The sequence below is a fragment of the Mycobacterium sp. SMC-11 genome (assembly GCF_046250095.1).
Classification (GTDB): domain Bacteria; phylum Actinomycetota; class Actinomycetes; order Mycobacteriales; family Mycobacteriaceae; genus Mycobacterium; species Mycobacterium heraklionense_A.
Genome location: NZ_CP176430.1, coordinates 2,185,652 through 2,243,322, shown reverse-complemented (window position 1 = coordinate 2,243,322; position 57,671 = coordinate 2,185,652). Strand labels below are relative to the sequence as shown.

51 protein-coding genes and 2 riboswitches (2 of these 53 running past the window's edge) are annotated in these 57,671 nt (G+C 67.8%); of the genes, 15 read left to right on the top strand and 36 right to left on the bottom strand.

Going from position 1 to position 57,671, the window contains the following annotated elements; genetic code table 11:
* Positions 1-497: the beginning of an acetyl-CoA acetyltransferase gene (locus ACKY0X_RS10420; RefSeq protein WP_409429353.1), read on the bottom strand. The gene continues 982 nt to the left of window position 1, outside the view; 497 of the gene's 1,479 nt are visible here — the first part of the coding sequence; its start codon is at positions 495-497; its stop codon lies beyond the left edge, outside the window.
* 5 nt (positions 498-502) lie between these two features.
* A complete protein-coding gene (locus ACKY0X_RS10415; RefSeq protein WP_409429583.1) occupies positions 503-2,950 on the bottom strand; it encodes a CoA transferase in 2,448 nt (815 codons plus the stop codon).
* A gap of 39 nt (positions 2,951-2,989) precedes the next feature.
* On the opposite strand from ACKY0X_RS10415, the gene ACKY0X_RS10410 reads away from it, so the two are divergent.
* The 3 genes from ACKY0X_RS10410 (at position 2,990) to ACKY0X_RS10400 (ending at position 6,646) form a co-directional block, all read left to right on the top strand.
* The gene (locus tag ACKY0X_RS10410) at positions 2,990-5,395 is read left to right on the top strand and encodes a phosphoketolase (protein ID WP_409429352.1); all 2,406 of its coding nucleotides are present in this window, start codon (positions 2,990-2,992) and stop codon (positions 5,393-5,395) included.
* 5 nt (positions 5,396-5,400) lie between these two features.
* Positions 5,401-5,811: an MmpS family transport accessory protein gene (locus ACKY0X_RS10405; RefSeq protein WP_409429351.1), complete on the top strand. Its 411-nt coding sequence runs from the start codon at positions 5,401-5,403 to the stop codon at positions 5,809-5,811.
* 67 nt (positions 5,812-5,878) lie between these two features.
* On the top strand, positions 5,879-6,646 hold the full coding sequence (locus ACKY0X_RS10400; protein WP_046286202.1) for a CPBP family intramembrane glutamic endopeptidase: 768 nt from the start codon (positions 5,879-5,881) through the stop codon (positions 6,644-6,646).
* Positions 6,647-6,782: 136 nt separating this feature from the next.
* Here the strand turns inward: ACKY0X_RS10400 and ACKY0X_RS10395 are convergent, their stop codons facing one another.
* Genes ACKY0X_RS10395 through modA form a run of 6 tightly spaced genes read right to left on the bottom strand, consistent with a single transcriptional unit; the run spans position 6,783 to position 11,708 of the window.
* Complete coding sequence (locus ACKY0X_RS10395) at positions 6,783-7,811, bottom strand: zinc-binding alcohol dehydrogenase family protein (RefSeq protein WP_409429350.1); 1,029 nt, start codon at positions 7,809-7,811, stop codon at positions 6,783-6,785.
* 33 nt (positions 7,812-7,844) lie between these two features.
* Entirely contained in the window at positions 7,845-8,138 is a 294-nt protein-coding gene (locus ACKY0X_RS10390) for a GlsB/YeaQ/YmgE family stress response membrane protein (RefSeq protein WP_065039280.1), read from the bottom strand.
* 18 nt (positions 8,139-8,156) lie between these two features.
* The gene (locus tag ACKY0X_RS10385) at positions 8,157-9,005 is read right to left on the bottom strand and encodes an alanine and proline-rich secreted protein Apa (RefSeq protein WP_409429349.1); all 849 of its coding nucleotides are present in this window, start codon (positions 9,003-9,005) and stop codon (positions 8,157-8,159) included.
* Positions 9,006-9,042: 37 nt separating this feature from the next.
* Complete coding sequence (locus ACKY0X_RS10380; protein WP_409429348.1) at positions 9,043-10,158, bottom strand: sulfate/molybdate ABC transporter ATP-binding protein; 1,116 nt, start codon at positions 10,156-10,158, stop codon at positions 9,043-9,045.
* Positions 10,155-10,946, bottom strand: coding sequence for an ABC transporter permease (locus ACKY0X_RS10375; RefSeq protein ID WP_409429347.1), 792 nt, complete (start codon positions 10,944-10,946; stop codon positions 10,155-10,157). The genes ACKY0X_RS10380 and ACKY0X_RS10375 overlap by 4 nt, the downstream gene beginning before the upstream one ends.
* A 6-nt stretch (positions 10,947-10,952) precedes the next feature.
* The gene (gene modA / locus ACKY0X_RS10370) at positions 10,953-11,708 is read right to left on the bottom strand and encodes a molybdate ABC transporter substrate-binding protein (protein WP_409429346.1); all 756 of its coding nucleotides are present in this window, start codon (positions 11,706-11,708) and stop codon (positions 10,953-10,955) included.
* A gap of 278 nt (positions 11,709-11,986) precedes the next feature.
* Here modA and ACKY0X_RS10365 point away from each other — a divergent pair, with 278 nt between their 5' ends.
* Together ACKY0X_RS10365 and ACKY0X_RS10360 are read left to right on the top strand one after the other, a co-directional pair.
* Positions 11,987-12,658, top strand: coding sequence for an SDR family oxidoreductase (locus tag ACKY0X_RS10365; RefSeq protein ID WP_065039275.1), 672 nt, complete (start codon positions 11,987-11,989; stop codon positions 12,656-12,658).
* 108 nt (positions 12,659-12,766) lie between these two features.
* On the top strand, positions 12,767-14,152 hold the full coding sequence (locus tag ACKY0X_RS10360; protein WP_065039274.1) for an NAD(P)/FAD-dependent oxidoreductase: 1,386 nt from the start codon (positions 12,767-12,769) through the stop codon (positions 14,150-14,152).
* 44 nt (positions 14,153-14,196) lie between these two features.
* On the opposite strand, the gene ACKY0X_RS10355 is transcribed toward ACKY0X_RS10360, so the two are convergent.
* A complete protein-coding gene (locus ACKY0X_RS10355; RefSeq protein ID WP_065039289.1) occupies positions 14,197-14,610 on the bottom strand; it encodes a PaaI family thioesterase in 414 nt (137 codons plus the stop codon).
* Between the two features lie 149 nt (positions 14,611-14,759).
* Here ACKY0X_RS10355 and ACKY0X_RS10350 point away from each other — a divergent pair, with 149 nt between their 5' ends.
* From ACKY0X_RS10350 to gndA, 3 genes are read left to right on the top strand one after another with little or no spacing between them, the layout of a single operon-like run.
* Positions 14,760-15,176, top strand: a complete 417-nt coding sequence (locus ACKY0X_RS10350) for a BlaI/MecI/CopY family transcriptional regulator (protein ID WP_409429345.1) — start codon at positions 14,760-14,762, stop codon at positions 15,174-15,176.
* Positions 15,177-15,190: 14 nt separating this feature from the next.
* Positions 15,191-16,129 (top strand): M56 family metallopeptidase, encoded by a 939-nt coding sequence (locus ACKY0X_RS10345; RefSeq protein ID WP_409429344.1) that lies wholly within the window; start codon positions 15,191-15,193, stop codon positions 16,127-16,129.
* 55 nt (positions 16,130-16,184) lie between these two features.
* Positions 16,185-17,633, top strand: coding sequence for an NADP-dependent phosphogluconate dehydrogenase (gene gndA, locus ACKY0X_RS10340; protein ID WP_409429343.1), 1,449 nt, complete (start codon positions 16,185-16,187; stop codon positions 17,631-17,633).
* 3 nt (positions 17,634-17,636) lie between these two features.
* Here the strand turns inward: gndA and ACKY0X_RS10335 are convergent, their stop codons facing one another.
* Positions 17,637-18,521, bottom strand: a complete 885-nt coding sequence (locus tag ACKY0X_RS10335; RefSeq protein WP_409429342.1) for an alpha/beta fold hydrolase — start codon at positions 18,519-18,521, stop codon at positions 17,637-17,639.
* Between the two features lie 266 nt (positions 18,522-18,787).
* Between ACKY0X_RS10335 and ACKY0X_RS10330 the strand changes: the two genes are divergently transcribed.
* The 6 genes from ACKY0X_RS10330 to ACKY0X_RS10305 all read left to right on the top strand — a co-directional run bounded on the left by ACKY0X_RS10330 (position 18,788) and on the right by ACKY0X_RS10305 (position 28,005).
* On the top strand, positions 18,788-20,224 hold the full coding sequence (locus ACKY0X_RS10330) for a GuaB1 family IMP dehydrogenase-related protein (protein ID WP_409429341.1): 1,437 nt from the start codon (positions 18,788-18,790) through the stop codon (positions 20,222-20,224).
* 55 nt (positions 20,225-20,279) lie between these two features.
* The gene (locus ACKY0X_RS10325) at positions 20,280-21,626 is read left to right on the top strand and encodes a hemolysin family protein (protein ID WP_409429340.1); all 1,347 of its coding nucleotides are present in this window, start codon (positions 20,280-20,282) and stop codon (positions 21,624-21,626) included.
* Positions 21,619-22,689 (top strand): hemolysin family protein, encoded by a 1,071-nt coding sequence (locus ACKY0X_RS10320; RefSeq protein ID WP_409429339.1) that lies wholly within the window; start codon positions 21,619-21,621, stop codon positions 22,687-22,689. Before ACKY0X_RS10325 ends, ACKY0X_RS10320 begins: the two co-directional genes overlap by 8 nt.
* Positions 22,682-23,572, top strand: coding sequence for a 3-methyladenine DNA glycosylase (locus ACKY0X_RS10315; RefSeq protein WP_409429338.1), 891 nt, complete (start codon positions 22,682-22,684; stop codon positions 23,570-23,572). The genes ACKY0X_RS10320 and ACKY0X_RS10315 overlap by 8 nt, the downstream gene beginning before the upstream one ends.
* 49 nt (positions 23,573-23,621) lie before the next feature.
* A complete protein-coding gene (locus ACKY0X_RS10310) occupies positions 23,622-25,808 on the top strand; it encodes a malate synthase G (protein ID WP_409429337.1) in 2,187 nt (728 codons plus the stop codon).
* 67 nt (positions 25,809-25,875) lie between these two features.
* Positions 25,876-28,005 (top strand): substrate-binding domain-containing protein, encoded by a 2,130-nt coding sequence (locus ACKY0X_RS10305; RefSeq protein WP_409429336.1) that lies wholly within the window; start codon positions 25,876-25,878, stop codon positions 28,003-28,005.
* Between the two features lie 28 nt (positions 28,006-28,033).
* Here ACKY0X_RS10305 and ACKY0X_RS10300 read toward each other — a convergent pair whose 3' ends face one another.
* The 13 genes from ACKY0X_RS10300 to secA2 all read right to left on the bottom strand — a co-directional run bounded on the left by ACKY0X_RS10300 (position 28,034) and on the right by secA2 (position 43,148).
* Positions 28,034-29,638: a hypothetical protein gene (locus ACKY0X_RS10300; protein WP_409429335.1), complete on the bottom strand. Its 1,605-nt coding sequence runs from the start codon at positions 29,636-29,638 to the stop codon at positions 28,034-28,036.
* A 140-nt stretch (positions 29,639-29,778) separates the two neighbouring features.
* Positions 29,779-31,413: a hypothetical protein gene (locus ACKY0X_RS10295; protein ID WP_409429334.1), complete on the bottom strand. Its 1,635-nt coding sequence runs from the start codon at positions 31,411-31,413 to the stop codon at positions 29,779-29,781.
* Between the two features lie 105 nt (positions 31,414-31,518).
* Positions 31,519-34,350, bottom strand: a complete 2,832-nt coding sequence (gene gcvP, locus ACKY0X_RS10290; protein WP_409429333.1) for an aminomethyl-transferring glycine dehydrogenase — start codon at positions 34,348-34,350, stop codon at positions 31,519-31,521.
* 163 nt (positions 34,351-34,513) lie between these two features.
* Positions 34,514-34,611, bottom strand: a riboswitch (glycine riboswitch).
* An 83-nt stretch (positions 34,612-34,694) separates the two neighbouring features.
* The gene (locus ACKY0X_RS10285) at positions 34,695-35,330 is read right to left on the bottom strand and encodes a MerR family transcriptional regulator (protein WP_065039262.1); all 636 of its coding nucleotides are present in this window, start codon (positions 35,328-35,330) and stop codon (positions 34,695-34,697) included.
* 232 nt (positions 35,331-35,562) lie between these two features.
* Positions 35,563-36,057 (bottom strand): bifunctional nuclease family protein, encoded by a 495-nt coding sequence (locus ACKY0X_RS10280; RefSeq protein WP_047321562.1) that lies wholly within the window; start codon positions 36,055-36,057, stop codon positions 35,563-35,565.
* Positions 36,058-36,195: 138 nt separating this feature from the next.
* Positions 36,196-36,933 carry a MerR family transcriptional regulator gene (locus tag ACKY0X_RS10275; RefSeq protein ID WP_409429332.1) on the bottom strand — a complete coding sequence of 246 codons (738 nt, stop codon included), beginning with the start codon at positions 36,931-36,933 and terminating at the stop codon, positions 36,196-36,198.
* Positions 36,933-37,418, bottom strand: a complete 486-nt coding sequence (gene garA / locus ACKY0X_RS10270; RefSeq protein ID WP_409429331.1) for a glycogen accumulation regulator GarA — start codon at positions 37,416-37,418, stop codon at positions 36,933-36,935. The genes ACKY0X_RS10275 and garA overlap by 1 nt, the downstream gene beginning before the upstream one ends.
* 175 nt (positions 37,419-37,593) lie before the next feature.
* The gene (gcvH, locus tag ACKY0X_RS10265) at positions 37,594-38,007 is read right to left on the bottom strand and encodes a glycine cleavage system protein GcvH (RefSeq protein WP_065039260.1); all 414 of its coding nucleotides are present in this window, start codon (positions 38,005-38,007) and stop codon (positions 37,594-37,596) included.
* A gap of 28 nt (positions 38,008-38,035) precedes the next feature.
* Entirely contained in the window at positions 38,036-38,809 is a 774-nt protein-coding gene (locus ACKY0X_RS10260; protein ID WP_409429330.1) for a DUF881 domain-containing protein, read from the bottom strand.
* 5 nt (positions 38,810-38,814) lie between these two features.
* Positions 38,815-39,147: a small basic family protein gene (locus ACKY0X_RS10255; protein ID WP_409429329.1), complete on the bottom strand. Its 333-nt coding sequence runs from the start codon at positions 39,145-39,147 to the stop codon at positions 38,815-38,817.
* Positions 39,148-39,226: 79 nt separating this feature from the next.
* Positions 39,227-40,156, bottom strand: a complete 930-nt coding sequence (locus ACKY0X_RS10250) for a DUF881 domain-containing protein (protein ID WP_409429328.1) — start codon at positions 40,154-40,156, stop codon at positions 39,227-39,229.
* Positions 40,149-40,751 (bottom strand): CDP-alcohol phosphatidyltransferase family protein, encoded by a 603-nt coding sequence (locus ACKY0X_RS10245; protein ID WP_409429327.1) that lies wholly within the window; start codon positions 40,749-40,751, stop codon positions 40,149-40,151. The genes ACKY0X_RS10250 and ACKY0X_RS10245 overlap by 8 nt, the downstream gene beginning before the upstream one ends.
* A gap of 9 nt (positions 40,752-40,760) precedes the next feature.
* Positions 40,761-43,148: an accessory Sec system translocase SecA2 gene (secA2, locus tag ACKY0X_RS10240; RefSeq protein WP_409429326.1), complete on the bottom strand. Its 2,388-nt coding sequence runs from the start codon at positions 43,146-43,148 to the stop codon at positions 40,761-40,763.
* A gap of 91 nt (positions 43,149-43,239) precedes the next feature.
* On the opposite strand from secA2, the gene ACKY0X_RS10235 reads away from it, so the two are divergent.
* On the top strand, positions 43,240-45,174 hold the full coding sequence (locus ACKY0X_RS10235) for an ABC transporter ATP-binding protein/permease (protein WP_409429325.1): 1,935 nt from the start codon (positions 43,240-43,242) through the stop codon (positions 45,172-45,174).
* A 3-nt stretch (positions 45,175-45,177) separates the two neighbouring features.
* On the opposite strand, the gene ACKY0X_RS10230 is transcribed toward ACKY0X_RS10235, so the two are convergent.
* The 13 genes from ACKY0X_RS10230 to ACKY0X_RS10170 form a co-directional block, all read right to left on the bottom strand.
* Positions 45,178-46,629: an FAD-binding protein gene (locus ACKY0X_RS10230; RefSeq protein ID WP_409429324.1), complete on the bottom strand. Its 1,452-nt coding sequence runs from the start codon at positions 46,627-46,629 to the stop codon at positions 45,178-45,180.
* 52 nt (positions 46,630-46,681) lie between these two features.
* Entirely contained in the window at positions 46,682-47,182 is a 501-nt protein-coding gene (locus ACKY0X_RS10225; protein ID WP_409429323.1) for a VOC family protein, read from the bottom strand.
* The gene (locus tag ACKY0X_RS10220) at positions 47,179-47,853 is read right to left on the bottom strand and encodes a hypothetical protein (protein WP_409429322.1); all 675 of its coding nucleotides are present in this window, start codon (positions 47,851-47,853) and stop codon (positions 47,179-47,181) included. The genes ACKY0X_RS10225 and ACKY0X_RS10220 overlap by 4 nt, the downstream gene beginning before the upstream one ends.
* 116 nt (positions 47,854-47,969) lie before the next feature.
* Positions 47,970-48,524 (bottom strand): LysM peptidoglycan-binding domain-containing protein, encoded by a 555-nt coding sequence (locus tag ACKY0X_RS10215; protein WP_409429582.1) that lies wholly within the window; start codon positions 48,522-48,524, stop codon positions 47,970-47,972.
* Between the two features lie 120 nt (positions 48,525-48,644).
* The gene (locus ACKY0X_RS10210) at positions 48,645-49,568 is read right to left on the bottom strand and encodes a sterol desaturase family protein (RefSeq protein ID WP_409429321.1); all 924 of its coding nucleotides are present in this window, start codon (positions 49,566-49,568) and stop codon (positions 48,645-48,647) included.
* A gap of 35 nt (positions 49,569-49,603) precedes the next feature.
* A complete protein-coding gene (locus ACKY0X_RS10205) occupies positions 49,604-50,314 on the bottom strand; it encodes an MgtC/SapB family protein (protein ID WP_308486672.1) in 711 nt (236 codons plus the stop codon).
* Between the two features lie 21 nt (positions 50,315-50,335).
* Positions 50,336-51,526, bottom strand: coding sequence for a PPE family protein (locus ACKY0X_RS10200; RefSeq protein WP_409429320.1), 1,191 nt, complete (start codon positions 51,524-51,526; stop codon positions 50,336-50,338).
* Positions 51,527-51,963: 437 nt separating this feature from the next.
* A riboswitch (M-box (ykoK) riboswitch) is annotated at positions 51,964-52,149 on the bottom strand.
* 191 nt (positions 52,150-52,340) lie between these two features.
* The gene (locus tag ACKY0X_RS10195) at positions 52,341-52,625 is read right to left on the bottom strand and encodes a WXG100 family type VII secretion target (protein WP_047317298.1); all 285 of its coding nucleotides are present in this window, start codon (positions 52,623-52,625) and stop codon (positions 52,341-52,343) included.
* A 16-nt stretch (positions 52,626-52,641) separates the two neighbouring features.
* Positions 52,642-52,938: a WXG100 family type VII secretion target gene (locus ACKY0X_RS10190; protein WP_047317297.1), complete on the bottom strand. Its 297-nt coding sequence runs from the start codon at positions 52,936-52,938 to the stop codon at positions 52,642-52,644.
* Positions 52,939-52,989: 51 nt separating this feature from the next.
* Entirely contained in the window at positions 52,990-53,289 is a 300-nt protein-coding gene (locus ACKY0X_RS10185; protein WP_046286641.1) for a PE family protein, read from the bottom strand.
* A 344-nt stretch (positions 53,290-53,633) separates the two neighbouring features.
* Positions 53,634-55,424: a type VII secretion AAA-ATPase EccA gene (eccA, locus tag ACKY0X_RS10180; protein ID WP_409429581.1), complete on the bottom strand. Its 1,791-nt coding sequence runs from the start codon at positions 55,422-55,424 to the stop codon at positions 53,634-53,636.
* A gap of 32 nt (positions 55,425-55,456) precedes the next feature.
* Positions 55,457-56,626, bottom strand: a complete 1,170-nt coding sequence (gene eccE / locus ACKY0X_RS10175) for a type VII secretion protein EccE (protein ID WP_409429319.1) — start codon at positions 56,624-56,626, stop codon at positions 55,457-55,459.
* Positions 56,623-57,671 carry the 3' portion of a S8 family serine peptidase gene (locus ACKY0X_RS10170; RefSeq protein ID WP_409429318.1) on the bottom strand. 769 nt of this gene lie beyond the right edge of the window, so the window shows 1,049 of its 1,818 coding nt (coding positions 770-1,818); its start codon lies beyond the right edge, outside the window; it ends in the stop codon at positions 56,623-56,625. The genes eccE and ACKY0X_RS10170 overlap by 4 nt, the downstream gene beginning before the upstream one ends.

The window sequence follows — 57,671 nt, the reverse complement described above, 5'->3', positions numbered from 1 at the left end:
TAGACATAGGCGGGGCGGTCCAACCCGATGCGCTCCTCGGCCGGGCCGACCATCGGCACGTCCTCGCCCTCGCACCGGGCCATCGGGACCGAGTCTTCCTGTTGCGTCCACATCAGTCTCCCGCCGGCACGCCGCAGCCTGGTTCGGGTGCGCCACGTCTCGCCGCCGGCCACCAGCACGACGCCTGCGCGACCGTCGCGAATATCCAGACAGGCTTGATTCACCAGGGACTGCGGGACGTTGCCGCCCACCGGGCTGTACCGGGTGTCGGGGCGCTGCGCCCCGATCCGCTGTCCGAGCAGCGCGCCCGGATCGCGGTAACGCGCGGAAAGCAGGTTCACCACCCGAATCGAGTCGACCGCGCGCAGCACCCGGTCGTGGGCGGCATGGCGTGCCGCGGCCACCATGAGATCGACGGGTTCTATCGCGTCGGTGTCGTCGCGGTGGTTGACCTGGCCGTAGCCGATCAGTACCGGTGTCCGGGGGTCAACAGGCATGGAGGTCAGACTAATCCGCCGGGTTCATGCGGCGGTCCCAGCTTCGCCTCTCCTCCGTCGAGCCTCGCTGAACCGCCGGCGAACAGCACGCCGTCGGCGATCAACCGGTCGGTCTCGTCGTCGTCGAGTCCGAGCAGACAGCGGCAGATCTCCCGAGTGTCCTGACCGGGCAGCGGTGCCGGTCGCTGCGGTGCCGCAGGGATGTTGCGGAAGGGCGCGGGACCGGTTTCGGCTGGCAGCGGGTGCTCGATCAGCGGGTGGGTCATGGGCGCGTACACCGCTCGATGGGCCAGCTGGGGGTCGTCGGCGACATCGGGTGGCCGGTTCATCGGCGCGGCGGGCACGCCGCGCCGCTGCAGCAATTCGGCTACCCCGGCCGGCGTCTGGGCCACGGTGTGGCGACCCAACGCTGAGACCAGCTCTGCACGGTGAGTCGTGCGACCAGATCCGGTGCTGAAGCGTGGCTCGTCGGCCAATCCGTTATCGCCGAAAGCCGCAGCGACAGCACGCATATCGGCGTCGGTCCGGATCGAGATCACACACCATTCGTCATCTCCGGCGCATGGACAGATCAGATCCACCGCGGTGTCCTGCTGGACCGACGAGCCCGCGGCGCGGGCCACGTAGCTGGTGTCGAGTTGGTTGACGGCGGTCTCGGCCTGCGACACGTGGACGTGACTGCCGGCGGCGGTGCGCCGGCGCCCGATCAGCGCCGCCAGCGCCCCGATCGCGGCGACCCGCGCAACCACGTGATCGGGGAAGACGGTGGTGGCGTCGTAGAACGGGTGGCGTTCGGTGTCGCTGGGCCCTTCAGGGGCCGTCCACAATGCGGTGACCCCGGTGGTGGCACGTACCAGTGGGCCATAGCCCATCCGGTCACTCCACGGCCCGGACTCTCCGAAGGCGCTGCTCTCGGCGAGGATGATTCGCGGGTTGATCTCGCGCAGATCATCGTAGGAAAAGCCAAGGGCAGCAAGCGTTCCCGGCTTGAAGTTGGCGAACACCGCGTCCGCCGCGCCGACCAGACGAGTGAAGATCTCCTTGCCGGCCGGGCTGCGCAGGTCCAGGCCGAGTCCGGAGTTGTTGCGGTGCGTCCAAGCGAACGACTCGCTCATCGCCGCCCCGGGACGGGCCTGCCGCAGCCCGTCGGGGTAGGCCGCGCTTTCCACCTTGATGATCTCGGCACCCAGGTCGCCGAAGAGCCGGCTGGCTTCCCCGCCGGCAACGATCACACCCAGGTCGACGATCCGTAGATCCTCGAACGGCCGGGCGCCGACCGCACCGCGCACCGTCGGCTCCGTCAACGGTTCGGCCAGCCATCCGGCCTCTGCCTCGCCGGTGGCCGGGGCGGGGGTCCGAAAGCCGGCTCGCTGGTCGTCGACGACGTAGTAGCCGGTCGGGATCACCGCGGGCAGCCCCGGAGCCAGCTCGGTCTGGGTGACCGCTTGCGCGACCGCGAAATGTTCTTCGGCCAGGACCTGCGCGGGATCGCCGACCCCGGCGATGGGGACACCGCGAGATTGCCCGGCGGTGACCAGGTCCGCCATGTCCTGGCCGGCGAACAGTTCACGGATCAGGGCACTGATCTGCGGCCAGACGGCGAACCGCTCGCCGATCACGCCGTACTTGGGGTCGGCGTACTCGGCCGGCTCCCCCAGCCAGCTCCACAGTGCGCGCCACTGCCTCGGGGACATGACGCAAAGCCGGACGTAGCCGTCGCGGCACGCGTAGATCGGGTAGGCGTCCTGGTTGCGGGGCCTCCCGCGCCACCGGCTCGACGCGCGTTGGGCCGCGGCGACCTGGCCGTGCGCGCCGAATATCGGATCGAGCACGGTGACCACCGCGTCGAACCGGGAAAAGTCGATGTAATCGCCGGTTCCGCAGCGCAACCGGTTGAAATAGGCGACCAGCACCGCCCAGGCGGCCTGTACCGCCGCGGTCGCCGAGGCGATCCCCTCCGGCGGCAGTACCGGGGTCCCGGTGGTGGGGCCCGACCGGGACAGGGCGCCCGAGAGTGCGTAGAGCACCGCGTCGGTGGCCTGCCACTCCGCTCGCGGACCGCTCGACCCGAAATCGGTGACCGACATTGTCACCAGGTGAGCGAATCGGTCGGCCAGTTCAGCGCAGGAGGTCCCGAACTCCGTCGCCTGCCCTGGCAGGCCGCTGTCCACCAGGATGTCGGCGGTACCGGCCAACTCGTCGAAGCGGCGGCGGTCCCGCTCCACAGCGGGGTCGAGGGTGATGCTGCGCTTGTTCGCGTTGTGCAGCGCGAACGCGATGCTCGCACCGCCTAGCAGCGGAGCCGCGGCCCGCGCCGGACTTCCACCCGGAGGCTCCACCTTGAGCACATCGGCTCCCAGGTCGGCGAGCAACCGGGTGACCGTGTCGGCGTCGCCGCCGGACAGATCGAGCACACGAACCGATTTCAGCAGCACGCAGTCAGGGTAATGAATCGGTTGCCGCGTTCGGAGTTGGCCGCGACAATGGAAAAGGTGAGTGCAGCCAACGCGACTCCGTTAACGCCCACACTCTCCGACGATGAACTGGCCCGCCTCGATGCCTACTGGCGGGCCGCCAATTATCTCTCCGTAGGCCAGATCTACCTGCTGGACAATCCGCTGCTGGCCGAACCGCTGCGGGCCGAGCACGTCAAGCCCCGACTGCTCGGGCACTGGGGCACTACCCCAGGGCTCAATCTGCTCTATCTGCATCTCAATCGGATCATCCGCGACCGCGACGCCGACGTCATCTTCGTCACCGGCCCCGGCCACGGCGGCCCGGCGCTGGTCGCCAACGCGTATCTCGAAGGCACCTACAGCGAGGTCTACACGGGCATCGGCGAGAACGTCGACGGTCTGCGGAAGTTGTTCCGGCAATTCTCTTTTCCCGGAGGTATCCCCAGCCACGTGGCGGCCGAGACGCCGGGCTCCATCCATGAGGGCGGCGAGCTCGGCTACGCGCTGGTGCATGCCTTCGGTGCGGCCTTCGACAACCCCGAACTGGTGGTCGCCTGCGTGATCGGCGACGGCGAGGCCGAGACCGGACCACTGGCGGCCAGCTGGCACTCGAACAAGTTCCTCAACCCAGCCGTGGACGGCGCGGTACTGCCGGTTCTGCATCTCAACGGCTACAAGATCGCCAATCCCACTGTGCTGGCTCGTATTCCGCAGCCGGAATTGGAGGCTCTGCTACGCGGTTACGGGTATCGGCCGATCACCGTCGCCGGCGACGACCCCGCCGTCGTACACCAGCTGCTCGCCGCCGCACTCGATGACGCGTTCGACGACATCGCGGCGATCCAGCGCGCCGCGCGCACCGAGGGCTCGTCGATGCGGCCGGTATGGCCGATGATCGTGCTGCGCACCCCGAAGGGCTGGACCGGCCCGAAGATGGTGGACGGACAACAGGTGGAGGGAACCTGGCGGGCACATCAGGTGCCGCTCGCGCAGACCCGCACCGACCCCGAACACCGCCGCCAACTGGAGCAATGGCTTCGCAGCTACCGCCCAGCGGAGTTGTTCGGCTCCTCCGGACGCCTACTGCCCGAGCTGTCGGCGCTAGCCCCGCGCGGGGACCGCCGGATGAGCGCCAACCCGCATGCCAATGGAGGGCGGCTGCTCCGCGATCTGGACTTGCCTGATTTTCGCGACTACGCGGTACCGGTGGCCCGGCCCGCAACCGAGATGCATGAGGCCACCCGGGTGCTCGGCACGTTCCTGCGCGACGTCATCGACCGCAACCGCGACCGGTTCCGGTTGATGGGTCCGGACGAGACCGCCTCCAACCGGCTTTCGGCGGTGTTCGACACGACCGACCGGGTCTGGTTGTCGGAGACCGTCCCGGGTGACGATCACCTGGCCCCGGACGGGCGAGTCCTGGAAGTGCTTTCGGAACACCTGTGCCAGGGCTGGCTGGAGGGCTATCTGCTGACCGGTCGGCACGGGCTGTTCAACTGCTACGAAGCGTTCGTGCACATCGTCGACTCGATGTTCAACCAGCACGCCAAATGGCTGGCCGTCAGCCGCGAACTCCCGTGGCGCCAACCGATCGCCTCACTGAACTATCTGCTGACCTCCCACGTCTGGCGCCAGGACCACAACGGGGCGTCGCACCAGGATCCCGGGTTCATCGACCTGGTGGCCAACAAGCGGCCCGAGGTGGTGCGGGTCTACCTGCCGCCGGACGCGAACACGCTGCTGTCGGTGGCCGATCACTGCCTGCGCAGTCGCAATTACGTCAACGTGATCGTCGCCGGCAAGCAGCCGGCGCTGGCCTACCTCGACATGCCGGCGGCGGTGGCGCACTGCACCCGCGGTCTGGGCATCTGGGAGTGGGCCGGCACCACCACCGGCGAGCCGGACGTGGTGCTCGCCTGCGCCGGGGATATCCCTACGCTGGAAACCTTGGCCGCCGCCGACATTCTGCGCGACGAACTGCCCGACCTCGCCGTGCGTGTGGTGAATGTCGTGGACATCATGCGTCTGCAACCGACGACCGAACATCCGCATGGCTTGCCCGACACCGAATTCGACGCGCTGTTCACCCGCGACAAGCCGGTGATCTTCGCCTACCACGGCTACCCCTGGTTGATCCACCGTCTGACCTACTCGCGGGCGAACCACGACCAGATGCATGTGCGCGGCTACCGCGAACGAGGCACCACGACAACACCGTTCGACATGGTGATGCTCAACGATCTGGATCGTTTCCACTTGGTGATGGACGTGATCGATCGGGTGCCGGGTTTGGGCGGTCGCCACGCGGTACTGCGCCAGCAGATGGTCGATGCGCGGATGGCGGCGCGGCTCTACACCCGCGAGCACGGGGAGGACGATCCCCGGATCACCAACTGGACCTGGCGATCGGGCGCAGAGCCGAACAGCGGCGAGATAAGGTGACGGCCATGACTGCTCACCCCGCACCGGTCCGGATGCCCCGCAAGGCGATGTCGTTGCTGCTCGGCGCCCTCGTCGCGTCGGCCACCATTGCCGGTGCCGGGTCGGCCGGCGCGACGCCGGACCGCACCAGGGTGCCGGTCCGCTACGACCTCACCGGTACCGGGGTCGCCAGCTACATCACCTATCAGGGCCAGAACGGTCAGGCGCACGCCACCAACGCCCCGCTGCCGTGGTCCATTCAGCTGACCGGCTCGATGACGAACGCAACCAGTCCGTCCTCGTACTCGCTGAGCGCGCAGAGCGCCGGTCCCGGCGCGCTGACCTGCACGGTCACCGTCAACGGCAAGGTGGTCAGCGAGAACACGGCCACCGGCAACCCTGCGCGCGTGCTGTGTGAGACCCACGGAACTAAGTAGGCCCGCGGTCAGGCGTCGCTAACGACGCACCGGCCCCGAAGCACCGTCGCGCGTAGAATTCGGTCTAATGTCTGGCCACGAGTTCGCGGTGCCCTGGGGGCGGCACCCATTGGTGTCGCAGCTCTCGGCGCTGAATCACTTTCGCGCCTTCGTCGACGTCGCCGTCGTCGTGGTGGTGCTGGCGCTTGCCAATCTGATCGCTCACTTCACCACCCCGTGGGCTGCAGTCGCCACCGTCCCGGCCACCGCGATCGGCTTGATCGCCCTGGTCCGCTATAACGGCCTGACCTGGAGTGAGCTCGGCCTGGGCCGCGCGCATTGGAAATCGGGGTTCGGCTACGCACTGGCCGCGGTAGTGGTCGTGGTGTCGGTGATCGCGATCGGCGTGATGTTGCCCGTGACCCGGCCGATGTTCTTGAACAACCACTACGCCACGGTCTCCGGCGCGCTGGTGGCCTCGATGGTCGTCATCCCGCTGCAGACCGTGATCCCCGAGGAGTTGGCGTTCCGCGGCGCGCTGCACGGCGCACTGCACCGGGCGTGGGGGTTTCGCGGGGTGGCCGCGGCCGGCTCCTTGCTGTTCGGACTGTGGCATGTCGCGACATCGCTCGGCCTGACCAGCAGCAACGTCGGTTTCACGCGCGTGCTCGGGGGCGGGTTCTTCGGCATGCTGGCCGGTGTGACGCTCGCGGTGTTGGCCACCGGGGCCGCGGGCTTCGTGTTCAGCTGGTTGCGGCGACGCAGTGGCAGCCTGATCGCACCTATCGCACTGCATTGGTCACTTAACGGGGTAGGTGCGCTGGCCGCTGCACTGGTGTGGCAGGTATCTGGCTGAGCCCCGGCGGTTCAGCGAGGCTCGACGAAGGAGAGCCGAAGCTGGGCCGCCGCATGAGCCCCGGCGGTTCAGCGAGGCTCGACGAAGGAGAACCGAAGCTGGGGCCGCCGCATGAGCCCCGCATCAGGCCCGCGGCTCAGACCAGCAGCACTGCCGCACCTGCGATCCGGCCCGCACCCAGGTCCATCAACGCCCGGTCGGCATCTCCCAGCGCGTACACCGGCGTCGTCACGTCGATGTGGTGCGCTGCCGCGAAATCGAGGAAGGCGTGGGCGTCCGCGCGGGTGTTGGACGTGACCGACCGGATCTGCCGCTCACGGAACAGGTGGCGCTGGTAGTTCAGCGGTGGGATGTCGCTGAGATGGATGCCGGCGATGGCCAGTGTGCCGCCGGCGTCCAGCGCCTGGCAGGCGGGCAGCACCAGCTCACCGACGGGGGCGAACAGGATCGCGGAGTCCAGCGGCACCGGTGGCGGATCGGCGGCGCCCTGGGCCGAGGCAACGCCCAGTTCCAGTGCCAGTTCGCGGGCTCGTTCACCGCGGGTCATCACATGCACCTCGGCGCCGCTGGCGAGGGCGACCTGCGCGGTGATGTGCGCACTGCCGCCGAATCCGTAGATCCCCAGCCGCCCGCCCGGGGGCAGGTCCGCGCGCTGCAAGGACCGGTAGCCGATGATGCCCGCGCATAGTAACGGCGCCAACTCGGTGTCGCTGTAGCCGTCGGGCAGGGGCAGCGCGAAAGCTGCGGGCACAGTGGCGAATTCGGCATAGCCGCCGTCGTCATCCCAACCGGTGTAGCGCGACTGCGGGCAGAGGTTCTCGTCGCCCCGGCGGCAGTAGCGACAGGTGCCGCAGGTGTGTCGCAGCCAGGCAACACCGACCCGGTCCCCCACCGCGAACTCGTCACCGGCGTCGGCGCCGACTTCGACGACTTCGCCGACCACCTCGTGGCCGGGGATCACACCGGGTCGGTGCACCGGAAGGTCGCCTTCGGCGACATGCAGGTCGGTACGGCACACGCCGCAGGCCTGCACGGCAAGCAGCAGTTCCGAGGGCTGCGGTCGCGGTACCGCGGTTTTGACCCGCTCGAGCGGTCGGTTGGCTATCGGGCCTGGCCGTTGAACGCGCCATCCCGCCATCGACACCCCGGCCAACTGCGACGCCATAGACCTATGGTGCGCGTTCGACAGCCGGGACGGCTACCTGCGGCGAACCAATCCGACGACCCACAGCAAGATGATGGCCCCGCCCAGCGAGACGAAGAATGTAAACCACCTGCGGCCGTGCTCAACGTCCACACCGAGCCAGCCGAGCAGCATGCCGCCGATGAATCCGCCGATCACGCCGATCAGGACGTTGAGCAGAATCCCCGAGCCACCGCGCTTCATGATGCGGTTCGCCAGCCAACCGGCGATGCCGCCGATCAGGACGTAGGCCAGCCAGCTGACCGACGTCGGCGTCGACAGCGCAGCAGCGAGATAGCTTCCGGCCATGGGCGTGATCAGCAGGGATTACGCAGCAGGTGCGGGGGCGGGAGCAGGTGCGGGAGCCGGAGCAGGCGCAGGCGCAGGCGCCGGGATTCCCGGAATGCCCGGCGCCGGGGCAGGCGCTGCTTCGGCGGGGGTCGCGCCCAGCGGCCGGATGGACTCGGCCAACGCGATGGCCGCGTTGGTGTCGACCGGGTTGTTGGCCGTGCCCAGCCACACCACGAACCACCGTTCGGTCTGTGGGCCGGTGCCCTCGGCCGGCGGCACGCCGATCACGCCGCTCCAGATCTGGCCGACCGGCTTGGCCGGGTCGGTGAACTTGACCTCGTAGTACGACGCGCTACCGGTCAGCCCGCCGCCGGTGAGCGGAGCGTTCACCTGGTTGGCGCGGGTGCCGGGGTAGGGCATGAAGAATTCGCCCATGTCGGATCCGAGGCGGGTGGCGGCCTTGGCGTTGTCGGCCTCCGCGCTGGCGTAGAGCCGCTGGTCGAGCTTGCCGAGCACGATCCTGGTGTCGTTGGCCACCGGCGCCGGCTGACCCGGCAGCATGGGCTCACCGGTCTTCTTGCTCAACAGCGACGAACCGTACTCAAGGTGACTGGTGTCGGACTGCACCCAGCCGCCCGGCAGCACGAAGCTGAAACCGCCCGCGACGTCGTCGACACGGCCCACCTCGGGTGGCGCGGGCTCGGCGGCCGGAGCCGGGGCGTTCGGGTCGGCCGGCGGGGCATCCGCGGTGGCCGGCGGCGCGGGAGGAGGCGGCGGCACCGGGTCCGCATATACCGGCGCCGCAAGGGCGAATGCCAACGCACCGGCGACCGCGGTCGCGGCCATCGCCCGAATTCCCCTGGAGGTCAGGTCCACCTGCTTCATGGCAGAAAAACCTACCGCGTTGCCATCGGTACGCAAGTTACGCCATGCCGGGGTGTGTCGCACGCAGCGTCACTTCCTGGGCTTTGACCCCGAACCAGACCGTCTCCCCCGGCGCCAGACGCAGTTCCGCCGCCGCGTCGGCGGTGATGTCCGCGGCCAGTCCCGGCGCTCCATCGGGTTGGTCCACGCCGCGCACCTGGACCGTGCTGCCGCGTACATCGAGCTCGGCCACCATCACCTCAAGCAGATTGCGGGGACTGCCGTGGCGCGGCGGCTCCCGATAGACCGCCACCGCCCGCGGTGTGCTGACCGCGACCGCCGGCCGACCCGGTTCCACCCCGTCGTCGGTGCTGCCGTGCCACCGCTCTCCCCACCCGGTGCGAAGCACGCCGGCGGCATCAAGCACCCCCGCGACCAGATTGACTCCGGCGATCTGCGCCCCGAAACGACTCCGCGGTGCGGCCAATACCTCTGCGGCGCGGCCGATCTCGGCGATCCGGCCGGATTCGAGAACCAACACCCGATCCGCCAACGCGAATACGTCGAGCAGGTCGTGGGTGACCAGCACGGTGGTGCGCCCTGCCGCACCAAGCGCGTCGCGCAGCACCGTGCGCACCGCAGTCGCCGCGCCCACGTCGAGCCCGGCCAACGGCTCGTCGAGCAACAGCACCTCCGGTTCGGCCGCCAGGGCACGGGCGATCGCGACCCGCTGCGCCTGCCCGCCGGAGAGCCGGCGCGGGCGGCGCTCGGCCAAGCCCTCGGCGTCGACCGCGCGCAGCCACGGCGCCGCGAGGGCACGGGCGCGGGCCCGGCGCAGGTCGAAGCGTCGCCGATGATGCGACCCGAATGCGACGTTGGCCGCCACGCTCAAGTGCGGAAACAGCAGCGGGTCCTGCAGCAGCAGGCCCACCCGGCGGTCGCAGGTGGCCACCTGTACGCCGGCCCGGGTATCGGTCAGCACCCGATCACCTGCGCGGACCAGGCCCTCATCGGGCCGCAGCAGCCCCGCGATCACGTGCAGCAAGGTCGACTTCCCGGCGCCGTTGGGACCCAGGACGGCCAGCACTTCGCCCGGTTCAACGTTCAGCTGGACGTCGAGGCCACGCTGGGCGACGACCGCGTGCAACGTGAGCCCGCCGGCTTGGGCGCTCACCCGATGCTGCCCAGTCGCCGGACACCCACGACGAGCACCACCACGGCGGCAACAGCCACCAGCAACAGCGACATCGCCGCCGCGGCGTCAGCGTCCGACACGCGCTGCAGATAGATAGTTAGCGGCAACGTCCGGGTGACGCCTTCCAGGGAGCCGGCAAAAGTCAGTGTCGCCCCGAACTCCCCGAGCGACCGGGCGAACGCCAGAACCGCTCCGGAGATCAGCCCGGGCGCCAACAGTGGCAGCGTGACCCGCCACCACACCGCGCTGGGCCGGGCACCCAGCGTGGCCGCCACCCTCTCGTAGTCGGCACCGGCGGTCCGCGCCGCGCCTTCCAGGGCGATCACCAGAAACGGCAACGACACGAAGGTCTGCGCCAGCACTACCGCGGTCGTGGTGAACGCGATATGGATTCCGGCGGCCTCCAAATAGCGGCCCAGCAATCCCAGCCGGCCGAACGCATACAGCAACGCAATTCCGCCCACCACCGGCGGCAGCACCAACGGCAGCAACACCAACGGCCGGAGCAGGCGCACCACCCGCGCCTGGCTGCGCGCCAGGACCAGCGCCATCGGCACCCCCAGCAGCACACACAGCACCGTGCTGGCCGCGGCGGTGCGCAGGCTCAGTTGCAGCGCAGTCGTGGCAGCCGGGCTGCTGATCAGCGACCAGAAATGTGGCCAATCGACTTTCGCCGCGATCCCCACCAGCGGCAGCACCACGAACGCCGCGCCGATCGCGGCGGGCACATAGACCCAGCCCGGCAGGTCATCAGGCCGGCCGCCCACGGCCGGTCAGGGCTTACCGAAACCGGCCGCGTGCAGCACCTTCTGCCCCGCTTCGCCGGTGACCAGATCGATGAACGCGCGGGCCGGCCCCGGCGAAGGCGCTTGCCGCAGCAGCGCGATCGGGTAGGTGTTGACCGCGTCGCCAGCCTCGGGGAACTCGATGGTGTCCACCTTGGCTCCGGCGTGCTGGGCATCGGTGCGGTAGACCACGCCGGCGTCGGCCTGGCCGGTGGTGACCTTGTTGAGCACGTCGGTGACGTCGGGCTCCTCGCTGACCGGTGTGACCGCGACGCCGGTGGCGTCTTCGACCTTGTGGGTCGCCGCGCCGCACGGGACCGGCGCCTGACACACCACCACCGCGAGCCCTGGAGCGGCCAGATCGGCGAAGGACTGCACCCCATGTGGATTACCGGGTGCCGTCACGATCACCAGCGTGTTGCTGGCAAACGGCACCGCCGCGGCGTCCAGCAGGCCGGCCTGCCCGACCTTGTCCATCTGGATGGTGTTGGCCGAGGCGAAGACGTCGGCGCGCGCCCCCTGTGTCAGTTGAGTGGCCAGGTCCGAGGATCCGGCGAAGTTGAAGGCCACCGCCACGCCGGGATTGTCGGTTTTGAACTGCTCGGCTATCTCGGTGAACGCCGGCTGCAGCGACGCCGCCGCGAACACCGTGATCGTCGGGGACGCCGGTTTCGAACTACAGCCGGCCACACCCGTCGCCAGCATGACCGCCACCACCCCGCAGACCACCTGGGTACGCCCCATGGCTGGCAGCCTAGCGGCGATCGCAAGCGACGCGAAGCGGCGCGCGGCGGGTCGGCGCCATCAACACCGCGGCGATCGCAAGCGGCGCGAAGCGGCGCGCGGCGGGTCGGCGCCATCAACACCGCGGCGATCGCAAGCGGCGCGAAGCGGCGCGCGGCGGGTCGGCCCCTGGCGCACCCCGGACTGTGGCCGGATCGTGTCTGTGCCGAGTTCCGCCCCCGCCCCGCAAAGCGGCTACCGTCCAGTAACATAGCCCGGAACACGAGGAGGATCTACCGATGGATGTGCTGGTCACCGGTGGTGACACCGAATTGGGTCGCACCATTGCCGAGGGTTTCAGCGAGGCTGGCCACAAGGTGACGCTCGCCGGTTTGCGAGGCCCCGAGCTCGAAGTCGCCGCCAAAGAACTCGACGCCAATGCGGTCGTCTGCGATAACACCGACCCGGCGAGCATGTTGGCTGCCCGCGGGTTGTTTCCGCACCACCTCGACACCATCGTCAACGTCCCGGCGCCGCGCTGGCAGGGCGGTGACCCCCGCGGCTATTCGCTGGCCGATCAGGCCAACGCCTGGCGCAGCGCGCTCGACGCCACGGTGCTCTCGGCCGTGCTGACCGTCGGGACCATCGGCGACCACCTGCGCTCGGGCGGCTCCATCATCTCGGTGCTGCCGGAGAACCCCCGCGACGGCAGTGCCGACGCAGCGGTCAAAGCCGCCTTGTCGAACTGGACCGCCGGCCAGGCCACCACGTTCGGCACCCGCGGGATCACCGTCAACGTGGTAGCCGCCGGCGAAGGCGCCCAGCCGGGCTACGACGGACTGACTCGTGTGCCTCCCACCGGAGCCGCTGAAATCGCCCGCCTCGCGGTGTTTTTGACCTCGCCGGCTGCCCGGCACATCACCGGCCAGACGCTGCACGTCGGTCACGGAGCGCTGGCCTGCTTCGGCTGACTGTGACGGAAGTGGCTAATCCCACAACCACTGAATGCAGTGAGCACCTTTTAGGTCGACTAGCGTATTGGGGGAACGCAGTCACCGTCGAGGAGCAACCGGATTCCCATGAGCGCCCAGCCTGAAGTCACTGCGCAGCAGAGCCGACGCCACCAGGTCGTCATCATCGGCTCGGGATTCGGTGGGTTGACCGCAGCGAAGAAGCTCAAGCGCGCCGACGTCGACGTCAAGTTGATCGCCCGCACCACCCACCACCTGTTCCAGCCCCTGCTGTACCAGGTTGCGACGGGCATCCTGTCCGAGGGCGAGATCGCGCCATCCACCCGCGTCGTACTGCGCAAGCAACGCAACGCCCAGGTGCTGCTCGGCGACGTCACCCGCATCGACCTGGCCGGCAAGTTCGTCACCTCCGAGGTGCTCGGCCACACCTATGACACCCCGTTCGACAGCCTGATCATCGCGGCCGGCGCCGGGCAGTCCTACTTCGGCAACGACCAGTTCGCCGAGTTCGCGCCGGGCATGAAGACCATCGACGACGCGCTGGAGTTGCGGGGCCGCATCCTGAGCGCCTTCGAGCAGGCCGAGCGGTCCCGAGACGAAGCCCGGCGGGAGAAGCTGCTCACCTTCACCGTGGTCGGCGCGGGCCCCACCGGCGTCGAAATGGCCGGGCAGATCGCCGAGTTGGCCAACTACACACTCAAGGGCGCGTTCCGCAACATCGACTCGACCAAGGCGCGGGTGATCCTGCTCGACGCCGCGCCCGCCGTGCTGCCACCGATGGGCGAGAAGCTGGGACGCCGGGCCGCCGAGCGGCTGCAGAAGATGGGCGTGGAGATCCAGCTCGGCGCCATGGTCACCGACGTCGACCGCAACGGCCTGACCGTCAAGGACGCCGACGGCAAGACCCGGCGCATCGAATCCCAGTGCAAGGTGTGGTCCGCCGGTGTGTCGGCCAGCCCGCTGGGCCGCGATCTCGCCGAGCAGTCCGACGTCGAACTCGACCGCGCCGGGCGGGTCAAGGTGTTGCCGGACCTGTCCGTGCCGGGCCACCCGAACGTCTTCGTGGTCGGCGACATGGCGGCCATCGACGGTGTCCCCGGTATGGCGCAGGGCGCCATCCAGGGCGCCAAGCACGCCGCCAGCACCATCAAGGCCGAACTGGGTGGCGCCAACCCGGCCGACCGGGAGCCCTTCCAGTACCTGGACAAGGGCTCGATGGCCACCGTGTCCCGGTTCTCTGCCGTCACCAAGATCGGGCCGCTGGAGTTCAGCGGCTTCCTGGCCTGGCTGGCCTGGCTGGGACTGCACCTGATCTACCTGGTCGGGTTCAAGAACAAGATCAGCACACTGCTGTCGTGGAACGTGACCTTCCTGAGCACCCGGCGCGGCCAGCTCACCATCACCGAGCAGCAGGCGTTCGCCCGAACACGTCTGGAACAGCTCGAAGTGCTGGCGGCCGAGGCGCAGCGGGGCGCGGAGCGCGCGGTCAGTTAGCGCGCGGCCAGTTAGCGGCAAGCGCGGTTGGCCTCGCCGAGAATCTAATCCGTCAGATTCTGCAACCGGACCTGGCCGCGGGCGAGCACGCGCTTGTCGGCATCGGTGATCGTCACCAACCACAGTTGCTGGCGGCGGCCGCGATGAATCGGCGTGGACGCGGCGTAGACGGTTCCCGACGAGACCGCTCGCAGGAAGTCGGTGTTGTTGTTGACCCCGACAACGGAGCCGACAGCGTCGCCACCGTCGCGGTTGAGCCAGGTATGCGCCGAGACGCTGGCCACGCTTTCGATGATCGAGCAGTACACGCCGCCGTGCACGATGCCCGCCGGCTGGCAGAGCTTGGGCTGCAGCTCCAATTGCGCGTGCGCTCCGTCCGGGCCGATGTCGGTGTAGACCAGGCCGATCTCGGAGTCGAAGGGCGAGGAGAAGTCGGACGGAAATCCGGTGGCTGCCATGTGATGGTTGTACACGACGCCCGCTGGGGCCCTCCTGGGCGATCCGTTCCGCTCACACCGGGGTCGCAGCAGACCCTCAGCTTCTGATACGACGCCCGGTAGTAATTAAGGGTAGGCTTGCTCCGTTGCCCGGGGAGTTGATAACAAACATGGCGAAACAGACCCATTTAGGGGACTTGGAACGAGCGGTGATGGACCATCTGTGGTCATCGCCGGAGTCTCAGACGGTGCGCGAGGTCCACGAGGCGCTGTCAACCCAGCGCGACCTGGCCTACACGACCGTGATGACAGTCCTGCAGCGACTGGCCAAGAAGAACCTCGTGTCGCAGATTCGCGATGACCGTGCACACCGTTACACACCGGTCCGGGGCCGCGACGAATTGGTTGCCGGGCTGATGGTGGAGGCACTCGATCAGGCCGCTGACTCCGGAGACCGCCGGGCCGCGCTGGTGCATTTCGTCGAACGCGTCGGCGTCGACGAGGCCGACGCGTTGCGTCGTGCGCTGGACGAACTGGAGGCCAAACATCGCATCCGCCTCCCAGGTAGCGGCCGACCTGCGTCCTGAGGGAGACTTACAGCGTGTCCGCGCTGGCCTTTTCCATCGTCGCGCTGTTGCTCGTAGGGCCGGTACCCGCCCTGCTGGCGCGCGCTGACTGGCCGCTCCGCGCTCCGCGAGCCGCGTTGGTGCTCTGGCAGGCCATCGCCATTGCCGCGGTGTTGTCCGCGTTCAGCGCAGGCCTGGCCACCGCGAGCCGCCTGCTGATGCCCGGCCCGGACGGCCGGCCCACCTCGACGATCCTCGGCTCCCTCGATCGCTTGGGTTGGGGGCTGTGGACCTTCTACGTCGCGGTCTTCGTGTTGACGCTGATGGTCGGGATGCGCCTCACCTGGACGGTGTTGCGGGTCGCGATCCGCACCCGGCAACGCCGGGCCCACCACCGCATGCTCGTCGACCTGGTCAGTGTCACCGACCGGCCGCCCGCGCTGCGCACCAGCGGACTGCGCATTCTGCAGGTGATGCAGCCACTCGCCTACTGTTTGCCCGGGGTGCGGAGCCGGGTGGTGGTCAGTTCCGGCACGCTGGACGCGCTCGGTGACACCGAGTTGGCCGCGCTGCTCTGCCATGAGCGGGCCCATCTGCGTGCACGGCACGACCTGGTACTCGAGGCGTTCTCGGCCGTGCACACCGCATTCCCCTGGTTCGTGCGAAGCGCCAGCGCCCTGGACGCGGTGCGGCTGTTGATCGAACTGCTTGCCGACGACGCAGCCGTTCGGGTGGCCGGCGCCCCTCCCCTGGCCCGCGCCCTGGTGACGTGTGCCTCAACCAAAGTCCCCGCCGGTGCGCTGGCGGCGGGCGGCACCAATACGGTGCTGCGCGTGCAACGGTTGTCGGGGCAGGGCAACAGTCCAGCGCTGGCCGCTGCCGCCTATTCAGCCGCAGCCGGGGTGCTGACGGTGCCCACGGTGGCACTGGCGGTACCGTGGCTCACCGAGCTGCACCGACTGATCGCGGGGTAACCCGCGCCGTCCGGCGTGCCGGGCATCGAATCACCTACCACCGAGAGGCGAATACATGAGCGCGTCGGAAGTTGTTGGCACCGCCCAGATCGGCGTTACCGGACTGGCTGTCATGGGATCCAACATCGCGCGCAACTTCGCCCGCCATGGCTACACCGTGGCGCTGCACAACCGGTCGGTCGCCAAGACCGACGCACTGCTCGACGCCTACGGCTCCGAAGGCAGCTTCGTGCGCAGCGAGACGATTCCGGAATTCCTTGCCGCCTTGGAGAAGCCGCGCCGCGTGCTGATCATGGTCAAGGCGGGTGACCCCACCGACGCCGTCATCAACGAACTCGCCGACGCGATGGAGCCCGGCGACATAATCATCGACGGCGGCAACGCGCTCTACACCGACACCATCCGCCGGGAGAAGGCGATGGCCGCCCGCGGCCTGCACTTCGTCGGGGCCGGGATCTCCGGCGGCGAGGAAGGCGCCCTGAACGGTCCCTCGATCATGCCGGGCGGCCCCAAGGAGTCCTACGCGTCGCTGGGCCCGCTGCTCGAAGAGATCTCCGCCCACGTCGACGGCGTGCCGTGCTGCACCCACATCGGGCCGGACGGCGCAGGGCACTTCGTGAAGATGGTGCACAACGGCATCGAGTACTCCGACATGCAGCTGATCGGTGAGGCCTACCAGCTGCTGCGCGACGGGCTGGGCCTGGCCGCACCGCAGATCGCCGAGGTGTTCACCGAGTGGAACGCCGGGGATCTGGACAGCTACCTGGTCGAGATCACAGCCGAGGTCCTGCGGCAGGTCGATGCCAAGACCGGCCAGCCGCTGGTCGACATCATCGTCGACGAAGCCGAGCAGAAGGGCACCGGACGCTGGACGGTGAAGTCTGCTCTGGACCTGGGGGTCCCGGTCACCGGCATCGCCGAGGCGGTGTTCGCCCGGGCGCTGTCGGGCTCGGTCCCGCAGCGTCGCGCCGCGGTGGGCCTGGCCGCCGGAAGCCTCGGCGAACGCCCCGCGGATGCGGCCCGGTTCACCGAGGACGTCCGCCAGGCGCTGTATGCCTCCAAGATCGTCGCGTATGCGCAGGGCTTCAACCAGATTCAGGCCGGCAGCGCCGAGTACGGCTGGAATGTGACCCCGGGAGACCTGGCAACGATCTGGCGGGGTGGCTGCATCATTCGCGCGAAGTTCCTCAACCGCATCAAAGAGGCCTTCGACACCGACGCCGACCTGGTGAGCCTGCTGGCCGCGCCGTATTTCCGCAGCGCGGTCGAGGCTGCCATCGACGCCTGGCGGCGGGTGGTGACCACCGCGGTGAGCCTGGGTATCCCCGCCCCCGGTTTCTCCTCGGCCCTGGCCTACTACGACGGCCTGCGGACCGAGCGGCTGCCGGCTGCGCTGACCCAGGCCCAGCGCGATTACTTCGGCGCGCACAGCTACGGCCGCACGGACGCGGAAGGCAAGTTCCACACGCTGTGGAGCGCCGACCGCAGCGAAGTGCCGGCCTAAGAGCTAAACCAGCAGGCCCAGCACACCGTCGGTGAACGCCTGCGGGTCCTCGATCTGCGGATAGTGGCCCAGCCCGGGCAGTTCGACGACGTCGGCGGCCGGGCGCAGCTGCCGCAAGCCGTCCAGCACATTGGTGGTGGCGACCGGATCGCCCAGGCCCCACACGAAGCCCAGCGGCTTGGGCCAGTCGCGCACCGCGCCGTGCCAGCGTTGCGCATACCGCACCCGTTCGTCGAGGTAGGCCGAGAGCAGGTGCGCGATCCGGTTTCCGCCGTTGTGGGTCAGCAGGGCCCACTGCGCGGCGGCCTCATCGGAGGTCAGCGGGTGCTGCGGGCTGAACAGTCGGCCGAAGCCGCGAACGAAGCTGCGCCGGTTCGTCAGCCGAGCGGCGACACCACCGAATGGGCCACGCAGCACCTTCTGGATCGGCCGCAGACTGGCCCGCTCCAAGATCACGCTGCCGTTGGTCAGCACCGCGCGTTGCAGGTCGAAGGTCAGGGTGCCCTCGAGATCGCGGGCCAACAATTCGGTGGCTACCGAGGTGCCCATGTCGTGTGCGGCCAACACCACCGGACCCGACGCGCTCGATGCCACCACCTGCTCCACCAGGTCAGCCTGCTCGAACAGGCTGTAGCGATGCGGGCGCGGTTTCTCCGACAAGCCGAACCCGAGGAAATCCATCGTCAACCAGGACCGACCGGCGAGTCGGTCCACGACCGACCGGAAATCATACGAACACGATGGAAAGCCGTGCAGCAGTAGGACAGTCGGCCCATCCCCCGCACCGGATCGCACAAACAACCGGCCCGCGTCGCTAGACACCCACCGGCCACCGTCTCGCCACTCGCTCACGCTGCTGCGCCACGACGCATTCGTCATCGCGGTCATTGTGCGCTGCACCTCCGATCCGCGCCAGCAGATCGACGAATGCCGAGCCGGCCGGGTCGGATCCCGGTGCGCGGAGAGGCAATTTTTGTTTCGACACCCGCGGGGAACTTCGTCAGGTGGTGCCCGCCCCCTGGCCGCCGTCGTCGCGCGGGCGGTAGCGTGGCTGACCGGGCGGTGTCGCCCGGCGGATGCCGGATCCGGCTCACGACGTGTGGAGGCGAATAGATGGGCTCTTCGGAACCCGACAGACCGGTGGTGGCCGCCCGATGAGATTCGTCAGCGGATATGACCCCACCCACGACCTGACCTACAACGACGTCTTCATCGTCCCCAACCGCTCGGCCGTCGCCTCACGCCTGGACGTTGACCTGTCCACCCGCGACGGGTCGGGCACCACGATCCCGGTGGTGGTGGCCAATATGACCGCGGTGGCCGGCCGACGGATGGCCGAGACGGTGGCGCGCCGCGGCGGGATCGTGGTGTTACCCCAGGATCTGCCGATCGACGCCGCGCGCCACACCGTGGCCTTCGTGAAAAGTCGCGACCTGGTCGCCGACACCCCGGTCGTGCTCTCTCCCGAAGACTCGGTGTCCGACGCGATGGCCTTGATCACCAAACGCGCGCATGGCGTCGCGGTCGTGGTGGTCGACGGCCGGCCCACCGGCTTGGTCACCAAAGCGTGCTGCGAGGGCGTGGATCGCTTCACCCGAGTCCGTGATGTCGCGCTCGCCGAGCTGATCAGCGCACCGGTCGGCACCGATGCGCGCGCCGTGTTCGATCTTTTGGAGCATGCGCCGGTCGATGTCGCGGTGCTGACCAATCCCGACGGCACCCTGGCCGGCGTGTTGACCCGCACCGGCGCGATTCGGGCCGGGATCTACACCCCCGCGACCGACGGATCCGGGCGCTTGCGGGTCGCCGCCGCAGTGGGCATCACCGGCGACGTCACGTCCCGGGCCGCAGCCCTGCTGTCGGCCGGAGTGGACCTACTGGTCATCGACACCGCCCACGGGCATCAGGAAAAGGCCTTGCAGGCCATCCGCGCGGTCGCGGCACTCAAGCCGGGGGTGCCGCTGGTGGCCGGCAATGTGGTGTCGGCCGAGGGCACCCGGGATCTGATCGCCGCGGGCGCCGACATCGTCAAGGTCGGCGTCGGGCCCGGCGCCATGTGCACCACCCGGATGATGACCGGGGTGGGCCGCCCCCAGTTCTCCGCCGTCGTCGAATGTGCGGACGCGGCGCGCGAACTCGGCGCACACGTGTGGGCCGACGGCGGGGTGCGCCATCCCCGCGATGTCGCGCTGGCTCTGGCGGCGGGCGCGTCGAACGTGATGATCGGCTCGTGGTTCGCCGGGACCTACGAGTCCCCCGGCGATCTGATGTTCGACCGCGACGGCAAGCCGTACAAGGAAAGCTACGGGATGGCGTCCAAACGCGCGGTGGCCGCGCGCACTGCCGCGGACAGCGCGTTCGACCGCGCCCGCAAGGCTTTGTTCGAGGAAGGCATCTCGACATCGCGGATGGCCGTGGACCCCGAACGCGGCGGCGTCGAGGATCTGCTGGACCACATCACCTCCGGCCTCCGCAGCACCTGCACCTACGTCGGAGCAGCCGACCTGGCCGAGCTACATGACCGGGTGGTGCTGGGAGTGCAGTCGGCTGCGGGATTCGCCGAGGGCCATCCGCTACCGTTCGGCTGGTGAGACCCATGGGCGCGAGCAGGCGTAACGGCTTCGCGACAGCTCGCAGGATGTCGCCATGACCATCGCTGTCACGGTGGCCAGTCTGCTGGCGTTCGCGATCCTGACCCTGGGCACCGCGGTGTTCGTTGCCGCCGAGTTCTCCCTGACCACCCTGGAACGCAGCGTCGTGGAGGCCAACGCCCGTCGCGGTGGCCGTCGGGACAGCTACATCCAAGAAGCCCACCGCACGCTGTCATTTCAGCTGTCCGGCGCCCAACTGGGCATCTCGATAACCACGTTGGCCACGGGTTATCTGGCTGAACCGGTGCTAGCCCGCTGGCTGCGCCTCCCGCTGGTGGCCGTGGGCCTGCCCGAGCGGATGACTGGCGGGATTGCGCTGGTCCTCGCGTTGGTGATCGCCACGTCGTTGTCCATGGTCTTTGGCGAATTGGTGCCCAAGAACCTGGCCGTGGCGCGCCCGCTGCCGATCGCCCGGGCAGTGGCGGGGCCGCAGCTGCTGTTCTCCCGACTGTTCGCGATCGCGATCAGGGTGACCAACGGGACGGCGAACCGCATCCTGCGCCGGGTCGGGATCGAGCCCGCAGACCGGCTGGCCTCGGCGCGCTCGGCGCGCGAGTTGGCGTCGCTGGTGCGCAATTCCGCGCGCAGCGGTGCCCTCGACCCGACAACCGCCGCATTGGTGGAGGGTTCGCTGCGATTCGGTGCCCTGACCGCCGCCGAGCTGATGACGCCGCGATCCAAGATCGTCAGCCTGCACGCCGGTGACACCGTCGCCGATCTGGCCGCGGTCGCCATCGACACCGGCTTCTCCAAGTTTCCGGTGGTCGACGGCGATCTGGACGCCACCGTCGGCATCGTTCACGTCAAGCAGGTGTTCGCGGTCGCCGTCGCCGATCGCGCATCGACCCCGGTCACGACCGTGGCCCAACCGGTCGCGGTGGTGCCCTCGACCCTCGACGGCGACGCCGTGATGGAACAGATCCGGGCCAACGGGCAGCAGGCGGCCATGGTCGTCGACGAATATGGCGGCACCGCCGGGATGGTGACGGTCGAAGACCTCATCGAGGAGATCGTCGGTGATGTCCGCGACGAACACGACGACGCCACCCCCGACGTGGTGGCCTCCGGCGGCGGTTGGCAGGTATCGGGCCTGCTGCGCATCGACGAGGTGGCCGCCGCCACCGGCTACCGCGCACCGGAGGGCTCCTACGAGACCATCGGCGGACTGGTACTGCAGGAGCTCGGCCACATTCCGGAGGCCGGCGAGACCGTCGAACTGACCGCGTTCGACCCCGACGAGCTCTCCGCGCACCCGCCACGCTGGCTGGCCCGGGTGGTCCGGATGGACGGCCGACGTATCGACCTACTGGAGCTCACCCCTTTGGGGGCACGCAATGGGTGATCTGTTCAACATCGCACTGACCGTGCTGCTGATCGCGGCGAACGCCTTCTTCGTCGCCGCCGAGTTCTCGCTGATCTCGGCACGACGCGACCGGCTCGAGGCGCTGGCCGAACAGGGCAGGCAAAGTGCGGTTGCGGTGATCCGGGCCGGTGAGCAGCTGTCACGAATGTTGGCCGGAGCACAATTGGGCGTCACGGTGTGTTCGATCCTGCTCGGCCGCATCGGTGAGCCGACCGTCGCCGACCTGCTTGCGCCCGCGTTTCGGCTGGCCGGAATCCCGGATCAGCTGCTGCCCACGGTGGCGTTCGTCGTCGCGTTGACGATCGTGGTGGCGCTGCATCTGCTCTTGGGCGAGATGGTGCCCAAGAACATCGCCCTGGCGGGCCCGGAGACGGCGGCGATGCTGCTGATCCCGCCCTACCTGGTCTACATGGCGGCCGCCCGGCCGTTCATCGTCTTCTACAACTGGTGCGCCAACGTCACTCTGCGCGCCATGCGGGTGGAGCCCAAGGACGAACTGGAGATCACGGTATCCACCGTCGAGTTGAGCGAGATGATCGCCGAGTCGGTCTCGGCGGGCCTGCTCGACCTCGAGGAATACACCCGATTGACCCGCGCCCTGCAGATCCGCACCCGGGTGGTCGCCGATGTCGCACTGCCGATCGGCGACATTCGTGCCGTGCCGGTGGCAGCTACCGGGTGCGGCCCGACCGTCGCGGCTATCGAAAAGGCCTTTGCCCAGACCGGTTACTCCCGGTTCCCGGTGGTCGACCAGGGCGAATTCGTCGGCTACCTGCACATCAAGGATGTGCTGTTGCTCAGCGAGACCCCAACCGGGCCAGCGGCGGCGGGGGACGCCGTTGTCGACGCCGCCGTTGTGCGCCCCCTGCCGCGGATCCCCGCCTCCCTGCCGCTAGCCGATGCGTTGTCCCGGCTACGCCGCCGTAACAGCCATCTGGCGCTGGCGGTCGCCGAGGACGGTACGGCGGTGGCGATGGTGACCCTCGAAGACATGGTCGAGGACGTCGTCGGCACCGTCCGCGACGGGACGCACCGTGTTTGACCTGGCGGAACGGGTTCTGGAAGGCAGGCAGTGGCAGGCCCGGGCCGAGGCATACCGGCAGCGCCTTGAGGACTTTTTGGCCCCGCTGCTGCGCCGGATCGCGGCCGGCGATCCGGTGCCGAAATTCCTGTTCAGCTACTACAGCCTGCGACCGGCGCAGTTGCGCAGCTGGAATCCCGGCTTCGGGGTGGCACTCGCCGGGCCGGAGGCGGTGCGCGACTACCGCGCACGGCGCGGCTACGCGGTGCGCGGCGGCCAGGTCGGCGTGGCCGAGGACTACCTGCGTGAGCGAGCCGACACCGTGACGTTCATCGCACGGCTGTTGCGCGCCACCGGCGAGCGGCCGGCCCAGCTGAACTGCTTCGGCCTACACGAGTGGGCAATGGTGTATCGCGCCTCGACACCGGAAGCCGTGCGGCACGGTCATGTTCCACTTCGACTCAGCGCGGCTGAGACCGACGCGGTGGTGGAATCAATCCCGCTGCGCTGCACCCACTTCGACGCGGTGCGCTTCTTCACCCCGGCCGCGGCGCCGCGCAACGCCGGGACGCCGAGCCGGGCCACCCAAATCGCTTGGGAGCAGCCGGGTTGCCTGCACGCCAACATGGACCTCTACAAGTGGTGCTACAAGCTGGGTCCGCTGATCGACTCCGAACTACAGTTGGCCTGCCTGGAGCTGGCTGCGTCGGCGCGCGAGATCGACATGCGCGCCAGCCCCTATGACCTGAGCGATTACGGTTATGCACCGATCACCATCGAAAGCGCGGCCGGCCGTGCCGAATACGTCCGCTACCAAAGCGAGATCGCGCACCGCGCCGCACCGCTGCGGGCCGCACTGTTGGATCGGTGCGACCAGCTGACAGAAATCGCCGGATGCGAATAGCCTCGCGACCTGCCGGTAAGGTGGTAGATCGGCTATGAGGGAGGAAATCATGACGGACCGGGTGTCGGTGGGCGACCTGCAGGTCGCACGCGTGCTGTATGACTTCATCACCGACGAGGCCCTGCCGGGTACCGGTGTCGACCCCGACAGCTTCTGGGCCGGCGTGGACAAAGTCGTCACCGATCTGACGCCCAAGAACCAGGAGTTGCTGGCGCGGCGCGACGAACTGCAGGCGCAGATCGATAAGTGGCACCGGCACCGGGTCATCGAACCGCTGGACACCGAGGCGTACCGGGCCTTCCTCACCGAGATCGGCTACCTGCTCCCCGAACCCGAGGACTTCACGGTCACCACCGCCGGTGTGGATGACGAGATCGCGGCGCAGGCCGGCCCGCAGCTGGTGGTTCCGGTGCTCAACGCCCGGTTCGCGCTCAACGCCGCCAACGCCCGCTGGGGCTCCCTGTACGACGCCCTCTACGGCACCGACGTGATCAGCGAAGACGACGGCGCCGAGAAGGGCACCGGCTATAACCCGGTGCGCGGCGACAAGGTGATCGCCTACGCCCGCCGGTTCCTCGACGACTCCGTGCCGCTGGCCAACGGCGCCTGGACCGAGGTCAAGAGTTTCGCGGTGAACGACGGCGCGTTGGTGGTCACGCTGGGCGACGGCCTGGAGACCGCGGTCGCCGCTCCTGCGGAATTCGTCGGCTACACCGGTGAGGCGGCCTCGCCGTCGTCGGTGCTGCTGTCCCACCACGGATTGCACATCGAAGTCTTGATCGACCCGACGTCGCCGATCGGCTCCACCGACGCCGCCGGCATCAAGGACGTGGTGCTCGAATCGGCGGTCACCACGATCATGGACTTCGAGGACTCGGTGGCCGCGGTCGACGCCGAGGACAAGGTGCTCGGCTACCGCAACTGGCTGGGTCTGAACCGCGGTGACTTGTCCGAGCAGGTCAGCAAGGGCGGCAAGAGCTTCACTCGTACCCTGGCCGACGACCGGGAGTTCACCGCACCGGACGGGGGCACCCTGACCTTACCGGGCCGCAGCCTGATGTTCGTTCGCAACGTGGGTCATCTGATGACCAACGACGCGATCGTCTCTAGCGCCGGCGCAGAGGTGTTCGAGGGCATCCAGGACGCGCTGTTCACCGGGCTGATCGCCTCGCACGGCCTGACCGCCTCCGACGACAACGGGCCGCTGGTCAACAGCCGCACCGGGTCGATCTACATCGTCAAGCCCAAGATGCACGGTCCGGACGAGGTCGCTTTCACGGCCGAGTTGTTCAGCCGGGTCGAAGATGTCCTGGGTCTGCCGCAGAAGACCCTCAAGATCGGCATCATGGACGAGGAGCGGCGCACCACGGTCAACCTGCGGGCGTGCATCAAGGCCGCCGCCGACCGGGTGGTGTTCATCAACACCGGCTTCCTGGACCGCACCGGCGACGAGATCCACACGTCGATGGAGGCCGGGCCGATGGTCCGCAAGGCGAGCATGAAGTCGCAGCCGTGGATCCTGGCCTACGAAGACAACAACGTCGATGCGGGATTGGCCACCGGCTTGACCGGCCACGCGCAGATCGGCAAGGGCATGTGGGCGATGACCGACCTGATGGCCGACATGGTCACCCAGAAGATCGGTCACCCGCGCTCGGGTGCGAGCACCGCGTGGGTGCCCTCCCCCACTGCCGCCACCCTGCACGCGATGCACTACCACCAGGTGGACGTGTTCGAGGTGCAGAAGGAACTGGCCGGAAAGCGGCGCGCGACAATTGATGCGCTGCTGACCATCCCGCTGTCGGAGGGTCTGGCCTGGGCCCCCGACGAGATCCGCGAAGAGGTCGACAACAACTGCCAGTCGATCCTGGGCTACGTGGTGCGCTGGATCGACCAGGGTGTGGGCTGCTCGAAGGTTCCCGACATCCACGACGTGGCGCTGATGGAAGACCGTGCCACGCTTCGGATCTCGTCGCAGCTGTTGGCGAACTGGTTGCGGCATGGGGTGATCACCGCCGATGACGTGCAGTCCAGCCTGGAGCGGATGGCACCGAAGGTGGACCGCCAGAACGAGGGTGACCCGAACTACCTGCCGATGGCCCCCGATTTCGAGTCCAGTATCGCGTTCGCCGCGGCCCGGGAGCTGATCCTGGAGGGCACCACCCAGCCCAACGGCTACACCGAGCCGATCCTGCACCGGCGCCGGCGGGAGTTCAAAGCCCAGGCCGGTATCTGACCCAACGCAGACCCGATGGACATCACCGTGGCCGGACATCTGACCAGGCGGAGAGGACGCACCGACCGTGGGTAGGCACAGTTTCCCCGGCCCGGACGATTCCGACGACGAGCCGGTGGGCGGCAGCGAGCCCGACGACAGCCACCTTTCCGACGGCCCCGACCTGTTCGGCTTCGGCGACCCGGACGATGACGACTACGTCGACGACTATCACGACGCGTTCTACGACGAGTCGTTCTCCGATGACGCCGGATACCGCGAGCCGCGATTGGGCGCGCGATACGACGACGCCGGATTCGAGGCTGGATTCGACGATGCCGATCCGGCGCAGTACATGCGTCGCGGCGGTGAGCCTGATGAAGAATCGCGTTACCGCACCGGTCCTTTCGGCGCCATCGGCGGCGTGGCCGGCGAGTCATCGGTCGCGGATCAAGACGAGCAACGCGGCGGGCACCGCAACCTCGAGCGGTGGCGCCGGCATCGCAACGACTCCGGTCCGCGCGGCGTCAGCGTCGGCGTGATCGCCGCGCTGGTGTCGGTGATCGTCATCGTGGGTGCGGTGATCCTGTGGCGCTTCTTCGGCAACTCGTTGTCGCATCGTTCCGCCGTCGCCGCCGGCAACTGCCCGGCAGGTGAGCTGACGGTGGCCGTGGTCGCGGACCCGACGATCGCCGACCACGTACAGGGCTTCGCCGACAGGTTCAACAAGACCGCCAAGCCGATCGGCGACCGCTGCGTGTCGGTGCAGGTCAAGCCGGTCGATTCCGATGCCGTGGTCAGCGGTTTCATCGGCGACTGGCCCGCGCAACTCGGGCAACGCCCGGCGCTGTGGATTCCCGGCAGTTCGGTCTCCACGGCCCGGCTGCAGGCCTCCACGGGGGCGGAAACGGTCAGCGACAGTCGTTCTCTGGTCACCTCACCGGTGTTGTTGGCGATCCGCCCCGAACTCAAAAGCGCGTTACAGAAGCAGAGCTGGGCGAGTCTGCCCGACCTGCAGTCCGACCCTGACGGACTGGGCCATCTCGGGCTGGCCGGCTGGGGGTCGCTGCGGCTGGCGCTGCCGATCGGCGGCAACGGCGACGCCGCCTTCCTGGCCGGCGAGGCGGTGGCTGCCGGAGTAGCCCCCAAGGGCGCACCCATCATCGATGGGGTCGGTGGGGTGCACCGGCTCGCGGGCGGAGAACCCAAGCTCGTCGACGCTTCGCTCGCTGAAGCGTTGAACGTGCTTCTGCGCCAGGGAGATCTGGCGGCGGCACCGGTGCACGCGGTGGTGACCACCGAGCAGCAACTGTTCACCCGTGGCCAGTCGTTGTCGGATCCGGCGACCCAGCTGGCATCCTGGCGGCCGCCGGGTCCGGTGCCGGTCGCCGACTACCCCACCGTGTTGCTCGCCGGTTCCTGGTTGTCGCAGGAACAGGTCAGCGCCGCCAGCGAATTCGCGCGCTTCGCCCGCAAGCCCGACCAGCTCGCAGAGCTGGCCAAAGCCGGATTCCGCGTTGAGGGTGTCGAACCGCCCAGCAGCGAGGTGACCGGCTTCCCGGCGGTGTCGGACACGCTGTCGGCCGGCGACGATGCGACGCGCGCCGCGCTGGCCAACGCCCTGACCACCTTGCCGGGCAGTGCGGCCGTCACGGTGATGCTCGACCAGTCGATGACCACCGACGAAGGCGGCAAGAGCCGGCTGGCCCACGTGATCGCGGCGCTCGATCAACGAATCAAGGGCCTGTCCCCGAATTCGTCTGTGGGCCTGTGGACCTTCGACGGCACCGAGGGCCGCAATGTGGTGACCGGCGGCCCGCTGGACGAGCGGCTCAACGGCGGGACTCGCGCGGAGACCTTGGTCAGCGAGCTCAACGACCTGAGCTCGACGCCGGGAGGTGCGGTGTCGTTTACGACGCTGCGTCTGGTGTACAACCAGGCCTTGGCCAATTACCAGCCCGGGCAGGCCAATTCGGTACTGGTCATCACCGCGGGTCCGCACACCGACCGGACTTTGGACGGCCCCGGGCTCCAGGACTTCATCCGGGCCAACACCGATCCGGAGCGACCGGTGGCGGTCAACGTCATCGACTTCGGCACGGACGCCGACCAAGCGACCTGGCAGTCGGTGGCACACCTCTCCGGTGGCACGTACCAGAATCTGCGCGGGGCGAACTCCCCCGAACTGGCCGGTGCGCTGAACTCACTGCTGAGCTGACGCACCGCTAGGCCGACGCCCGGCTACGCTACCCGCCCAGTGCGTCCAGGATCTGCTGTGGCACGGTGACCAGCAGTTCGGTGATCATCCCGCCGAACGAGCCGACACTGATGCTGGCCAGGTCCAAGTTGCCCAAGCCGAGATCATCGAGCAGCTCACCGAGGTTCAGGTTCGACAGGTCACCGGCCAAGTCACCGAGGTTCAGCGGCAAGTTGTCGAGGCCCAGACCGCTGATCAGGCCACCGAGATCCAAGCCGTTCAACAGGCCGGTGACGTCGAGTCCGAGCAGTCCACCACCTAGTCCGCCCAGCAAGCCGCTCAGCGTCAGCTCGCCGGTGGAGTCGGCGAAGCCGAGACCTTCCAGAATTCCGCCGATGGTGAGGTCGCCGGTCGGCAGCGATACCCCGAGAGCGCCCAGCAGCGAGCTGACGGTCCCATCGATGCTCTGACCGCCCAACAGATCACCGAAGGTGACGGTGTTCAGCGCGTCGATCAGGTTCTGCGGGGTAAGGACGACGGCATCGAGAACCTCTTGAAGAAGGGGCCCGAGGAGCGGCAGGCTGTTGATGATGGTCGCCAGGACGGAGTTCAGGATTCCGGTGATATCGGTGAGCACACCTCCCGGCAGCCCTTCGAGCAGCGACCCCAGCGAGGAGTCGACCAGACCTCCGAAACCCAGATTCGTCAGCAATTGAGCCAGGCCGAGGTTGATTTCGGTGTTGATGCCGAACGCGTTCAGCACGTCGTCGAGGCTCAGGCTGTTCAGGTCGACGTTTGTGTCCAGGCCCAGCCCGCTCAGGATGCCGGTCAAGCTGAGGCTGCCCAACCCGAGGTTGCCTAGGCCCAAGAAGTCGAGCAGTCCGCCCAGGTCGGAGATGTTGCTCCCGAGCTTCAGCAGGTCACCCAAGCCCTCACCGCTGATCCCGAGCTCATTGAGCAGTCCGCCCAGGGTCAGATCGCCCAAGCCGAGTTGGTCGATCAAGGCCCCCACGTTGACATTGGTCAGATCAAGGTTGCCCAGCCCGAAGGCGTCCAGCAGTTTGCTCAGGTTGAGGTCGACCTCCAGGTTCTGCTCTGGCGCCAGGATGCCGTTGAACGCCGGGATATTGATGATGCCGCCCAGCAGACTCAGGTTGTCCTGGCCGTTGAGGTAGGCGTTGAGCACGGTGGCCGGCGCGTTGAGCAGTGCGGTGAATGCGGTCGCCGGGTCGCCCAGCTCGGTGATCACGCTGTTGATCGCGTTCAGGGTCGCCGCCTGCGATCCGAGATTGGCGATCAGTAACTCCATGGCCGGCGCCAGTTGTACCGACACCGTCGCCGGCAGCGATGTGATGTCGGTATCCACCGTCGGTGTGAGGTCGGTGGCGGCATCGATCACGCCAAGCGGGTTGGTGAACATCGCGGTGAAGACTTGGAAGATCCCCGACCAGTCGGCGTGTGCACTGATGTTCTGCAGGTTGTCCCAGGTGTTGGTGAACAACTCTGTATAGGAGGTGGTCAGCGCTACAGCAGACGCACCGGCTGGTAAGAGGTCCGGCGCAGATACTGGCGTGACCGGCACGACCGCGAGCATCCCGGCACCTGCGACGGCGACGCCGACTGTGAGGTACGGGCGAAGAGTGAGCTGTTGCATGATCTCTCCTCAGATGATGTTAATCACGATTCGGATGAGTTCAGCGTAAACCCGTTTAGGGATTAACTTGAGATTCCACTGAATTTTTTTGCTGGTAATTTCAGTGCCCCGCAGTACTGCCGCGGGTGTTACGAGCGCCGCTACGCGCCCAGCATCGCCAGGAGCTGCTGCGGCATGCTGACGAACAGTTCGGTGAACGTGCCGCCGAAGGAGCCGACAGTGGCGCCGGCCAGGTTCACCTGCCCCTGGACGAAGCCCTCGAGGAGGTCGGCGAGGTAGGGGTTCACCCAGTCTCCGACGAGGTCGCCGAGGTTGAGCGACAGGCCGTCAAGGCCCAGAAAGCCGACCAGGTCCCCGACGTCAAAGCCGTTCAACAGCCAGGTCAGGTCCAACCCGAGCGGGCCATCGGTCAATACGCCGCCGAGTGCACCCCCGAGGCCGTTGAGCACGTCGCGCAGCGTCAGGTCGCCGAGGGAATCGGTGAAGCCGAGATCTTCCAGGAAGCCGCCGATGGTCAGGTTGCCGACGAACTGCAACGCGCTGCCCACGCTCCCCAACAGCGAACCGACGGTGTCATCGATGCGCAGGTCGCCCAGCAGATCGCCGACGGTGAAGGTGTTGAGCAGGGCTTCCAGGCCATCGGCTCCCACGAGGCCGCTGACCAGGTCGGTCAGCAACGGCCCTATCAGCGGAATGGGGTCGAAGAGGTCAGCCGCGGTCGCATTGAGCCAGCTCAGGAGGTGAGGGAGCAGGCCGACGTCCGACAGCAGGCTGCCGAGGTGTTCGCCGGCCAGGTCGCCGCCGCCGAGACCGACCAGCACCTGACCCAGGCCCACCGGAATCTGGGCGTCGATCCCGAAGGCGCTCAGCACGTCGACCAGCCCGAAGTTGCCGAGCGGGAGATCCAGATCGATATTGCGGTAGAAGTCGGTGTTGGGGCCCAGTTCGCCCAGGAGAGCGGTCAGGCTGTAGCGGCTCAGTCCCAAGTCGCCCAGGCCCAAGAAGTCGAGTAACTCTCCCAGCGTGCTGACGTTGGTGGCCAGCTTCAGCAGGTCCCCCACGCCTTCTTCGCTGAACCCCAGGCCGCTGAGCAATCCCTCCACGGTCAGGGTGCCAAGACGAATCTGGTCGATCACGCCGTCGAGGTTCAGGTTGCTCAGATCCGGAGTGCCCAACCCCAGCATCTCCAGCAGCCTGGACAAATTGAGGTCGATCTCCAGGTTCTGCTCGGGTGCCAGAACCCCGTTGAACACCGGAATGCTGATGATGCCGCCCAGCAAGGAGAGGTTGTGCTGGCCGTTGAGGTGGGCGTCGAGCAGCGTGGCCGGCGCGTTGAACAGCGCAGTGAATGCGGTGCCGGGGTCACCCAGATCGTCGACCACACCGAACAACGCGTCCAGCGTCGCCACGTGCGAGGCCAGCCCCGCGATCAGCAATTCCAGCCCCGGCGACAGCTGCACCGACAGCGTCGCCGGCAGCGACGAGGTGTCGGTGTCCACACCCAACGTGAAGTTGCTGGCCGCTCCGATCAGCCCGACCGGATTGGAGAACATCGCAGTGAACAGCTGCGAGATCGCCGACCAGTCGGCGTGCGCACTGATGCGCTCGATGTTGTCCCAGGTGTTGGAGAGCAGCTCGCCGTACGACGTGGACAGCGCCACGCCAGGTGAAACCGCGGAGGCCGGCGGCACCGCAACCGGAGCGACCGTGACGATCCCCGCACCAACGAGCGCGATGCCGGCGGTGACGCAGGAGCGAGAAAGGGGCTCCTGCACGAGTCCTCCTAGATGCGCACCTCAACCATGAATTGGTTAAGGGGATCCTAGACCCTTTTTTGCTCTAGCTGAGACTTTGCTGACTATTTCCCGAAAGTCGGCGGTTCAGCTGTAGGCCTCCACCGGCGGGCACGAGCAGACCAGGTTGCGGTCACCGAAGGCACCGTCGATCCGGCGCACCGGCGGCCACACCTTCGGCCGGAATCCGCGGCCCAGCGGGTAGGCGGCCTGTTCCCGGGTGTAGGGGTGCTCCCACTTGTCGACCACCAGGCACTCCGCGGTGTGCGGGGCCCCGCGCAGCGGGTTGTCCTCAACCGTCCATTCGCCGGAACCGACCCGGTCGATCTCGCCGCGAATGGCGATCATCGCCTCGCAGAACGCATCGACCTCGGCGAGGCTCTCACTCTCGGTGGGCTCCACCATCAGGGTTCCAGCCACCGGGAAGCTCATGGTCGGGGCATGGAAACCATAGTCGGCCAACCGTTTTGCGACATCATCGACGGTTACGCCGGTGCTCTTGGTGATCTCTCGCAGGTCCAGGATGCACTCGTGGGCGACCATGCCGTTCTCGCCGGTGTAAAGCACCGGGTAGTGCTCGTCCAGCCGTCGGGCGATGTAGTTGGCCGACGCGATCGCCGTCAACGACGCCGCACGCAGGCCATCGGCGCCCATCATCCGGATGTAGGCCCAGGTGATCGGCAGGATCGACGCAGACCCGTACGGCGCCGCCGACACCGGATGCCCGGCGGGCAACTCGGCGGCCAGCGGGTGACCGGGCAGGAACTCGGCTAGGTGTGCGCGCACCGCCACCGGCCCGACGCCCGGGCCGCCGCCCCCGTGCGGGATGCAGAAGGTCTTGTGCAGATTCAGGTGACTGACGTCTCCCCCGAACCTTCCGGGCCGAGCCAGCCCGACCAACGCATTGAGGTTGGCACCGTCGACGTAGACCTGGCCACCGGCGTCGTGCACCGCGGCGCAGATCTCGGCGATGTCGTGCTCGTAGACGCCGTGCGTGGACGGATAGGTGATCATCAACGTCGACAACGCCGCAGCGTGCTGATCGACCTTGGCGCGCAGATCATCGAGGTCGACGTCGCCGTTGTCACGGCAGCCGACCACCACCACACGCATTCCGGCCAGCGCCGCCGACGCGGCGTTGGTGCCGTGGGCGCTGGAGGGGATCAGGCAGATGTCGCGATGCGACTCGCCGCGGCTGGCGTGATAGGCGTGGATCGCCAGCAGACCCGCGTACTCCCCCTGCGAGCCGGCATTGGGTTGCAGGGACACCGCGTCATATCCGGTGATGCCCGCCAGCCAGGTCTCCAGCTGCGCGATCAGCGTCCGCAAGCCCACGGCGTCGCCGGCCGGGGCGAACGGGTGCTGGCGCGCGAACTCGGGCCAGGTGATCGACTCCATCTCGGCGGCGGCGTTGAGCTTCATCGTGCACGACCCGAGCGGAATCATGCTGCGGTCCAAGGCGATGTCCTTGTCCGACAGCGAGCGCAGGTAACGCATCATCGTGGTTTCGGTGCGATAGCGGGTGAACGCCGGGTGGGTCAGGAATTCCGACGTGCGGGTGGCGATGGGCGCGCCGGCCGGTTCGACCGCCGCCAGTCCGAAGGCATCCAGTACCGCGGCCACCTGTGCGTCGGTGGTCGTTTCGTCGCAGGCCACCAAGACGTGGTCGGCGTCGACGCGCCACAGGTTGATCCCGCCGGCCTTGGCCGCGGCGATCACGTCGTCGGCGCGGCCCGGCACCCGGGCGAGCACCGTGTCGAAATAACGGTCGTGCACCAGCGCCTCACCGAGTGCGGCGCCGATCTTCTCGGCGTGGGCGTGCACGCGCCGCGCGATCGCGGTCAGACCATCGGCGCCGTGGTAGCTGGCATACATCGCGGCCATCACCGCCAGGAGCACCTGCGCGGTACAGATGTTCGACGTGGCCTTGTCCCGGCGGATGTGCTGTTCGCGGGTTTGCAGCGCCAGCCGGAACGCCGTCGAGCCATCGGCGTCCAGGGACACCCCGACCAGCCGGCCGGGCAGCTGGCGGGCGTGACGCGAGTGCACGGCCAGGTAGCCGGCGTGCGGGCCGCCGAAGCCCATCGGCACCCCGAACCGTTGGGCAGTGCCGAATGCCACGTCCGCGCCTATCTCACCGGGCGGGGTGAGCAGCGTGCATGCCAGCAGGTCCGCGCCCACCGCCACCAGTGCGCCGCGCTCGTGGGCGGCTTCGATCAGCCCCGACCAATCCGTGATCCGGCCCGAGGCTCCCGGCAACTGCACGATCACCCCGAAGTAGTCGCCGTCGGGAAGGCCCTCACGCAGGTCGGCGGTGACGATCTCGATGCGCAGCGGCTCGGCGCGAGTCGCCAGCACCGCCGCGGTCTGGGTGAACAGGTCGGAGTCGACCAGCAGCCGATGCGAGGTGCCGCGCGTCGCGCGGTGCATCAACGTCATCGCCTCGGCGGCCGCGGTGCCCTCGTCGAGCATCGAGGCGTTGGCGATCTCGCACCCGGTCAGATCGGCGATCATGGTCTGGAAGTTCAGCAGGGCTTCCAGCCGGCCCTGGCTGATCTCCGGCTGGTACGGCGTGTAAGCGGTGTACCACGCCGGGTTCTGCAGGATGTTGCGCAGCAACACCTGCGGGGTGAGCGTGTCGTAGTAGCCCTGGCCGATCATCGACACCGCGACGGTGCTGGCGTCGGCCAGGTCGCGCAGTTCGGCCAGGGTCTGGGCCTCGGTGGCTGGGGCCGGCAGGACGTCGAGCCCGGGCGCGATGCCGTCGGCACTCAGCGCGTCGAGGATGCCGGCGGGCACGGCCTTGGCGGCGAGCTCCTCCAGCGACGCGACACCGATGGTGGCGAGCATCGCGCTGATCGCGGCACTGTCGGGGCCGATATGCCGGTCAACAAAGCGGGATTCGGTGTACTCGGACACGGGAACTCCTGGGCGCTAGACGACTGCGAGACGAATTCGTGTCCTCCCCCTCTGTCGTCTGCCCGGCCCGGGCGCCTGAGAGATTCGGCGCCGAGGCTTCTGCAGCGCCTTTCCCCATGGGCGGGTGTAACCCAAACGGGCGCCACCGCTTTCCAGAGGCATCAATGCCGGCGCGGTCCGGGTGCCTGAGAGGTTGACGGAGAGGTATTGCTCCTTCGGCGTCCGCGGCTGGCTGCCACGGAACTCTCCCGCGAGAGGCTGATGCGGACCTAATACTACCCGCCGGGCCCAGTCGACCAGGATTCCGCAACGGTTTCTCGACCGCTGCGCCGAGGCTCTGAGCCCTAACCGGTCTTGCGGTCGCGGAACTTGCGGCGGCTGGCCAGTTCGTCTTCGGGCGCGGGGATCGACTCGCCGCCGTCGGCGCGCTCGCCGGGGAAGTCGGAGATCACGCCGGTCAGCTCGCGCATTGCGCCCGATACCGCGATACCGAACACCCCCTGGCCGCCCTGCAGCAGGTCGACGACCTCTTCAGCCGAGGTGCATTCGTACACGGTGGTGCCGTCGGAGAACAGCGTGATGTTGGCCAAATCCTGGACACCGCGCTCGCGAAGGTGGTCGACGGCGATCCGGATGTTGTGCAGCGAGATGCCGGTGTCGAGGAGTCGCTTGACGATCTTGAGCACCAGGATGTCTTTGAACGAGTAGAGCCGCTGGCTACCGGAGCCGGCCGCGCCCCGGATGGAGGGCACCACCAGCGAGGTACGAGCCCAGTAGTCGAGCTGGCGGTAGGTGATGCCGGCGATCTGGCAGGCGCTAGGACCGCGGTAACCGACGAGTTCGTCGGGAACGGAGTCGTCCGGGAACAGACCGCCCTGTACGGGTTGGCCGGCGCTGGAGGGGTCCGCGGGGACTTCGCGGTCACCCTTATCGGACTGACCCGTGAAGTCCAGCTGTTCCTGCCCCGGTTGGTCGCCCACGCTGCTTCCTCTCGCCGATCGCGCTCGTTGCCACTGACTGGCCAGTGGCCGCGTTTGCTCTTGCCCGAGTTGGTCGTGAGCATACGCCGTCCGCCGGGCTGCCGTGCAGTTGTTCCCGCCGTGGTTCAAGTATGGGGCCGCGTTTTGCGCGTGTTGCTTACGTTTGGGCGTGTCGCGCCGACGGCAGAGAGATGCAACGGATCTGTGACGAGGCTGAGTCCGCCGCGCCGGGTCAGGTTGCTTTGAAATCGTCGGGCGACACGCTATCGAGAAATTCCTTGAACTTCTCCACCTCGTCTTCACGCACCGCGCCGGCGGTCTCGTCGTCGCCCTCGTCGGGGATCAGCAGGCCCGCCTCGGCCAGTACCGCTTCTTCGACATAGATCGGCACACCCACCCGCAACGCGATGGCCACCGAGTCCGACGGGCGCGCCGACACCGTGATGTCGCGGTCGAAGATCAGGTCGGCGTAGAACGTGCCCTCTTGCAGGTCGACGATTCGGACCTCCTTGAGCGAATGTCCGAGCGCGCCGATCAAGTCACGGATCAAGTCGTGAGTCAGGGGCCGGGCGGGCTCCACGCCCTGTTGCTCCAAGGCGATGGCGGCGGCTTCGGCCTGCCCGATCCAGATCGGGAGATATCGATCACCGTCGGCTTCCCGCAAGAGCAGCACCGGCTGGTTCTGCGGCTGCTCGACGCGGATGCCGACCACGCGTACTTCACCCATCTCCAGTCAGCCCTCCGCGTTCGCTGCGTCCCAAGTCCTTGTCGTCCCAAGTCCTTGTCGTCCCAGTATGACTCGCTGCGAAACCCCCGGTCGGAAACCACATGCCGCGCAACAAGCCGCCGAGGCGAAGTCTAGTCCTCAGCCGTGCAGTACGTCGTGTACCGACGACTTGAGCAGCGCGGTGTGCAGAGCGATCGCCAGCGCCGCGACCTCGCGGGCCAAGTCGTCGGCCCGGTCGCGTGCGCCCGCCTTGCCGCCCTTGACCAGCGGGCCCGCGATCTGGGCGATCAGGTCGGCCTGCCGGTCTGCCGCCGAGCGAAACGCTCGCAGGTGCCGCGGCTCCACGCCGTAGTCGGCCAGGCCGCGCGCGCACTGGACGATCACCACCGCGTGCTCGTCGAACAGGCCACCCGGTCCGACGGTGATCACGCCCGATCTGACCAATGCCGTCAACAGCGCGTCGTCGCCGCCCGAGCGCTGCAGCAGATCCTCGCGGCTCAACCGCACCTGCCGCGGCGGCGCGGGCAGCGCCGTCCCGTTATGGGCGGTCTCGCCGCCGGCCGACACCAGTCGTGGCGTGGGGTACGGCGACTCCGGTGACGGCAGCGCGCCATCCGCTTCGGCGTCCAGCCGCGCCTTGATCACCTTCAACGGCAGGTAGTGATCGCGTTGTGCGGTCAGCACGTAACGCAGCCGTGCGCAGTCGTAGGCACTGAATCGGCGGTAGCCCGACGCCGCCCGCTGCGGCATGACCAGCCCCTCGGTTTCCAGGAAACGAATCTTGGAGACCGTGACGTCGGGAAAATCCGGCCGAAGCAGGTCCAGCACCGCTCCGATTGACATCCCGGCCAGTTCAGGGCTGTCAGGCGCGGTCATTAGCTGCCCGGCCCGGCCTCGGTCTCACCCGTCTTCGGGCCGGTCAGGAACACCAGGCGGAACTTGCCGACCTGCACCTCGTCGCCGTTGACCAGGATCGCCGAATCGACCGGCTCCCGGTTGACATAGGTCCCGTTGAGGCTGCCGACGTCGACAACCTGAAACTCGTTGCCTTCCAGCCGGAACTCGGCGTGACGACGACTCACCGTGACGTCGTCGAGGAAGATGTCGCTGTCGGGGTGCCGACCGGCCGCGGTGACCGGTTGGTCGAGCAGGAACCGCGATCCGGCATTGGGACCGCGCTTGACGACCAGCAGTGCCGAACCCACGGGCAGCCCTTCAACACCCGAGGTCAGGCTCTCGCCACCCGCCTGAGAGGGAGCGTCGAGTTCGTTCAGGAAGTCGGCGCGGAAAACCGATGTGGTTTCCACCGTGACCTCATCGCCTGCCTGGTCTTGCCCCGTTGCCGGGTCCTTCTCCGTCACCCGCTACTCCTCACTGGCCGCTGTTTTGCTACCTGGTCGCGCCCGCCGGACATGTGTTGCGCCCAACCCTGAATCGTTGAGTCGACCGTACCGCGCAGCGGTCCGTCATGTCCCCCGCACCGCGGGATCGTGTCGCCGGATACCCGGCGCGTCCCGGCAGGCAGGCTAACAATCGTCATTCCGACAACGTCGCCCGGTAGGCATCGGCGGTCAGCAGCCCCGACAGACTCTGGTCCAGAGCTGCCGAATCCGCGTTCGCCACCTGAAGTTCCAGCAGCCAACCGGCGCCGTAGGGGTCGGAGTTCACCAATTGCGGGTTGGCGTCCAGTTCGGCGTTGACCGCGCTCACCGACGCGGTGATCGGTGCGTAAAGGTCCGAGACCGACTTGGTCGACTCCACCTCGCCAAAGGCCTCTCCGGCGGTGACCCCGGTGCCCGCTGCGGGCAGCTGCACGAAGACCACGTCACCCAGGGCGGCCTGCGCGAAGTCGGTGATACCCACGCGGACGGTGTCCGGTCCGGTGCGGCGAACCCACTCGTGCTCAGCGGTGTAGTACAGGTCGGATGGAACTAAGCTTTCCGAGCTCACGGTGATCGTGCTCCTTGCGCTGTTGGGCTCACTTGACTGGCTGAGCGTATTGGCGGGGTTTCGGTTGTCGCAACACGGTCACCTGAACGCGGTCGGCCTGCTGCACTGCCATAGCACCGCCAAGCCGTTTGACGCTGTCGACGGCCCCGCCGGGAATGTTCATCGCGGCGGCCAGGGTGGGGGGATCCCCAATCGCCAGAACCGAATACGGGGGCGTCAGGGCCGTCCCGTCGAACTCCAGCGCACCGGGCGTGCCCGCAACCCACGAATCCACCCCGATGCGCACCGCCTTGGTACCGTCGCGGACCTCCATCGCCTCGGCACCGGCCGCCCGCAGCTCGTTGATCACGTCGAGCATCGTCTCGGGTGCCACCCCTCGGGCCGGATCGTCGACGGTGATCACGACGCCGGGTCCGACCGCACCCACGGTGCCGATCATGATCGCGAGGGCGGCCAGCCGCGCTTGGGCGTTCTCGATGGCGGCCTGGTCACTGCTGCCGGATTCCTGCAGGGCGTTGAGCGTCTGCTGCAGTTCGGCGACTTCGGTGCCCAGGGTGGCCTCGCGTTGACGCAGCGAGTCCAGCAGCACCAGCAGGTCAGCGGGCCGGGCCGTCTCCAGCGCGTCCTGGGAGTCGTTTTGGCGGACCTGAGTGACAATCGCCACTCCCAGCAGCAGGCACAGCAGCATTCCCAGCACGCTGAACAGCGGCCCGGAACGGCTGCGGGGCGGCGGCACACCGTTCTGCGGGGGCGGCTGCGGCAGCTCGTGGCGGCCGTGCGACGCCGGGTCGGTGCTACTCATGCGGGTCAGGCCCCGAACAGTCGTCGCCGCAGCGCCGCCGCGTTGCCGAAGATGCGGATGCCCAGCACCACGATGATCGCGGTCGACAGCTGTGTGCCGACCCCCAACTGGTCACCGAGGTAGACCAGCAGCGCGGCGACCAGAACGTTGAACACGAACGACACGACGAACACCTTCGCGTCGAAAATTCGCTCCAGGTAGGCACGGAGGCCGCCGAACACGGCGTCCAGCGCGGCCACCACGGCGATCGGTAGGTAGGGGTGAACCACCTCCGGCACGCTGGGGTGAAAGATCAGCCCCAAGACGATTCCGGCGATCAGTGCGGCGATACCGATCATTGCGACATCACTCCAGCCTCCCGAACCGGACCCGTGCCGGCCACGACGGCCAAGCCGCGGCCCGCAGCGCAAGCTTGCGTCACGATGCCCCTATCTGTTTGGCAAACCGGACATCTCGTACCGATCCGGCCGGCAGGGTGATGTCGGCCGAGTTGCGGCCGTCGACACGGACCACCACCCCGTAGGATGCCTCCAACAGTCGTAGCCGGTACAACCCCGGGCTACGGTCGAAGGCGTCGCGCAGTCCGCCTGGCGGTCCGATGGCTTGCAGCGCATAGGGACTGCTGATCGGCTTGTTGTCGACGAGGATGGCTCCGCCGGCCTGCCGGATCGTGACATTCGGGCCGATGCGCACGTCGCCGACGGCGATCGCCTCGGCTCCGCTGGCCCACAGCGAGTTGACGACCAGCTGCAGGTCGCGGTCCAAGATGATCTGCTGGCTGCCCGACACCCGCTGTTTGGAGGCATCGGAGAGATTTCGGCCGGCGCCGGGATCCGTGACGGTGACGGTCACCCCGGGACCGCTCACCCGCGTGCTGGCAGCCTCCAGGCTGAGCGCGTCCAGGCCGGCCAGCACCCGCTGCCCCTGAGCGTCGTCGGCCAGCCGGTGCCGGCGCAACTCGTCGACACGATTGGAGTAGGTGTCCCGTTTGTCGGCCAGCCGGCCGGTGACCGCTTCGGCCGCTCGGACATTGGCCGCCAGCACCTGCTGGGCGTCGTGCACCCCGGGGGCCACCGACCGTGCCTGCGCCACCGCGACGGCAAACACCGTCGCCACCAGCAACGCCGCCACCGCCTCCCATGCCCACCCCGCGACCCGGGCGGTGGCCGCCGGGGGCGCGGTGCGGCGTGCCCGCCTGGCCGCCGCCGCGGCATAGCCGGGGTCGAGATGTTCGGACAGCAGGGAGCGCAGCAAGGACGGCACCGCGAATTTGCGTGGCCTGCCGGCCTCGTGGGCGCCCGCCCCCTGCGAGTCGTATCCGCTCAACGCGAAGAACGGTTCAGTCACCGGCAACCTTCGGCATGGTGCGGACCACCAGTCTCACGTGGATGAGGTACAGCACGAACGCCCACAGGTACATACCCAGGCCCCAGATCAGGAAACCCCATCCGGTGGCGAGGACCACCCGGCTCCACAGCTGATCCCACTGTCCCAACAGGATCAGCGGAAACGCTGACATCAGCGCGAACGTGCCCGCCTTGCCGATGTAGGTCACCGGCAGCGCGGTCAGCCCCCGGCTCCGCAGCGCCGGCAGCGTGGCGGCCAGCAGCAGGTCTCGGGCCAGCAGCGTTGCGATGATCGCCCAGGGCACCAGCCCGCGCACCCCGAACGCGACTGGAATGGCGATCATGTACAGCCGATCGATCGCCGGATCGAGCAGGGCGCCCAGCGCCGAGGACTGATTCAACAGCCGAGCCAGTTTGCCGTCGGCCCAGTCCGAGGCGCCGCTGAGCATCAGCGTCGCCACCGCCGGTCCGTCCGCCCGCGCGACCAGCAGTAGGTAGAGAAAGACGCCGATCAGCCCGAGACGGGCCAGGCTGATCACGTTGGGCACCGTGAGCACCCGGTCTTGGACTTGCTCGGTGCCAGACCCGGCAGCCATACCGACCCCCTAGCGGAAGATCCCGGGCAGGCTCAGCGCGTCCATGCTGTCGTCGCTCAGCGGGTTGTCGCGAACCATGTAGGTCCACGTCGAGGTGGGCCGGGCCAGCTTCGACAGGTCGATACCCGGCTCGGACTCGATCGAATCCGAGGTCTCCAGGGTCTGCTGGGACGCCTCGATGGCATCGGCGGCCAGTGAGGCGAACGCGTCGAGCGCCAACCGGTGGAACTCGTCGAGCGGGTTCTGCCGGCCCAGGGCACGCAGGTGGATGCTCTCCCGGATGTCGGCCAAGTAAGCGAGGTGGTCGGCCCAACCGCGGTCCAGGTGGTAGAGCATGATCAGCCGGCATATCTTCTCCAGTTTGGCTTCACCGTCCTCCCCCAGCTGCTCCTTCAATTCCGCGTAGCGCTTCGGGGTGAGCTCGGCCAGCTCCTCACGAGCCGCCGGGGTGGACAGCAGCGTGTTGCGCCGCTCCACAATGATGGTGCGCTGCTGGGCGATCAGCTGGTTGTACCGCCAGGTGTTGGCGTGGATGTCGAGCAGCTTGCCCTCGGCGATGCGCTGCGCGTGGTCGAGCAGACCGGAGGCCTTGGGGCTCAGGATCCGGCCGTCGTCATCGGTCTCGGTGGGCAGCTTGTTGGCTTCCAGGTTGGTCGCGGCGACATCGTCTTCCCAACTGGAGAAGAACACCGACGATCCCGGGTCGCCCTGACGGCCGGCCCGGCCCCGCAACTGGTTGTCGAGGCGCTGCGTGTGCTGGCGGCCGGTGCCGATCACGTGCAGCCCGCCCAGCTCGACGATCGCGTCGTGGTCGGACTCTTCGGATCCGCCCAGGCGGATGTCGGTGCCGCGACCGGCCATCTGGGTGGACACCGTCACCACCCCGAGCTTGCCGGCCTCGGCGATCACCGTGGCCTCTTCGGCGTCGTTCTTGGCGTTGAGGACCACCGCCGGGACACCGCGCTTGCGCAGCCGCTCGTGCAGTTCCTCGGACTCGGCGACGTCGTGGGTGCCGACCAGCACCGGTTGCCCGGTGGCGTGCACCTCGACGATGTGGGCGACGATGGCGTCGTTCTTGGCCGCGGCGGTGATGTAGACCCGGTCCGCCTCGTCTTCGCGGATGTTGGGCATATTCGGCGGGATCGGCGAGACCCCCAACTGATAGAACTGCCGCAACTGCTCGCCGGCCGCCAGCGCCGTACCGGTCATACCGCACACGGTCGGATACCGGTTGACCAGCGCCTGCACCGTGATGGTGTCGAGCACCTCGCCGGTCTCGGTCGTTTCGATGCCCTCCTTGGCCTCCACCGCGGCCTGCAGGCCGTCCGGCCAGCGCTGTAGGGCGGCGATCCGGCCGCGCGAGGCGTTGATCAACTGCACTTTGCCGTCGCGGACGATGTAGTGCACGTCGCGCTGCAACAGCACGTGGGCGTGCAGGGCGACGTTGACCTCGGTCAGCGTGGAGACCACGTGCTCCTCGGAGTACAGGTCGATGCCACCGAGCGCCTTCTCGACCTTGTTCGCGCCCACCTCGGTGAGGTGGATGTTGCGCCGGTCCTCGTCGGAGTCGTAGTCCACTCCGGGCTTGAGCCGTCCGACCAACTCAACGATCTCCATCCGGGGCGTCTCCCGGTGGGTGGTGCCGGCCAGCACCAACGGCACCAGCGCCTCGTCGACCAACACCGAGTCGGCCTCGTCGATCAGCGCCACATCCGGGTTGGGCGAGACCAGGTCGTCGACGTCGGTCACCAGCTGGTCGCGCAGCACGTCGAAGCCGATCTCGTTGATCGATGCGTAGGTGACATCGCACTGGTAGGCCGCGCGGCGCTCGGCCGCCGTGGAGTCTTCGGTGATCCACCCGACGGTGACCCCCAGGGCCTCGAGCAGGGGGCCCATCCATTCGGCGTCACGACGCGCGAGGTAGTCGTTGATGGTGACCACGTGCACGTGCCGGCCACCGATGGCATAGCCGGCGGCGGCGATCGCACCGGAGAGCGTCTTGCCTTCGCCGGTGGCCATCTCGACCACGTCGCCGGCCAGCATCCGCAGCGCGCCCTGCAGCTGAACATCGAACGGACGCTGCCCGATGCTGCGCTCGGCGGCTTCGCGGGCGATCGCCAAGAACTGCGGGATGTCCGAGGCGTCGGCCAGCTCCTTGAGTTTCAGCAGCTGCGCGGCTTTGCGCAGCTGCTCGTCGTCGAGCCCAGCGGCCTTCTTGGCGTACTCGCCGGCCGCGGTGACCTCGGCCATCGAACGACTCTGGTTCTTCTCGGTGCTGGCGCCCAGCAGTTTCCAGAATTTCCCGCTGAGCCGACCCGACTTGGTTCGCGTTCCGGAGACAGTCTTGGAGGTGTTAGCCACAGCACAACGGTACCGGGCTGCTTCGGCGGTGCTCATCCGACGCCGCGCCGCGCTACGCGGTAGGTTTCGCACGGGATTTTTGATCTACCGGCCGGCACGTCGATTCGGCGGTGAAGGAGATGTGGCAGTGGACTCGAAGGTGTTCAAGCCGTCCATCGACTGGGCGCATGCACTGCCCGATTCTCTGGTGTGGATCGCACTGGCCTGGACCATCAGCGCCGTCGGCGTGCTGGCCGTGGCGGCCCTGCTGCGGTTCAGCACCCGATGGGGACGCCAGTTCTGGGAGATCAGCGGCGCCTACTTCACCGGTCGCGACAGCATCCGGGTCTGGCTGATGCTGGGTGCGCTGTTGCTGTCGGTGATCACCGCGGTCCGGCTCAACGTGCTGTTCAGCTTCCAGGGCAACGACATGTATTCGTCGCTGCAGACCGCCTTCCAGGGCGCCGCCGGGGGCGACGAGGCCATCAAAGCGTCGGGCGTACATGGCTTCTGGATGTCGATCGGCATCTTCAGCCTGATGGCCGTGCTGCACGTGGCGCGGGTGATGCTCGACATCTACCTGACCCAGCACTTCATGGTGAATTGGCGCAGCTGGCTCACCGAGCGACTGACCGGGGACTGGTTGGACGGGCGAGCCTACTACCGGGCCCACTTCGTCAAGACACCGCTCGACCCCGCCGTCGGCGAAGCCATCGAAGGCGCGATCGACAACCCCGACCAGCGTATTCAGCAGGACATCGACATCTTCACCGCGGGCAACGGCGCCAACGTCAACGCCCCGGCCAACGGCACCGGCAGCACGCTGTTGTTCGGCGCCGTGCAGTCCATGGTCACGGTGGTGTCGTTCACCGCCATCCTGTGGAACCTGTCTGGCACGCTGACCGTGTTCGGGTTCGACATTCCGCGGGCGATGTTCTTGATCGTCCTGGTCTACGTGGCCATCGCGACCATCGTCGCGTTCTGGATCGGCCGTCCCTTGATCCGGTTGAGCTTCCGCAACGAGCTCACCAACGCCGCCTTCCGGTACGCGCTGGTGCGGGTGCGCGACGCCGCCGAGTCCGTGGCGTTCTACCGGGGCGAGCTGGCCGAGCGGGTCCAGCTGCGGACGCGGTTCCGCGCGATCATCGCCAACTATCTGAAGTTCGTGAACCGGACCATCGGGTTCTCCGGCTGGAACCTGTCGGTGAGCCAGGCGATTGTGCCGCTGCCCTGGGTGATTCAGGCGCCCCGACTGTTCTCCGGACAGATCATGTTCGGCGGGGTGGCCCAGACCGCGTCGGCGTTCGGCAACATCTCGGATTCCCTGTCGTTCTTCCGCAATGCCTACGACAACTTCGCCGGCTACCGTGCCTCGATCATTCGTCTGCACGGGCTGGTGGAAGCCAACCGTGAGGCCCGAGACCTTCCCGAGCTGCTGGTCAAGCCCAGCCCGGACGGCACGGTGGCCCTCGAGGGTGTCGAGGTGCGCAATCCCGAGGGCGTCCCGCTGATCGAGGCGCTCGACGTGCATCTGGGCATCGGTGACGCGCTGATGATCGCCGGGCCGTCGGGCAGCGGCAAGACGACGCTGCTGCGCAGTCTGGCCCAGTTGTGGCCGTACGCGTCGGGAACCCTGCGCCGCCCCGATGCGGTCAACGCCACGATGTTCATCTCGCAACTGCCCTACATCCCGCTGGGTGATCTGCGAGCGGTGGTGTCCTACCCGCTGTCGGTCGGCGAGGTCACCGACGCCGAGATCACCGAGGCGTTGGTCAAGGTGTCACTGCCGAACCTGGTCGACCGGCTCGACGACGTCGAGGACTGGGCCAAGGTGCTCTCACCCGGCGAGCAGCAGCGGGTGGCGTTCGCCCGAATCCTGTTGACCCGGCCCAAGGCTGCGTTCCTCGACGAGTCGACGTCGGCGCTCGACGAAGGGCTGGAGTTGACGCTGTATCGGTTGCTGCGCTCCGAGCTGCCCGACACCATCCTGGTCAGCGTGAGCCACCGGCACACGGTGCGCCAGCACCACAAGCACGTACTGGAGCTGCTCGGCCAGGGCCGCTGGGACCTGTCCCCGGTCTAGCCGCTAGCGAGTCGCCGCGTGCGCCCCGGCGCGTCGGCCGAAGAACGAGCCCTCGCCCAGCTGCGTCCCGCTGGCGTATCCCTTGCCGTCCTGGGCGATGTTGGCCGCACAGGCCCCGGCGGCGTACAGGCCCGGTATCGGCTGGCCGTCACTGCGCAACACTTCGCCGTCCACCGACGTCGCCAACCCGCCGATGGTGAAGCCGGCGTAGACCGCCTTGCCCAGCGACAGGTCGAACGCGCCCCACGGGCCGTTGTCCTGCGGCGCCAGGAACGGCGGCTGCTTGTGGAAATCCGGGTCCTCGCCCTGCGCCGCATACGTGTTGTAGCGGTCCAGGGTCGCCACCAGGTTTCCTTCCGGAATACCCAGTGCGGCTTCCATTTCCGGCACAGTCTCCCATCCATCGATCAGCGGGACCAAAGGCACCTGCGGCTTGCGCATGTGGGCCTCGTCGACGATCAGGAAGGCCGCGCTGTCGGGCTGGTCCATGACGAATCCCGACGTGCGGGAGTGGTAGGAGTCCTCGGCGACAAAGCGCTTGCCCTCCTTGTTGACGATGATGCCGGTCAACAGGATCGAGGGCGGGTAGACCGGCGCGGTGATGAATATCTGGTCCATATGCTTGGTGGCGCCGCCTGCCGACATCCCCATCCGGATGCCCAGCCCGTCGTCGTAGGTGTTGCCCAGCACGAACGGCTTCTCGGCCAGCTTCGGCGTGTACTGGGCGACCATCTCCGGGTTCATCACGAAGCCACCGGCGGCAATCACCACCGACTTCGCTTTGATCACACCGCTTTCGGCGAAGTGCTTCCACGAGACACCCACGACGGCGCCGGAGGCGTCGGTGACCAGCCCGGTAGCCCCGGTTTCGTAGCGGATCGTCACCCCGAGGTTGTCGGCCCGCTTGAGCAGCAGGTCGATTGCCATCTTGGCGCCCTGGGTGTCACCGGGCACCGGAACCTTGTGCCCGCGCGGTGCCGGAACGGCCTCGTTCAGGAACGGCCACACCTTCTCGTTGCCGGTGAACATCAGCCCCTCGGTGTTGGGCTGGATCACCGCCTTCTCCGGGTAGTAACTGCGCTCGAACGCAATTCCGAGCTCTTCAAGCCAGTTGAAGTGCTCGACGCTGCCGTCGCAGTAGGCCCGGATCTTGTCGTGCTCGGGTTCGCGCGACACCGCGACGAGGTACTTGTACATCTCGTCGGCGGTGTCGGCATGCCCGGTGGCCTGCTGGACCGCAGTCCCGCCGCCCAGGTAGAAGTGACCGCCTGCCATGGCGGTGGTGCCGCCGGCCTCGGCGGCCCGCTCCAGCACCAAGACCCGGGCCCCGGCTGCCGCCGCGGTGACGGCCGCGCAGCCGCCCCCGATGCCGAAGCCGATCACCACGACGTCGAACTCGTCGGACCACTCCGAAACCGTTTCGGCACTGGTGGTGTCCGGGATCTGGGTGCTCATTGCCGCCACTCCTCTGTGTCGCCGGCGCTGCTCATCGGCGCCGCTGCGGTGGTTACCGCTGCTCCTGTTTGATGTAGTCAAACACCGCTCGGATCTCGGCTGGGATGTAGGCGATCTCCAGGTAGGGGATGCCGGCTTCCGGAGCTGAGACGTACGCGAATTGCATGCCTCCGGGCATCACGCCCCGGGCAACCACCTGGGCGCCCTGCTCGGCGGTGTCGTTCAGCATAACGTCGAAGTTTTCGGGGTCCTCGGCCTCGATGCAGACATGGTGCAGGCCCGGCCCGTGGGTACGGAGGAAGTCGTCGTAGAGGCTGCGTCCACGGACCGGTGCGATCAGCTCCAACTGCATGTCACCGACGTAGCTCAGCGCGATGTCGGCGACGAAATCAGCCGGCTCGCCCAGGTAGCTGCAAGTGTCCGGGGCGAAGTGCACCCCGGGCATACGGATCCATCTGCGCACGCCGAGCAACGCAGTCAGCGTGGCCTCGGTGGCATCGAGATCGCCGGTGACCCAGGCGATCTGAATGGGTGGGCGAGGCGGCGGGGTCACGACAGCGGGGTCGGCACGCCGACGTCTTCGCGGACCTGCTGCGAGATCGCCGGCCACGAAACCGCGGCGGGGAATTCGCCCCAGACACTGTTGAACAGCCCGACGATCCGGGCCGGGCCAGAGCCGCCCGGCGCATACACCGGGCCGCCGGAGTCACCCTGCTGACTACGAACGCTGCGCGTCATGGTGAACCACCCATTGTTGACCCGTTCGACGGTGCCGCAGGTTTCTCCGGTGACGATGCCGAAGTGGCAGACCGGATCACCGGGTTTCAGCTCGATGTCCGGACCGGCCTGCAACTGCAGACCCCCCGGTAGGACATCGTTGACGTCGACATCGTCGGCCAGCACGATCGACTCGTAGTCGGCGATCACCTGGTCGGTGTTGACGGTCGAACCATTAGGGGTGTTGTCGCGAAAGGTCGCCAACCTGCCGATGACGGCCCCGCCGCGGTCGGTGACGGTACCGCTCCCCCGGCAATGGCCGGCGGTGAAGGCAATCCGCATCACCGGGTCGACATAGCCGAGGGTGCAGACATGGGTGTCCTGACGGATCTCCATCCCCGGGAACACCAGCACCCGATCGGCTCGGGCCGGAAAGACCGTCGGCCCAGTCACTGTCGCACCGATCCCCAGCAGCACCGCCAGCACCCGCGCAACGAGCCTGCGCAACCGTCGACTCCTATCGTTGAGGGCCGGTTTCGGTCCGGCCGGACCAAGCCACCATGGCGCAGCGCGGCGGCCCGGCCCCAAGGGATCCGGGCCGCCGCAGCGGCGTTGCTCGGCGATCAGGGGATCGTCAGCTCCTGACCGGGGTGGATCAGGTCAGGGTTGGCGATACCGCTGGCCTCCGCGATCTGCGGGTACTTGTTGCCGTCACCGTAGAACCGCTCGGCGATGGCGAACAGGGTGTCGCCGGCGACCACGGTGTAGGTGCGTGCCGCAGGTGCGGCGGCCTCCTCCACCGGAGCCGGGGCCTCCTCGGCCTTGGGCTCCTCCGGCGGCGGAGCGTCGGTCTCGGTCTTGGTGGACCAGGCCGCGCCATCGGCGGCGTAGAGCACCAGGTTGCGGTCGTCCTGCAGAACCAGCTTGACGTCCTTCTTGCCCTTGGTGTCGGTGTGCCAGATCGGCTTGTCGGCGGTGTACAGCACGAAGTTTCCGTCCGCCTGCACTTCAGCACGCACGACGTCGTTGCCGTTGGTGCCCGACGCCCAGATAGCTTTGCCCCGCGCCGCCAAAACCAGGTTGCCGTCCTCCTGCAGCGTCAGGGTGTATGCCCCGTTGTTGGAGGTCAGCGACTCGCCCTTGACGAGCTTCTTACCTGCAGTGAGGGTGTCTCCCAAGCTCTGTGCCACGTTGTCCCCTTCTCATCGGCACGCCGCGACTTGACTGGCCGGGCGTTGTCGCTCGGATGCGACGTTAGTCAGCCTAGGCGAACACCTGCCGGTGTGCCCCGCATTACGTCAGGGCAATCTCGGCTGCTGGGCGACGGCCACTGCCGGCGCGACGGGTTGCCAGCCGGGCGGTCCGAAGATGTAACCCAACCGGTCGCGCCACCGAGTCGCACTGCGCACATCGGCGATGATCGAGGCGTACTCGTGGAATTGCAGGGTCACAATGTTGAAGGTGTCGACCGGCTTGGTCAGCCCGTAATGCGGGCGAAACCGCTCCGGGGCGAAGCTGCCGAACATCCGGTCCCAGATGATGAGGATCCCGCCGTAGTTGCGGTCCAGGTACTCCGGGTCCATACCGTGGTGCACCCGATGATGCGACGGTGTGTTGAAGACGAACTCCACTGCCCGAGGCAGCTTGTCGATCCGTTCGGTGTGCACCCAGAACTGGTAGACCAGGCTCACCGAAAAGCTGGCGAACACCATCCACGGCGGAATACCCAACAGCGGCAAAGGAATCCACATCAGGATCTCGCCGCTGTTGTTCCACTTCTGGCGCAGCGCGGTGGCGAAGTTGAAGTAGCGGCTGGAGTGGTGCGCCTGGTGAGTCGCCCAGATCAACCGGATCCGATGGGCGATGCGGTGGTAGGTGTAATAGAGCAGGTCCACACCGACGAGTGCGATAACCCAGGTGTACCAGCGCGTGGGCGACAGCTGCCACGGCGCCACATAGCTATAGATCGCCGCGTAGCCGAGCAGCGCGATGAACTTCCACGCGGCGGTGGTGGCCATGGACACCAGGCCCATCGAGATGCTCGCCCAGGCATCCTCGGTGCGATAGGCACCCACGGGCACGCGCTCTGATTCCAACTGTTCGAGTTTGCGCGCGGCGAACCATTCCAGGCTCAGCAGCAGCAGGAAAAAAGGCACGGCGAATATAACCGGGTCGCGCATCGGCCCGGGCAACGCCGACCACACACCCGCGATCGCATCCACCGTCTGCTACCTCCGGAACATCAGCCTAGGCCCGATCAGTCCGAGGACAGCGACGACTGATCCTCGGCGTGCCACTGGACCGCGTAAACGCCCGGCTGCAGCGACAACTCGCCCACCAGTCGCTCAAGCCGGTCCGGCGCCCGACTGTCCGACAGCATCGACGCGGTGAGCGCGATGTTGTCCTCACCGGCGCGCACGGTGTGAATCCCCCGCAGTATCAGGTCGTTGCTGGCGGTGTGCTGCACGATCTGGGCGCGCAAGTACTTCTCGGACTTCGGCCGGCAGATCACCTGCACCTCATACGGCGACTGCGGTTCGTCCTCCTCCACGTGCTGATCACGGTCGATGAGCCGACCCAGCGGCCGCAGCAGCAGATGGGTGCCGACGATCGCGCCGGTCCCGATCAGTGCGAACGTCAGGTCACCGGCCGCCGCCAGCACGCCCACGGCGGCCGAGCACCACAGGGTGGCCGCGGTGTTGAGGCCGCGGACGTTGAACCCCTCACGCAGGATCACCCCACCGCCGAGGAAGCCCACCCCCGACACCACGTAGGACGCGACGCGGGTGGAGCTGGGTTCCACGGCGACGGCGTACAGCACGAACAGCGTCGCACCGGCGGCAACGAGCGCGTTGGTACGCAGTCCCGCCATGCGCGCACGCCATTGTCTTTCCAGCCCGATCAGTGCACCGCAGCCCAGCCCGACAGCCAGTCGCAACGTGAACTCGGCGACGCTCAGCGTCTGCATGACTTCAACGATGACACATGCTTAGCCGGCGACCACCGGCCGAGCCATCACGGTGGGCTTGAAGCCGTACCGCGGGGCGGCGAAACCGTAGTTGCGGCCCTGCCCGGCGCCCGCCAGCGGCACCCCGGGCATACCGGCCGCGCCGGCCTCCGGTGCGTGCGCAGCGACCGTCCAGCCGGTGGCGGCGACCGAGGTACCCGGAGCCGCGGTGGCCGGAACAGCGGCAGCCCACGACTGCGGTACCGACAACGCCCCGACCGACGCGGCGTGCCCCATGCTCGCCGAGGCGGTGCCCAGACCACCCAAGCCGTGCATTCCGTTGCCCAGTCCAGCGCCCAGCCCGCCGAGCATCGGCGTGAACGGGTCGATCGCGCCCAAGCCAAGCGGGTCGCCGGCGGCGATGGCGGCACCACGCACCACCGCCATGTCGGCAGCGAAGCTGGAGATCGCCGCCGCGCCCATCGGGCTGAACGAGCTGCTCATCAGGTTGGTCACCCCGTTCGCCAGGTCGCCCGTGCTGATACCACCTTCGCCGCCCGTTACCGGCGGCTGCACCGGTGTCGAGAGGGCCTGCAACGCCTGTGGCGTATTCGTAAGCGCTTGGGACGCTGCGGATTGCGCGTTCGAAGTGGCGGCCGTCCCGGCAGCCTGGCTGACGGCGCCCTGCTGCGCGCCCTGCGCCGAAGGGTCGGCGACCTCATGCGGAGAGGTGAACGGCGTGACCTTGGTAGCTGCCGCGGACGACGCCGCGTAGCCGTACATGGCAGCGGCGTCCTGGGCCCACATCTGGCCGTACTGCGCCTCGGTGGCCGCAATCGCGGCAGCGTTCTGGCCGATGAAGTTGGTCGCCACGAGCGCCGCGAGCTGGGACCGGTTGGCTACCACCAGCGGCGGTGCGACCGTCATCGCGTAGGCCGCGTCGAATGCCGCGGCTGCCGCCTTGGCTTGCATGGCGGCCTGCTCTGCCTGGGCGGCGGTGGCGCCCATCCATACTGCATAGGGTGCGGCCGCGGCGGCCATCGCGTTGGACGCCGGCCCCATCCAGCCTTCGCTGACGAGTCCGTTGATGACGCCCTGGTAGGCGGCTTCGGCCGAGCTGAGTTCGGCGGCCATCTTGTCCCAGGCCGCCGCGGCGGCCATCATCGGTCCCGAGCCGGGGCCGGTGTAGATACGTGCTGAGTTGATTTCCGGCGGAAATGCTCCGAAGTCCATGGCATTGCTCCTTTTTGATGGTTTTTGAGCCACAAATGGCTGGTCTTGGGGTGCTGTGCAGGCAGGGTCGGTGCCCGATATGTGTTGCAGCCGTAATCCGGACGGCAGGAGAGATCGGGACAGCGGTCATGGCGACATGCCGGAGCAGCTCATGCCACGTCGATCGCAGGCTCGACGAAACAGCCGAGCTACCAATCGATTTCAGGGCATGACGAAGCCTGGCGCCTTCCGCTACGGGAGGGTACGCCAGTCGACGAGTTCAGCGCCGGTGCGAATCAGATGGTGAAAGCAGTACCGAGATCGAAGGAGACGAACATCGATCTCGGATAGGAACTATCACTCGGACTCAATGTCGCTCTCACCTCCTCTCGGCCTGGGCACGCGCGGGTGCCTGCACTTATGCACGACGAGGTGAAGTAACCCGGCGACAACCGAGATCCGCACCCCTCTCGTCAGAGCTTCGGCACTGCACGGCGTGTCCTGGCCTGCACAAACGTGCAGACCCGGAAGCCACTTGGGCTCAACCCTTAATCCGGGAGGAGCTGTCCTGACCCGGGGCGTCTTTCGACGTTCGGGGTCAGTGGCCTATATCCGTGCAGACGCCTCACCTAACGAGGTGCTTGCTTAACCATAGTGCACCAGTGGGGTGACCGGGTCAATCCGCCCCGCCGGGCCGCCGGCGGTCTTTCGCAGATCCTTACGCACTGGAGACGAAAACGCTTGCGCTTGGCCGATATAGGCACTCCGCGCAATGTAAAACGCGGCAGCACACCCGTGGATCGAGTGTGCTGCCGCGCTGCGAAATTGCGGGCGATCAGGCCCAGCTGGAGCCCACCGAAGCGTCGGTGTTGGCCATGTTGTTGCCGGCCGACTGCACCTTCTGACCGTGACTGTTGGCCTGCTCGTAAATCACCGCGAAGTTGCGACCCAACTGCGCCACAAACTCCTGGCACGCCACCGAACCCGCGCCACCCCAGAAATCACCGGCAGCCAGCACATCGTGCACGATCGCCTGGTGCTCCGCCTCCAACGACGCCGCCTGGGCACGAATCAACGCACCGTGAGCATCCACATCACCGAACTGGTAGTTAATCGACATGGTCCTGATTCTCCTTCTAGCTCGACAGGATCTGCTGAGAAGCAGCTTCCTGCTGCTCGTAGTGGTTAGCGTCGCGAATCAGACCATCACGCACACCATGCAGCATGTTCACAATGTTGCGAAACGCCGTCTGCATCTGACCCATGGTGTCCATCGACGTCCGCTCTGCCAGACCACCCCAACCAGCACCAGAGATGTTGGTCGACGACGCCCACATCCGACGAGCCTCGTCCTCCACGGTCTGCGCGTGCACATCAAAACGGCCCGCCATCGAACGCATCGCGTCCGGATCAGTCATAAAACGTGTTGCCACGGTTCTCTCCTCGATTCTGCGAAAGTTGTTGAAACTAAAGGGTATTTGGAACTATCCGGCCGACGCGGCGTTAGCCGCCTCGGTCGCCGCGTAGGTGTTGGCGCTGGTGTTCAAGGTGGCCACGAACGCCTGGTGGATAGCCTCCGCCTGGGCGCTGATGGCCTGGTACATGCTGGCGTGCGCGGCGAACTGCGCGGCAGTCAGCGCCGAAACCTCATCCGCAGCGGCCGGGACCACACCCGTGGTCGGCGTTGCCGCCGCGGCGTTCTGAGCACTGAGCGCCGACCCGATGGCGGCCAGATTGCCCGCAGCCGCCGTCAGCGCCTCCGGTTGGGTGTTCACAAAGGTCATGGGGCTCTCCTCCAAGATTTGCCGGCCGCAAAGGACCGACGCTCACCGGCTACGCCGAGCAGTGGCCCCGTGACGACGTCGTATCGGAGCGTGCTCAACGCAACGCGGTTCAAATAACAGAAACGGTGCCGGAGCCGGATCGGGACCAAACAGTCGCCGATTCCAGGCGGGCATTATCGCCGGGACACAACTCTCGTCCTCACCTCCTGACACCGACAGAGACCAACTGGGCCAGGCACAAGCACCGGCCCCCTTACCTGCGCAATGGTGGCATCGGTACCAGTGAGCGTCAACCCAGACAGGCGGTCCTTACGCTGTGAATCGACTGTCGGGCGGCTGTTAAGTCAGGATGTTTTCTTCTCGGCAACCGCCGCGCTGAGCCCTTCGGCGAGGTCCTCGCGGGTCAGTTCCTTGAACTTGTGCAGCCATTCCTCGCTGAAATCGGTGACATCTCCGGAAAGCACGGCGTCCAGTTCGGAATCGTCGAGACGGAAACTGCGGTGGTCGCGCGCCTTCTCCACGACGTTGCGGACGAATCCGGCGTTACCCAACACATCGATACCGCGGATCAGGTCACCGTCTTCGGAGTAGTTCTCGTCGGCGTAGAACTTCTCGTAGGACGGCAGCAGTCCCTCGACCGCCTCGTCACTGACCACGTCCTCGTTCTCCGCCCCCATCATCTTGGTCAGTTCCAGCAATTCCGGCGGCGTGTAGCTGTAGAACTCGATCACCGTCGAGAACCGGCGCCGCAGGCCCTGGTTCACCTCGAGCATCTTCTCCATGGCGTTGGCATAACCGGCGCCGAACACCACCAGCTCGTCACGGTGGTTCTCCATGTAGAGCAGCAGCGTGTTGATGATCGCGTTGCCGTACGCGTCGCCCTGGCTGTAGCCGCGCTCATGCAGCGTGTGCATCTCGTCGAAGAACACCGCACCACCGAGTGCGCCTTCGAGCAGCTCCTCGGTGTTCTTCTCGGCGTCGGCCATGTAGCGGCCCAGCAGCTTGGAACGGTTGGTCTCCACCACCAGCGGCTTGCGCAGCACGGTCAGGCCACACAACTGCTTGGTGAAGGCCCGCGCTACCGAGGTCTTGCCGGTGCCGGGAGGACCGAGCAACAGGGTGTGCCGCGACGTCACCGGAACCGGCAGCCCCATCTTGGCGCGCGCCAGATTCACCTTGGTGGTCGCCTTGATCAGCTTGATCTCGCGCTTGGCCTGCTCCATACCGAGCATCGCGGCCAGCTCCGCGTCGCCCTCGGCCAGGTAGCGCGCGGCTTCCTCGGCATGCCGATGGGCTTCGGCCTGCTCCCGCGTGGGTGCGCTGTCCGGATCCCACGGATCGGTGCGGGCCTCAATGGTCTCCGGGTCGGTCAGCACCAGCCGAAAGTCGGGGTTGTCCAGGGCCTCGCGGGCGGGTGTGAACTTCGAGTCCCGCGAATAGACCCGGCGCAGCAGCTCAGCGGCCTCGTCCTCGCGGCCGAGATGCCGCAGACACATGCCTTGGGTGTAGAGCGCGACGTTGGCGGCGCCGGGCACCCGGTCGCCCTCGATGGCCTCCTGCGCCCGCCGCGTCGCTTCTTCGAACACCCCCAGTGAAGCCAGCGCGGTGGTGGCCATCGCCGCGGCCGCGGCCTTGAGTTCGGGTTGGCGCCAGGGAGCCGACGCCGGGAACTGCTTGAGCACGTCCGGCCAGCGGCCGGTCCGGAAATACAGCAGACCGCGGACGTAGCTGACCAACTCGGTCTCGAAGGGGTTTCGCGGCTCGATGCCGTCGAGCAGCTTCGCCGCCTCCTCGTAGCGTTTGGCCTCGGCCAGCGCAGCGGCGTACGCGGCGGCCAGCGATTCCACACTGGTGATCAGCAGCCGCAGGAACATCCCGTCGGAAACCTCGGGACGGAATTCCAGGTCGGACAGGCCGAGACGGCGGGTCTCCCAGCCGAACGTGCGCACCGTCGACCAGGCATTCGCCAGCACCTCGAGATCGGAGTCACCGGCCAGCACGCGGGCCAGCCAGGCATCGCACATGCTCGGGTCGATCGAACTGGCGGTGGTGAACATCTGCAGCGCGACCTGCGGATTATGGCTGGGCTGCAGCCCGTTGACCGAGATCCCGGAGGCCAGCATGCCCGCGACCATGGCGTTGCGGGCGTCGGTTGTCGACGGACCGGTCACCCGCGCGCCCCAGCCGCCGCCGCAGGTGTGTACTCCTCGATCACGTCGACCGACACCGGCAGCTGCTCACCGTCGTGCAGGTCGCGTCCCGGCACCGCCATCCGCCGGTGGGCGGTGGGCGCCGGCAGGCTGGCGCAGACCGCTTCCAGCTGGCGCCGGCCCACGAACCGGTTCAGCGCGGACCGGACGTTTCGGCTGGGGTTGTCGGCAGTGTGGTACCTCGCCAGCACCGAGACCTCGGTGGTCCGGCCGCCACCGCGGGTCAGCCGCACCGTCACCACCGTTGCTTCGCTCTCCGGGTACCACAGGTGTTCGAGGTTCTCCGGGTCGATGTCGTTGGGCGACACCCAGTAGCTGGTGATCTGGCCGGCCGGTCGTTCACGGAACAGCCGGTGCCGCAGCTGGGTGGCCTCCAGGCCCGCCAGTACCGCCTCGTCGACGGCGTCGAACTCGTCGGCGTGCAGCACCTGGGCGCTGAGCTGGCGCCCGTCGATCTCCTCGGCCAGCCGTTCGGTGGCGGCGGCCAGGGTGGCGGCCAGCGAGTCGCGGGTGGCGACCGCGTTGACGTTGTGTTGCGGGTCCATCCGCAGCACAACCCAGGTGCGGCGGCGATCGGGCATCGACGGGTTCTCTTCGACGTCGGGGTCGTCGGCGGGGCGCGGATTCTTGCGGGTACCTACCGAGACGACATCGATACTGTCCAGCCGTACGTCGAACTGGCGCAGCCCGGCGGCCAGCCGCTCCACCGGCAGGGTCGCCTCCGCAGCGCGGCCGTGCCGGCCGGTCGCCGACGTGGCCCGCCCGCCCACGGCGATGACCGTCACCAGCCGGCCTTCGTGTTCGCGGACGCCGATCGACTCCCGCCCGAAGCGCCGGTGGTGGTCGATGGTGGTGCCACGGCCGCGGTGCAGGGCCGCTTCGGGGTCGGTGAACTGATCGGCCACCCAGGCCGCCCACATCGTGCTGATCGGCACCCGACGGTAGGTGAGCAACGCGAGGAGCGCGACCAACACGGCGACGGCGACGCCCGACCACCACACGTAGTCCGCGGCCTTCGGGTCGCCGGGCCAGCGACCGGCGAGGACCAGGATCCCCACATCGATCAGAAAGACGACGGTGACCCGCATCCAAGACAGGTTCAGACCTAGTGCGTGCTGTGCCTTCATCGGTTCCTTGACGATCGTCGCAGTGCTGCCACTCCCAGTGCCACGCCGGCCGCCGCGAGCGCCGCCAACAGCCCGGCTCCGGCGACCCAGGCCGGCGTCATGTCGCGTTCGGGCGGCATCGGCGGCACCTGCAGCGGTGCCGACAGCCGCTCCGGCGCCTGAGCCGGAACATCGGGAACGTCCCAGGTCAGTGCCGCGACCGGGTCGACGATCCCGTAACCGACCACATTGTCGACCCCACGCGCCGGTGGCCGAGCCGTGCGGATCAGTCGGTTGATCACCTGGTGCGCCGACAGTTCCGGGTATTTGGCCCGCACCAGCGCCACCACACCGGAGACGATCGCCGTGGAGAAGCTGGTGCCGGACGGGACCAGCAGCGAGTTCTCCGGGCCGTCGACGGCGTTCATCAACCCGTCATCGCGCGGCGAAAGCCCCTCGATGTCGGTACCGGGCGCCGCGATCGACACCCACGGGCCGGCCACACTCGACTTGGCCATCGGCGCACCCGCCGAGTCGACCGCGCCGACGGTCAGCACGTACTCGTCGTACCAGGCCGGTGTCACCACGGTGTTGACGCCGTTCCAGTCGCGCGGGTCATCGGGGCGCATCGCGTTGTAGACGGGGTTCTGCTTGCAGTCCCGCCAACTGGCGTCACCGGCGGCGGCGACGATCACCGCGTTCTTCTCCACCGCGGCGTAGCGCACCGCCGCACCTAGATCGGCCTGGTCGATGAGGGTGCGCACGTTCATGCAGATGGCCGAGGAGATGTTGATGACCTGTGCACCCATGTTGGCGGCGTGCACGATCGCGCGTGCCATGGTGCGGATGCCGTCGGTCTTCTCCCGCAGTTGCGGGTCGCGTCCGTCGGCGAACGGCTCCTTGGGCCCGAAGGCCGCGCTGTACTGCCGGATCGCGATCAGCTGCACGTCGGGTGCGATGCCACTGAAGGCGTCCGGCGCTCCGCCCGGCGGCGGTGAGCTCGGGGCGCGGAAGTCGACCGGTGCGGTCTTGGCCTGTCCGGAGAAGCCGGCCGATCGCACCGCAC

Coding starts and splice junctions, on each gene's coding strand:
- ACKY0X_RS10390 (WP_065039280.1), bottom strand. CDS start 8,138: ATGGCCGGAAGCTATCTCGCTGCTGCGCTGTCGACGCCGACGTCGGTC.
- ACKY0X_RS10355 (WP_065039289.1), bottom strand. CDS start 14,610: ATGGCAGCCACCGGATTTCCGTCCGACTTCTCCTCGCCCTTCGACTCC.
- ACKY0X_RS10385 (WP_409429349.1), bottom strand. CDS start 9,005: ATGAAGCAGGTGGACCTGACCTCCAGGGGAATTCGGGCGATGGCCGCG.
- eccE (WP_409429319.1), bottom strand. CDS start 56,626: ATGAAGGCACAGCACGCACTAGGTCTGAACCTGTCTTGGATGCGGGTC.
- ACKY0X_RS10245 (WP_409429327.1), bottom strand. CDS start 40,751: ATGGCTGCCGGGTCTGGCACCGAGCAAGTCCAAGACCGGGTGCTCACG.
- ACKY0X_RS10405 (WP_409429351.1), top strand. CDS start 5,401: ATGACTGCTCACCCCGCACCGGTCCGGATGCCCCGCAAGGCGATGTCG.
- modA (WP_409429346.1), bottom strand. CDS start 11,708: ATGGGGCGTACCCAGGTGGTCTGCGGGGTGGTGGCGGTCATGCTGGCG.
- ACKY0X_RS10195 (WP_047317298.1), bottom strand. CDS start 52,625: ATGTCGATTAACTACCAGTTCGGTGATGTGGATGCTCACGGTGCGTTG.
- ACKY0X_RS10260 (WP_409429330.1), bottom strand. CDS start 38,809: ATGAGTAGCACCGACCCGGCGTCGCACGGCCGCCACGAGCTGCCGCAG.
- ACKY0X_RS10280 (WP_047321562.1), bottom strand. CDS start 36,057: ATGGGTGAAGTACGCGTGGTCGGCATCCGCGTCGAGCAGCCGCAGAAC.
- ACKY0X_RS10230 (WP_409429324.1), bottom strand. CDS start 46,629: ATGAGCACCCAGATCCCGGACACCACCAGTGCCGAAACGGTTTCGGAG.
- ACKY0X_RS10360 (WP_065039274.1), top strand. CDS start 12,767: ATGAGCGCCCAGCCTGAAGTCACTGCGCAGCAGAGCCGACGCCACCAG.
- ACKY0X_RS10320 (WP_409429339.1), top strand. CDS start 21,619: ATGGGTGATCTGTTCAACATCGCACTGACCGTGCTGCTGATCGCGGCG.
- ACKY0X_RS10330 (WP_409429341.1), top strand. CDS start 18,788: ATGAGATTCGTCAGCGGATATGACCCCACCCACGACCTGACCTACAAC.
- ACKY0X_RS10185 (WP_046286641.1), bottom strand. CDS start 53,289: ATGACCTTTGTGAACACCCAACCGGAGGCGCTGACGGCGGCTGCGGGC.
- ACKY0X_RS10200 (WP_409429320.1), bottom strand. CDS start 51,526: ATGGACTTCGGAGCATTTCCGCCGGAAATCAACTCAGCACGTATCTAC.
- ACKY0X_RS10350 (WP_409429345.1), top strand. CDS start 14,760: ATGGCGAAACAGACCCATTTAGGGGACTTGGAACGAGCGGTGATGGAC.
- ACKY0X_RS10325 (WP_409429340.1), top strand. CDS start 20,280: ATGACCATCGCTGTCACGGTGGCCAGTCTGCTGGCGTTCGCGATCCTG.
- ACKY0X_RS10205 (WP_308486672.1), bottom strand. CDS start 50,314: ATGCAGACGCTGAGCGTCGCCGAGTTCACGTTGCGACTGGCTGTCGGG.
- ACKY0X_RS10300 (WP_409429335.1), bottom strand. CDS start 29,638: ATGCAACAGCTCACTCTTCGCCCGTACCTCACAGTCGGCGTCGCCGTC.
- ACKY0X_RS10255 (WP_409429329.1), bottom strand. CDS start 39,147: ATGATCGGTATCGCCGCACTGATCGCCGGAATCGTCTTGGGGCTGATC.
- secA2 (WP_409429326.1), bottom strand. CDS start 43,148: ATGAGCACCGCCGAAGCAGCCCGGTACCGTTGTGCTGTGGCTAACACC.
- ACKY0X_RS10400 (WP_046286202.1), top strand. CDS start 5,879: ATGTCTGGCCACGAGTTCGCGGTGCCCTGGGGGCGGCACCCATTGGTG.
- ACKY0X_RS10310 (WP_409429337.1), top strand. CDS start 23,622: ATGACGGACCGGGTGTCGGTGGGCGACCTGCAGGTCGCACGCGTGCTG.
- gndA (WP_409429343.1), top strand. CDS start 16,185: ATGAGCGCGTCGGAAGTTGTTGGCACCGCCCAGATCGGCGTTACCGGA.
- ACKY0X_RS10365 (WP_065039275.1), top strand. CDS start 11,987: ATGGATGTGCTGGTCACCGGTGGTGACACCGAATTGGGTCGCACCATT.
- ACKY0X_RS10275 (WP_409429332.1), bottom strand. CDS start 36,933: ATGACCGCGCCTGACAGCCCTGAACTGGCCGGGATGTCAATCGGAGCG.
- eccA (WP_409429581.1), bottom strand. CDS start 55,424: ATGGTCGCGGGCATGCTGGCCTCCGGGATCTCGGTCAACGGGCTGCAG.
- ACKY0X_RS10335 (WP_409429342.1), bottom strand. CDS start 18,521: ATGACCGCGATGACGAATGCGTCGTGGCGCAGCAGCGTGAGCGAGTGG.
- ACKY0X_RS10395 (WP_409429350.1), bottom strand. CDS start 7,811: ATGGCGTCGCAGTTGGCCGGGGTGTCGATGGCGGGATGGCGCGTTCAA.